This window comes from Pararhizobium sp. (assembly GCF_035497515.1).
Taxonomy (GTDB): Bacteria; Pseudomonadota; Alphaproteobacteria; order Rhizobiales; family Rhizobiaceae; genus Pararhizobium.
In genome coordinates this window covers 1-57186 of sequence record NZ_DATJDJ010000183.1, presented here as the reverse complement: position 1 = coordinate 57186, position 57186 = coordinate 1, and the positions used below count along the sequence as shown (strand labels likewise).

The 57186-nt window shown below is 63.3% G+C and carries 56 protein-coding genes; 13 read left to right on the top strand and 43 right to left on the bottom strand.

Features of this window, described 5'->3' with window-relative positions:
• Positions 1-55: 55 nt before the first annotated feature.
• The 9 genes from VL202_RS19780 to VL202_RS19740 form a co-directional block, all read right to left on the bottom strand.
• Positions 56-331, bottom strand: a complete 276-nt coding sequence (locus VL202_RS19780; protein ID WP_325465795.1) for a cupin domain-containing protein — start codon at positions 329-331, stop codon at positions 56-58.
• A 237-nt stretch (positions 332-568) separates the two neighbouring features.
• Positions 569-1759 (bottom strand): phospholipase A, encoded by a 1191-nt coding sequence (locus VL202_RS19775; RefSeq protein WP_325465788.1) that lies wholly within the window; start codon positions 1757-1759, stop codon positions 569-571.
• Positions 1760-1826: 67 nt separating this feature from the next.
• Positions 1827-3347 carry an efflux transporter outer membrane subunit gene (locus VL202_RS19770; RefSeq protein WP_325465787.1) on the bottom strand — a complete coding sequence of 507 codons (1521 nt, stop codon included), beginning with the start codon at positions 3345-3347 and terminating at the stop codon, positions 1827-1829.
• A gap of 25 nt (positions 3348-3372) precedes the next feature.
• Positions 3373-4200, bottom strand: a complete 828-nt coding sequence (locus VL202_RS19765) for a TIGR00730 family Rossman fold protein (RefSeq protein ID WP_325465786.1) — start codon at positions 4198-4200, stop codon at positions 3373-3375.
• Entirely contained in the window at positions 4200-5609 is a 1410-nt protein-coding gene (locus VL202_RS19760) for an MBL fold metallo-hydrolase (protein WP_325465785.1), read from the bottom strand. Before VL202_RS19760 ends, VL202_RS19765 begins: the two co-directional genes overlap by 1 nt.
• A 49-nt stretch (positions 5610-5658) precedes the next feature.
• Positions 5659-6369, bottom strand: a complete 711-nt coding sequence (locus VL202_RS19755; RefSeq protein WP_325465784.1) for an ABC transporter ATP-binding protein — start codon at positions 6367-6369, stop codon at positions 5659-5661.
• Position 6370: 1 nt separating this feature from the next.
• On the bottom strand, positions 6371-7576 hold the full coding sequence (locus tag VL202_RS19750; RefSeq protein WP_325465783.1) for an ABC transporter permease: 1206 nt from the start codon (positions 7574-7576) through the stop codon (positions 6371-6373).
• On the bottom strand, positions 7573-8724 hold the full coding sequence (locus VL202_RS19745; RefSeq protein ID WP_325465782.1) for an efflux RND transporter periplasmic adaptor subunit: 1152 nt from the start codon (positions 8722-8724) through the stop codon (positions 7573-7575). The genes VL202_RS19750 and VL202_RS19745 overlap by 4 nt, the downstream gene beginning before the upstream one ends.
• Entirely contained in the window at positions 8721-9323 is a 603-nt protein-coding gene (locus VL202_RS19740) for a TetR/AcrR family transcriptional regulator (protein WP_325465781.1), read from the bottom strand. Before VL202_RS19740 ends, VL202_RS19745 begins: the two co-directional genes overlap by 4 nt.
• Before the next feature lie 194 nt (positions 9324-9517).
• Here VL202_RS19740 and VL202_RS19735 point away from each other — a divergent pair, with 194 nt between their 5' ends.
• On the top strand, positions 9518-10459 hold the full coding sequence (locus VL202_RS19735) for a LysR substrate-binding domain-containing protein (RefSeq protein ID WP_325465780.1): 942 nt from the start codon (positions 9518-9520) through the stop codon (positions 10457-10459).
• On the opposite strand, the gene VL202_RS19730 is transcribed toward VL202_RS19735, so the two are convergent.
• The 12 genes from VL202_RS19730 to VL202_RS19675 form a co-directional block, all read right to left on the bottom strand.
• Entirely contained in the window at positions 10447-10674 is a 228-nt protein-coding gene (locus VL202_RS19730; protein ID WP_325465779.1) for a DUF2274 domain-containing protein, read from the bottom strand. The two genes, VL202_RS19735 and VL202_RS19730, sit on opposite strands and share 13 nt — an antisense overlap.
• A complete protein-coding gene (locus VL202_RS19725; protein WP_325465778.1) occupies positions 10671-11870 on the bottom strand; it encodes a TrbI/VirB10 family protein in 1200 nt (399 codons plus the stop codon). The genes VL202_RS19730 and VL202_RS19725 overlap by 4 nt, the downstream gene beginning before the upstream one ends.
• Positions 11867-12901 (bottom strand): P-type conjugative transfer protein TrbG, encoded by a 1035-nt coding sequence (trbG, locus tag VL202_RS19720; protein WP_325465777.1) that lies wholly within the window; start codon positions 12899-12901, stop codon positions 11867-11869. Before trbG ends, VL202_RS19725 begins: the two co-directional genes overlap by 4 nt.
• Positions 12898-13581: a conjugal transfer protein TrbF gene (trbF, locus tag VL202_RS19715; protein WP_325465776.1), complete on the bottom strand. Its 684-nt coding sequence runs from the start codon at positions 13579-13581 to the stop codon at positions 12898-12900. Before trbF ends, trbG begins: the two co-directional genes overlap by 4 nt.
• Positions 13582-13586: 5 nt before the next feature.
• Positions 13587-14906, bottom strand: a complete 1320-nt coding sequence (gene trbL / locus VL202_RS19710) for a P-type conjugative transfer protein TrbL (protein ID WP_325465775.1) — start codon at positions 14904-14906, stop codon at positions 13587-13589.
• A gap of 1 nt (position 14907) precedes the next feature.
• Positions 14908-15234 carry a putative entry exclusion protein TrbK-alt gene (gene trbK-alt / locus VL202_RS19705; RefSeq protein WP_325465774.1) on the bottom strand — a complete coding sequence of 109 codons (327 nt, stop codon included), beginning with the start codon at positions 15232-15234 and terminating at the stop codon, positions 14908-14910.
• A gap of 4 nt (positions 15235-15238) precedes the next feature.
• The gene (trbJ, locus tag VL202_RS19700) at positions 15239-16003 is read right to left on the bottom strand and encodes a P-type conjugative transfer protein TrbJ (protein WP_325465773.1); all 765 of its coding nucleotides are present in this window, start codon (positions 16001-16003) and stop codon (positions 15239-15241) included.
• Positions 16004-16008: 5 nt separating this feature from the next.
• The gene (gene trbE / locus VL202_RS19695) at positions 16009-18465 is read right to left on the bottom strand and encodes a conjugal transfer protein TrbE (protein WP_325465772.1); all 2457 of its coding nucleotides are present in this window, start codon (positions 18463-18465) and stop codon (positions 16009-16011) included.
• Between the two features lie 5 nt (positions 18466-18470).
• Positions 18471-18746 carry a VirB3 family type IV secretion system protein gene (locus VL202_RS19690; protein ID WP_325465771.1) on the bottom strand — a complete coding sequence of 92 codons (276 nt, stop codon included), beginning with the start codon at positions 18744-18746 and terminating at the stop codon, positions 18471-18473.
• The gene (locus VL202_RS19685) at positions 18746-19033 is read right to left on the bottom strand and encodes a TrbC/VirB2 family protein (RefSeq protein ID WP_414692907.1); all 288 of its coding nucleotides are present in this window, start codon (positions 19031-19033) and stop codon (positions 18746-18748) included. Before VL202_RS19685 ends, VL202_RS19690 begins: the two co-directional genes overlap by 1 nt.
• Positions 19034-19074: 41 nt before the next feature.
• Positions 19075-20076 (bottom strand): P-type conjugative transfer ATPase TrbB, encoded by a 1002-nt coding sequence (gene trbB, locus VL202_RS19680; RefSeq protein ID WP_325465769.1) that lies wholly within the window; start codon positions 20074-20076, stop codon positions 19075-19077.
• A 481-nt stretch (positions 20077-20557) separates the two neighbouring features.
• The gene (locus VL202_RS19675) at positions 20558-21745 is read right to left on the bottom strand and encodes a cysteine desulfurase family protein (protein WP_325465768.1); all 1188 of its coding nucleotides are present in this window, start codon (positions 21743-21745) and stop codon (positions 20558-20560) included.
• A 146-nt stretch (positions 21746-21891) separates the two neighbouring features.
• Here VL202_RS19675 and VL202_RS19670 point away from each other — a divergent pair, with 146 nt between their 5' ends.
• From VL202_RS19670 to VL202_RS19620, 11 genes are all read left to right on the top strand, one after another.
• Positions 21892-22848, top strand: coding sequence for a DUF4007 family protein (locus VL202_RS19670; RefSeq protein ID WP_325465767.1), 957 nt, complete (start codon positions 21892-21894; stop codon positions 22846-22848).
• Entirely contained in the window at positions 22848-26234 is a 3387-nt protein-coding gene (locus tag VL202_RS19665; protein ID WP_325465766.1) for an ATP-binding protein, read from the top strand. The genes VL202_RS19670 and VL202_RS19665 overlap by 1 nt, the downstream gene beginning before the upstream one ends.
• On the top strand, positions 26234-26761 hold the full coding sequence (locus tag VL202_RS19660; protein WP_325465765.1) for a hypothetical protein: 528 nt from the start codon (positions 26234-26236) through the stop codon (positions 26759-26761). The genes VL202_RS19665 and VL202_RS19660 overlap by 1 nt, the downstream gene beginning before the upstream one ends.
• A complete protein-coding gene (locus VL202_RS19655) occupies positions 26754-27392 on the top strand; it encodes a class I SAM-dependent methyltransferase (RefSeq protein WP_325465764.1) in 639 nt (212 codons plus the stop codon). Before VL202_RS19660 ends, VL202_RS19655 begins: the two co-directional genes overlap by 8 nt.
• On the top strand, positions 27389-28225 hold the full coding sequence (locus VL202_RS19650; protein ID WP_325465763.1) for a phosphoadenosine phosphosulfate reductase family protein: 837 nt from the start codon (positions 27389-27391) through the stop codon (positions 28223-28225). The genes VL202_RS19655 and VL202_RS19650 overlap by 4 nt, the downstream gene beginning before the upstream one ends.
• A 23-nt stretch (positions 28226-28248) precedes the next feature.
• Entirely contained in the window at positions 28249-30390 is a 2142-nt protein-coding gene (locus VL202_RS19645; protein WP_325465794.1) for a DEAD/DEAH box helicase family protein, read from the top strand.
• Positions 30391-30400: 10 nt separating this feature from the next.
• The gene (locus tag VL202_RS19640) at positions 30401-30640 is read left to right on the top strand and encodes a hypothetical protein (RefSeq protein WP_325465762.1); all 240 of its coding nucleotides are present in this window, start codon (positions 30401-30403) and stop codon (positions 30638-30640) included.
• A complete protein-coding gene (locus VL202_RS19635; protein ID WP_325465761.1) occupies positions 30637-32754 on the top strand; it encodes an AAA family ATPase in 2118 nt (705 codons plus the stop codon). The genes VL202_RS19640 and VL202_RS19635 overlap by 4 nt, the downstream gene beginning before the upstream one ends.
• A 1-nt stretch (position 32755) precedes the next feature.
• Positions 32756-33202: a hypothetical protein gene (locus VL202_RS19630; protein WP_325465760.1), complete on the top strand. Its 447-nt coding sequence runs from the start codon at positions 32756-32758 to the stop codon at positions 33200-33202.
• 78 nt (positions 33203-33280) lie between these two features.
• The gene (locus VL202_RS19625; RefSeq protein ID WP_325465759.1) at positions 33281-34348 is read left to right on the top strand and encodes a DUF262 domain-containing protein; all 1068 of its coding nucleotides are present in this window, start codon (positions 33281-33283) and stop codon (positions 34346-34348) included.
• Entirely contained in the window at positions 34348-35214 is an 867-nt protein-coding gene (locus tag VL202_RS19620) for an SIR2 family NAD-dependent protein deacylase (protein ID WP_325465758.1), read from the top strand. The genes VL202_RS19625 and VL202_RS19620 overlap by 1 nt, the downstream gene beginning before the upstream one ends.
• 175 nt (positions 35215-35389) lie before the next feature.
• On the opposite strand, the gene VL202_RS19615 is transcribed toward VL202_RS19620, so the two are convergent.
• The 12 genes from VL202_RS19615 to VL202_RS19565 form a co-directional block, all read right to left on the bottom strand.
• On the bottom strand, positions 35390-35803 hold the full coding sequence (locus tag VL202_RS19615) for a CopG family transcriptional regulator (protein WP_325465757.1): 414 nt from the start codon (positions 35801-35803) through the stop codon (positions 35390-35392).
• Entirely contained in the window at positions 35800-37794 is a 1995-nt protein-coding gene (locus VL202_RS19610) for a conjugal transfer protein TraG (protein WP_325465756.1), read from the bottom strand. Before VL202_RS19610 ends, VL202_RS19615 begins: the two co-directional genes overlap by 4 nt.
• A 123-nt stretch (positions 37795-37917) precedes the next feature.
• Positions 37918-39657 carry a relaxase/mobilization nuclease domain-containing protein gene (locus tag VL202_RS19605; RefSeq protein WP_325465755.1) on the bottom strand — a complete coding sequence of 580 codons (1740 nt, stop codon included), beginning with the start codon at positions 39655-39657 and terminating at the stop codon, positions 37918-37920.
• A gap of 259 nt (positions 39658-39916) precedes the next feature.
• A complete protein-coding gene (locus VL202_RS19600; protein ID WP_325465754.1) occupies positions 39917-40618 on the bottom strand; it encodes a lytic transglycosylase domain-containing protein in 702 nt (233 codons plus the stop codon).
• A gap of 3 nt (positions 40619-40621) precedes the next feature.
• Complete coding sequence (locus VL202_RS19595) at positions 40622-40951, bottom strand: DUF736 domain-containing protein (RefSeq protein WP_325465753.1); 330 nt, start codon at positions 40949-40951, stop codon at positions 40622-40624.
• Positions 40952-40954: 3 nt separating this feature from the next.
• Positions 40955-41545: a S26 family signal peptidase gene (locus VL202_RS19590; protein ID WP_325465752.1), complete on the bottom strand. Its 591-nt coding sequence runs from the start codon at positions 41543-41545 to the stop codon at positions 40955-40957.
• On the bottom strand, positions 41542-41997 hold the full coding sequence (locus tag VL202_RS19585) for a DUF2840 domain-containing protein (RefSeq protein ID WP_325465751.1): 456 nt from the start codon (positions 41995-41997) through the stop codon (positions 41542-41544). The genes VL202_RS19590 and VL202_RS19585 overlap by 4 nt, the downstream gene beginning before the upstream one ends.
• 230 nt (positions 41998-42227) lie before the next feature.
• On the bottom strand, positions 42228-43097 hold the full coding sequence (locus VL202_RS19580) for a replication initiator protein A (protein ID WP_325465793.1): 870 nt from the start codon (positions 43095-43097) through the stop codon (positions 42228-42230).
• Between the two features lie 17 nt (positions 43098-43114).
• Complete coding sequence (locus tag VL202_RS19575; RefSeq protein WP_099185576.1) at positions 43115-43387, bottom strand: helix-turn-helix transcriptional regulator; 273 nt, start codon at positions 43385-43387, stop codon at positions 43115-43117.
• A 133-nt stretch (positions 43388-43520) separates the two neighbouring features.
• Positions 43521-44081, bottom strand: a complete 561-nt coding sequence (locus VL202_RS19570) for a DUF2285 domain-containing protein (RefSeq protein WP_325465750.1) — start codon at positions 44079-44081, stop codon at positions 43521-43523.
• Positions 43966-44292: a transcriptional regulator domain-containing protein gene (locus tag VL202_RS26010; RefSeq protein ID WP_414692906.1), complete on the bottom strand. Its 327-nt coding sequence runs from the start codon at positions 44290-44292 to the stop codon at positions 43966-43968. The genes VL202_RS19570 and VL202_RS26010 overlap by 116 nt, the downstream gene beginning before the upstream one ends.
• A 156-nt stretch (positions 44293-44448) precedes the next feature.
• Positions 44449-44715: a DNA -binding domain-containing protein gene (locus tag VL202_RS19565; protein WP_325465749.1), complete on the bottom strand. Its 267-nt coding sequence runs from the start codon at positions 44713-44715 to the stop codon at positions 44449-44451.
• A 222-nt stretch (positions 44716-44937) separates the two neighbouring features.
• Between VL202_RS19565 and VL202_RS19560 the strand changes: the two genes are divergently transcribed.
• Complete coding sequence (locus VL202_RS19560; RefSeq protein ID WP_325465748.1) at positions 44938-45165, top strand: helix-turn-helix transcriptional regulator; 228 nt, start codon at positions 44938-44940, stop codon at positions 45163-45165.
• 49 nt (positions 45166-45214) lie between these two features.
• Here VL202_RS19560 and VL202_RS19555 read toward each other — a convergent pair whose 3' ends face one another.
• From VL202_RS19555 to VL202_RS19510, 10 genes are all read right to left on the bottom strand, one after another.
• The gene (locus tag VL202_RS19555; protein ID WP_099185574.1) at positions 45215-45535 is read right to left on the bottom strand and encodes a DUF736 domain-containing protein; all 321 of its coding nucleotides are present in this window, start codon (positions 45533-45535) and stop codon (positions 45215-45217) included.
• Positions 45536-46145: 610 nt separating this feature from the next.
• On the bottom strand, positions 46146-46550 hold the full coding sequence (locus VL202_RS19550; protein ID WP_325465747.1) for a hypothetical protein: 405 nt from the start codon (positions 46548-46550) through the stop codon (positions 46146-46148).
• A 144-nt stretch (positions 46551-46694) separates the two neighbouring features.
• On the bottom strand, positions 46695-46859 hold the full coding sequence (locus VL202_RS19545; RefSeq protein ID WP_325465746.1) for a hypothetical protein: 165 nt from the start codon (positions 46857-46859) through the stop codon (positions 46695-46697).
• 218 nt (positions 46860-47077) lie between these two features.
• Positions 47078-47779 carry a hypothetical protein gene (locus tag VL202_RS19540; RefSeq protein WP_325465745.1) on the bottom strand — a complete coding sequence of 234 codons (702 nt, stop codon included), beginning with the start codon at positions 47777-47779 and terminating at the stop codon, positions 47078-47080.
• 27 nt (positions 47780-47806) lie between these two features.
• A complete protein-coding gene (locus VL202_RS19535) occupies positions 47807-48718 on the bottom strand; it encodes a DUF2493 domain-containing protein (protein WP_325465744.1) in 912 nt (303 codons plus the stop codon).
• Positions 48719-49023: 305 nt separating this feature from the next.
• Complete coding sequence (locus tag VL202_RS19530) at positions 49024-50073, bottom strand: DUF7146 domain-containing protein (RefSeq protein ID WP_325465743.1); 1050 nt, start codon at positions 50071-50073, stop codon at positions 49024-49026.
• 1 nt (position 50074) lies between these two features.
• Entirely contained in the window at positions 50075-54412 is a 4338-nt protein-coding gene (locus VL202_RS19525) for a strawberry notch family protein (protein ID WP_325465742.1), read from the bottom strand.
• Positions 54413-54453: 41 nt separating this feature from the next.
• Positions 54454-54669: a DUF6117 family protein gene (locus VL202_RS19520; RefSeq protein WP_325465741.1), complete on the bottom strand. Its 216-nt coding sequence runs from the start codon at positions 54667-54669 to the stop codon at positions 54454-54456.
• Complete coding sequence (locus tag VL202_RS19515; RefSeq protein ID WP_325465740.1) at positions 54656-55162, bottom strand: hypothetical protein; 507 nt, start codon at positions 55160-55162, stop codon at positions 54656-54658. The genes VL202_RS19520 and VL202_RS19515 overlap by 14 nt, the downstream gene beginning before the upstream one ends.
• A gap of 78 nt (positions 55163-55240) precedes the next feature.
• On the bottom strand, positions 55241-57186 hold a 1946-nt coding region (locus tag VL202_RS19510), incomplete at its 5' end, for a DNA-binding protein (RefSeq protein ID WP_325465739.1).

Below are 57186 nucleotides of genomic sequence, written 5' to 3'. Positions count from 1 at the left end.
CCAGCAGGCAGCCCCCTTCAGCAAGAAGCCGGGAGTGCCTTGATCGCCACAAGTCCTACTCGGTCGTCCGGCCGTCAAAATGCTCATAGTCGGCAGCTGAATCAGCGCAGGTCTTGTGAACGGTGCCGTCCAGATGTTCGGGCGGGCCATAGATGGTATAGAGGCGCAGCGGCTCTTTGCCCGTGCTGATCACATTGTGGCGCGCGTCCTGGGGCACGATGATTCCATCGTCCGCCTCGACCTTGTTGCATACACCATCGATCCAGATTTCGCCTTCGCCGCCTTCGATGCGGAAGAACTGGTCCCGGTCGTCGTGGACTTCCTCGCCGATTTCGTCACCCGGCTCAATCGCATGAGGACAAGCTGCAGGTTATGCCCGGTGTACAGCACGCGACGGAAATCGTTGTTTTCTTCCGTCAGTGCTTCGATGTTGTCGACGAAACCCTTCATCCTGCCTGCTCCCGTCATGAAAATCGACCGTTATTTATCTTGATACGCACGCGAATGTCACCCGGTTATGCTGTTGGGCTACAATTACCTTTGAGCACTGATATTCTCGCTTGGCACTTCAACGAACAATTGCAATTCCGAATCGGAATCGTGTTGAACGGCGATCATAGTCGAGCAGGTTCTCACCATAGCCAAGAAAACTCTGACCGAAGAGGTAGAAATTCGGTCCGCCACCAAAAACCCGCTGCAAAGGATAAGAGAATTCCGCGTTGAATGCACCCCTGCCGCTCGAAAAATTGAACCGGGTACTCGTGGAGAGGCGAAGTCCATCGTCCTTTCCGATTTCCATAACGAGAGACAGATTACCTCGATAATGCCGGATATCTGGATTGTCCGACAGGTCTCCGACGTACACTGCCACTCGCGGTGCAACGGACAGGTGATAGTGGTTCCCAAGTGGTAGTGTGGCCATGGGTGCGACGTACAGCGTGTTGAGGCTGCGTGAATCCTCACCGGCGCGTCCGTTCGACTCATGGCGCACTCCAACCTGGCCTGAAAGCGTGATGCTGTTCGACAGCGACCTAGTGGGCGCGAGGTAGAAAAGTTCCGGCTGGAAATCTATATTTCGAAAGGGTGAGGACTGCGCGCCAAGGTCCCAATACATACGCTGTGTATAGGCGAAATGCAGACCGTCGCGCCAAGATTGTTGCGCTCTGTCGGCATTCCTTGTTCCGAATAACTGATACTTGAAGCTAAACTGAATCTGTGCCTCGGAATCCGTTCCGGGGCCATAAACGATATAGACCGGCTCATACGCCGAGAGATTTGTGAGGAAGGCATTGCCTGACGTCCGGTTGGCTTGGGACCGCACAATCGCATTCTGCTCAGGCTCCGGTGGCGAACCCTGGTTAATTGGTTCGCCTTGGATCGGCACCGATTGAGGCACATTTCCAGGCTCGATCACAACTTGTCGCGTCCTCCAAGACGGGATCGAAATCGCGGCACCGCCGATGTCCAAGCCGGATGGAGAACGCAGGATGTAGATCGCTCGGTAAAAGCCAGCGCCTGGGATGCCAATTTCTTCCGGCGTATTTGCGGAACGCTCCAGCCACACGGTGCTGGCTGCCCGGGATTGAGCAATTTGCGCTTCAATCCGGTTCGGAAGTGTTAAAGTCTCCAAGTGGTCGCTACTGTTGAGGATGCTCACAGCGACGAGAATGGCCCCTTCCTGGCCTTCTTCTCGAACTTCGCTGATGAGAATCTCGACAGGCGAAGCTGCATAGGCAGTTGTCGCCGGTAAAAGCGACAACACTATTACCCGTATGACACAAGTCAAGGGGCGTCCCCGGAGATACCTTATGAGGTGCATATCCAGTTCATCTCGATTGCTCAGATGATGTTGGTCCGCCTCCGCCGCCCATTGCCACAAAGAACGCAGAGCTATTTGCCAAACGCTCAGACCGTGTCGCGATCACGGCCAGATTAGCCCGTTGCGCTTGGTGCGCGGCGATTAAAACCTGAATATGACTTGCCGCCCCCAGTCTGTAACGTCGCTCCATTGTTTCTAGCGACTGCTGCGCAGCGGCAGCGGCCCTTACCTGTGCCGCGAGGGTGCTTGCATTGGTATTGACTGCCACGAGGACGTCAGCCACGTTCCGCAGACCATTCAATACGACAACCTTGTAGTTGGCAGTAGCCGCATCAAACGCAGCAAGAGCAGCTCGCTTCTCATGGCTTAGGCCGGGGTTGAAAAGTGGCTGCGTAATCTGCCCGATAAGGCTCCAAACGATTGATGGACCACCAAAAAGAGCATCCGTTGTCAGCGATTGACTGCCCAACGTCGCACTCAAATTCAATTGCGGATACATTTGGGCGACTGCGACCCCGTAATCTGCATTTGCTGCATGGACCGTGGCTTCTGCTGCCAGGATGTCGGGCCTTTGCCGAACCAGTTCCGACGGTACGATCAACGGCAGGTCCTGCGGCAAGGTGAATTCGGAAAGCTCGAAACCAGGAATGCCGCCTTGTCCGGGGGCGCGGCCGGCCAGCGTGGCCAGCAGATGCTCTGTTTCGGCTAACTGCTTCGCGAGCACAGGAAGCTCTGCCCTTAGCTGCTCCGTTTGTGTTTCCAGGGCCAATAACTCATCCGGCGCAGCATTGCCCAAGCGGACCCGTTCACGAGCGATGTCACGTTGCTCCTCAAGGTTGCCGAGCAGCAGCGCCGTGGTTTCGATCTGCGCTGCGATACGTGCTCTTGCAATGGCCGCCGTCGTGATATTGCCAGCAAGCGTCAATCGGGCTGCCTGTAATTCGAATTTCCTGGTGTCTGCGCGCGCCCCGAGGGCCTCAATGGCGCGACGATTGCCTCCAGCCAGGTCGAGATTATAACGAACCGTGACGCCGGTATTGTAAAGGTTGAATTCACGAGGGGCCGACTCCTGGCCCAGGGCCCCCGGATTGAATCTCTGACGCTGAGCCGTTGTTCCAAGCTCAGCTTGTGGCAATTGAGTCGACCCGGAGCGTGCGCGCTGATACTCTTGGGCCTGGCGCAGCGTTGCTTCAGCTGCGGCAAGTGTGGGGCTCTGCACAAGGGCATCTGCAATGAAGGCGTCCAGACGCGGCGATCGGAACTCGCGCCACCAATCACCTTCCACCTGCAGTCCTGGAACAACGCGCTGGGTATCATCAACCGCTGAAGGGGCGGCAGTGACGACATCGTTACTTGCATGGGGCGAATAACCTTCGGCCGTTGGCGGAGACGGCCGCGCAAAATCAGGCCCAGTTGCGCATCCAGCCAGCAAGGAGGTCAATGCAAGTCCTCCGATTAGGCGCAAAGCCACGACGCGCCGGGCCGCAGGTGCGGCCTTCCATTCCTTCATATTTTCATGAGTAGACATAACGGAAGTCCTACCTGAGGCGCTTTCATCGCTTCTTGGCCTGGGGCGGGGTTCCGCCGTAAAACCCCTCGAGATGTGAAATAATTTCTTCAGAACTATCGGCAAACACGAAAAGTGAAAGGTCATCGTTTTTTATAAAACCGCAACTGGAAAGAAAATCGAAGTTTATTGCCTTCGACCAAAACTCAGTACCAAAAAGAACGATTGGAATTCGTTCCATCTTTCCTGTTTGAACAAGTGTCAAAACCTCGAAAAGCTCATCGAATGTACCGAATCCTCCAGGGAAAACGACCAACCCGCGTGCGCGAAGCATAAAGTGCATCTTGCGTATGGCGAAGTATCTGAAACGGAAGGCTAGATCCGGTGTTATATATGGGTTCGGGTATTGCTCATGCGGTAGTGTTATGTTGAGACCGATTGATCTCATCCCGACGTCCGATGCCCCCCTGTTGGCTGCCTCCATGATGCCGGGGCCGCCGCCCGTTACCACTACGAAATCGCACCTTCCTTCTTGCTGGAAGCGCATCGAAACTTTGCGTGCAAAATCACGAGCTTCTTCATAATAATGGGCCAATAGTGCCGCGTTATCAGCCCCGCCAGTCGATTGCAGGACGCTCGACGCTGCCTGTTCCGGTGACGGAATGCGGGCACTGCCAAAGACGACCACCGTGGAAGCGATTCCATGTCGTTCGAGAGATCTTTCCGGTTTCAACAACTCCATCTGCAGCCGCACGGGGCGCATGTCCGGATCTTCGAGAAAGTCGGGGTCTTCGTAGGCAAGCCGGTAGGCAGGACTGTGCAGCACGGCGGCACATCGCGCCGCTTCATCCTGGGGATGATGGGGATGGTCCATCATTCACCTCCGGGTGCGAGCTGGAATTGCGATCCGGCAAGTGGTGCCACGGCCTTCCAGCCCAGTTCGTCATGGAGCGCGCTGGTAAAGTCCAGCGCTGCATTTGCTTCGCCGTGGACAACGAACGCCTTGTGCGGTGGCTTGCGGAAATGCCGTGCCCAGGCAAGCAGCGCGTTCCGGTCGGCATGGGCGGAAAGCCCGTCAAGGACGTGGATCTGCGCGCGGACCGGCACGTCTTCGCCGAACAGGCGGGCCCAGGTTGCGCCTTCGACCAGTTTGCGGCCAAGGGTGCCCTCTGCCTGGAATCCTGCGATCAGCACCGCGCAGTTGCGGCGCGGAAGGTTGTGCAGAAGATGGTGCCGGATCCGCCCGGCCTCGCACATCCCGCTGGCCGAAATGATGATCGCGCCCGACTGGATCTGGTTGAGTGCCTTCGATTCCTCGACGCTTTCGGTAAACCGCAGGTATGGCGGATATGCGTTCCCGGCGTGCCATTCGGCAAGTTGCCTGGCCTGTTCATCGAACAGTTCAAGATGCGACCGCGAGATCTTCGTCACGGCAGTCGCCATCGGCGAGTCGACGAATATCTTGAGGTGATCGACCAAACCCTCGCAGGCCATCTGGTGGATGTAATAGATGATTTCCTGCGTCCTGCCGACCGCGAAGGCGGGAATGATCAGGTTTCCGGTCCGCAGGGTTTTTTCGAGGATTTCGATCAGCCGCTCGCGCGTGTCGCCGAAATTGGCATGGACGCGGTTTCCATAGGTCGATTCCATGAAGACGTAGTCCGCGTCCTCGATCGGGGTCGGCTCGCGGACGATCGGGCGGCCGGGTTGCCCCAGGTCGCCACTGAACACCAGCTTGCGGGTGACCCCGTTCATGTTGATGACGATCTCGATGATTGCCGAGCCGAGTATGTGGCCGGCATCCCGGAAATTGACCGAAACACCCTTCGCCGGCGTTAGCGGGGTATCGTAGGGAAAGGCTCGGACCAGTTCCAGCGAGGTGCGGGCATCTCGCTGGGTGTAAAGCGGATCGCGCAGAATATCCTTGTCAGCACCGCGCCGGAATCGCCTGGATCGCTCTGCATCGCCCTCGTGGATGCGGGCGCTGTCCAGCAGCATCACCTTCAGGAGGTCGGCGGTCGCCTCGGTGGTGTAGATCGGCCCGGTGAAGCCGTCGCGCGCCAGTTTCGGGAGAAGCCCGCTATGGTCGATATGTGCATGGGTGAGGAGCACGAAGTCGATCGACGACGGATCGAACGGGAAGTCGCGGCGGTTGCGCTCCGCTGCATCGCGCCCGCCTTGAACCATTCCGCAATCAACAAGGAACCGCGCATTCGGCCCTTCAACCAGAAAGCAGGAGCCCGTGACTTCCCGCGCCGCTCCAAGAAATGTGACGTTCAGCATGGTCCTGTGCTCCTGTCTTGTCCCGTCCCGACAGCCAGAGTTCCGCGTTTCATGAGATGGGTCGTCCTTCCCCGGCCTCTTCGGTCGTTACCCCATCGCGAATGTGGTAGATTCGCTTGAAGGTCGGGATGATCTTCTCGTCATGGGTGACGACGATGATCGCCGTCTGATACTTCGCAGCCATCTCGTTCAGGATTCGGATCACGGCCATGGCTCGCTCGGAATCGAGCGGGGCGGTGGGTTCGTCGGCGAGGATCACGGGCGGGCGGTTGACCAGTCCGCGCGCGATCGCGACGCGTTGCTGCTCCCCGCCCGACAGTTGCGAGGGCATCGCCATCGCGCGGTGCTGGACATCGAGCGCAGTCAGCAGTTCGAGCGCCCGGCTGCGAGCGTCGGCGTTGGAAAGCCCAGCCAGCATGGGCAGCAGGGCGACATTGTCGACGACATCGAGGAACGGGATCAGGTAGGGCGCTTGGAAAACGAAGCCGATCTTGTCGCGGCGCAACGCCCGTAGATCGGAGACCTTCCAGCCATCGTCGTAGATCACCTCTCCGCCCAGGGTCATGCGTCCCGCGGTGGGGTCGATCACGGCCCCCAGGCATTTGAGCAGCGTGCTCTTGCCCGATCCCGACGGGCCGATCAGGCCGACCACTTCGCCGGGGGCGACCTCCATGTCGACGTGCTTGAGCGCATCGACCGCCGTGTCGCCCTGGCCGTAGCGTTTTAGCAATCCTTCGATGCGGATGCCACTGGATGCCATGTCAGCCTCCGACCGCTTCGGCCGGGTCAACCTTCAGCGCCATGCGGATGGCAACCAGGCTGGCAAGCGCGCAAATGATCATGACCGCGACAAATCCAAGAACCGCGTCCTGCGGCACCAGCAGGACGTATTTGGGGAAATAGGGCGCGGCGAAGGTCGCCGTGATCTTGCCGACGGCAAAGCCGATCACGCCAAGCGCCAGCGCCTGCTGGAGGATCATCGTCGCAATGGTCATGTTGCGGGTCCCGATCAGCTTCAGCACCGCAATTTCGCGGATCTTGTCCATCGTCAGGGTGTAGATGATGAAGGCCACGATGGCCGCGCTGACGATCGACAGGATCACCAGGAACATCGCGATCTGTTTCGACGAAGTGGCGATCAGCTTGCCGACGAGGATGCCTTCCATCTCCGCGCGGGTGTGGACGGTGAGCCGTTTCCACCGACGGATCGATTCCGCGACTGTCTCGGGATCGGAGCCGCTGGCCAGCCGCACCAGCACGGCGTTGACCGAGGTGCTGCTGGCCTGCGAGGCGTTCACGGCCTCCACCACGTCGGGCGTGCCGGGCCGGTTGAAAGCGGGATTGGCCTCGGTCCGCCGCCGATTCTGCCAGATCGCGTCGTTATCCTTGAGGAACTGGGCTTCCTGTGCGTCCTTCAGCGGAATGAACACCATCGGATCGCCGCTTGAGGAAACCATCCGGCGGGTCAGCCCGACGATCCGGTAGCGGTTGCGGCGGATGGTAATCTCCTCGTCCAGCCGGAAGCCCGAGGCGATGTCGGCCACCGCCTCGTAATGCCCGCGCGTGATCTGTCGGCCCGCGACCAGATAGGGGGGCCATCCCGGCGAACCCCATGCCGCCCCCGGTATGATCCCGACGACCATCGCGCGAACGTCGTCATCCCCTTTTCGCACCTGCATCGTCAGGTAGGTGACGTTCGCCGCCTGGGCGACACCGGGCATGGCAAGGACCGTGCGATAGAGGTCGTCGTTGATGCTCGACGATTCCGCATAGGGCCCCAGCGTGTCCTTCTGGACGACCCAGAGATCGGCTCCGCTGTTGTCGAGCAGGGCTTTGCCATCGTCGACCATACCCCGGTAGACCCCGGCCATGACCAGCGTCACGCCGATAAGCAGGCCCAGGCCGACCCCGGTGAAGACGAACTTCCCCCAACTGTGGAGGATGTCGCGCCCGGCCAGGCTGATCACGGCGTAACCCCCGGGATGCGATCGACGATCTTGATGCGGCTGTTCGCGGTAAGCTCAACCTCGCTGTAGACGATGATCGCGTCGCCCTCGCGCAGGCCTTTCAGGACCTGGACATTGCCGTCGAGGTCGGCCTTGCCCAGGACCACCGGCACGAAGACCCGGTCGCCATCCTCCAGCTTCCACACGCCGATGGTGTTGCCCTGACGGCGCACGGCGGCATTGGGGATTACCGGCCCCTTGCCAAGCGGCGCTAGATCGAGCGTGACTTCGGCATATTCGCCAAGCGGGGGCAACGGTTGGGGTAGGGTATCGAACAGCACCTTGCCAAGCGTCTCTTCGGTAACGGGGTCTGCCTTGGGTTCGATGCGCAGCACCTTGCCGCGCAGCATCTGCCCCTCGCGCGAACGCAGTTCGATGCGCGCAGGCAGGCCGGGCATCAGTCCCGCGGACGAGACCTGATCAAACCGGACATTGATCCAGATGCTGGCCGGGTCGACGATCTCGACCACCGCCTGGCCGCCCGCGACCGAGGCCCCCGGCTCGACCTGGCGCAGCGTCACGATGCCGGATGCGGGCGCGATCAGGCGCAGGCTGCCGCGCTGCGAGCGCAGGCCGGAAAAGTCCGAATGCATCCGCGCCAGATTAGACCGGGCATTGGCCGCTGCGGCCTGTGCGGAGGCCAGTTCCTGCCGCTTGGCGGCGAGGACTTCCTCGCTGGTCGCCTGGGCGGCGAGCAGGCCTTCATAGCGCCGCGCCTCGTTCGCCGCATGGGCCTGCCGGGCGCTGGCCTCGCGCAATGAAGCTTCGGCACCGCCGATCGCGGCGGCCTGGGCGTTGAGCTTGTCGTCAAGATCGATCGGGTCCATTTCGCCGATCACCTGCCCTGCCGTGACAAGATCTCCGACCTGGACGGTCAACCGCTTCACCCGCCCGGCAAAGGTCGGGCCTACCTTGTAGACGTGTTCCGCATCAATCGTGCCCATGCCGAACAGGGCGGGCCGCAGCACGCGCGATTCCACCTTGGCCTGGGTCACCGCCACCGGCGCCAAGGGACCGGACCTGAGCGCCACGTAGCCCAGCAGCAGGGCAAGAACGACGACAACGGTGCCGAGCGCAAGCTTTCTGCGCTGCATCCCGGTGATATTCATGTGCGGGCCTCAATTGCGAGCTGGAACAACGAAAAAACTCCGGGAGCCTCCTTGCGAATAAGCTGAACCTCGCCAGCAAGGAGCGATTGCATGACAAGCCCCTGGATCATCCCAATGAAGAGTGTACCAACTGCTGCCGTATCGATGTTTGACGACACTTGGCCTTTCAACTTGCCGTCCTCGATCAAGGCAACAAGCCGTTCCCGGTACCGATGCAGCATCTTCTGAGCCATGCGCTTAGGCGCGGTCATTTCAGCTCTTTGCAACTCCCCAAATAGCATTCGGGGAACTCCGGGGTGCTCTACAAAGAATGCAACGTGCGCCATGAACATCGCCTCGAGCGCCAAGAGGGGGGTCGATGCGCCGTGCGCAGCCTTGTCAATTCGAGCCAGCAAACGATCCGCAACCCAATCCATAACGGATTCAAGAATGGCTTCCTTGCTCGGAAAATGGCGAAAGAGCGCTCCTTGGGTAACACCCATGTGCCTGGCGATTGCCGTGGTCGTAATGTCGCTGGGGTTCTGGTGCGCCGCCAACTCTAGGACGGCCTCAACGGTTACCGCACGCCTCTCGTCTGCTGGCAAATGTTTCGGTTGCATCGCTTGCGGCCAAAGATGGTAATTGATTACTATCTTTAGTCCGGCAGATATCTGTCGTCAACCCCTCTTCTGGCGCACAGGTGCGCCAATGGCTCCTAATAAAGTTCTATATTGATTGACTTTTCCCTCACCTTCTCCTGGTGGGCTTGCACAAGAGAGCCCGGCGATGCAGGATAAGATAGTAACTTATAACTATGATTCGCTGCAGTCCAGGGCATGTTTGCAACAGGGTTCACTTAGGCTTGATAGAAGTTCGCCAGCTCCAATATGCGGTTCTTACCGCCGACAGCCTGAGCTTCGCTCGGGCGGCAGCAAGGTTGAACATGAAGCAGTCAACTCTGAGCCGGAAGGTGAAGGACCTTGAAATCCGGCTTGGTATCAAGCTGTTCGAGCGGACAACGCGCGGCGCCGAGGTAACGGAAAACGGCAAGGTATTCATCGAGCAGGCGCGCCGTATCGTCACCGATGTCGAGAACCTGCTGACCACTGCACGCAATGTCAGCTATGGGCTCCAGGGCCGATTGGCAGTCGGCTATTGCTCCTCGCTAATGTCTGGTAACCTCAGGCTGGCCTTCTCCGACTATCTCGGTCGCTTTCCTGAGGTTCAATTTGATGGAATCGAAGGCAGCCCAGAAAAGATCATCCACGGCCTTCAATCTCAGACCATGGATGTGGGTGTCGCCCCGATCGGGCTGAGTGAGGAGGGCCTTCATTCAAAACCGCTCTGGTCAGAACGCCTGTTCGTGGCGCTGCTCGAAGACAGCGAACTCGCATTGAAGGATAAGATCTACTGGCAGGATCTGCGGCGTGAAGTCTTTGTGGTCTCCAGCAACGGCATCGGCCCGATTCTCGGCAACCTCCTATCCGCGCGGCTGACCGAGCAAGGCTTCCGCCCTGCAGTGATTTACCAGGACACCAGCCAGGAAAGTGTGCTGAGCATGATCGCCGCCAAGCGGTTCATCTCAGTTGCCTCTGAAGCTTCACAGGGCGTGCCGTGGCAGGATCTCCGCTTTCGCGAGATTTACGATGGTAACGGCCCTGCCCGCCTCGACTATGCGCTCTACTGGCGTGAGGACAACGACAACCCCGCACTCAAACGGTTCTTCAAACTGATCGAGGAACGCTATCCAGGGTAAGCTTTTCGGCGCCCTTTGGCGTAGCTACGATCGGTTGCGATAAACCGCTCGATCATCGGCGGGATCAGCCGTTCGGGCGGAGGCGCACCTTTTGAATCACCTCCGTTGAGCGCCGCTCCATAGGAGAGAAGCTCACGGTGCAGTCGCGTCGAGACTTCGATAGTAAGACGCACCGGCTTCTCATCGGCAAGGTCGGAGAGCTTCAACCGAGTCATCGGTCGCCTCCGAGCACAAGATCGCGCGTTACCAGCACCCGCACAGGGAAACCTGGACGTATGGTCAGCGTCGGCCGGACATTGAGTTCACGGCTGACGATCTGCTCGCCGGCGCGGTTGACGCTGTCTTGGGTGCCGCGTTGGATCGCGCGAGCGAGATCGCCATCGCCGCCCGAACCTACCTCGGAGCCCACCCCGAGCAATGTCGAGACCAACGCCGCCTTGAGCACGCCGCCCCAATGATAATCGGTGCCATCCTGCAAGCCGGCGAAGCCGCGTGGGTCGGCGGCGGGCTGGCGTTCGAGCACGATCGAGCGGCCGTCGGGGAGGATCAGGCGGTTCCAGGCGAGCAGCACCCGGCTCTGTCCGAATGCCACGTCGGCATCATAGTCGCCGATCAGCCGCGAGCCCTGCGGGATGAGCAGGATACGCCCAGTCGGGCTGTCATAGACATTCTGGGTCACCTGTGCGGTGACCAGTCCCGGCAGGTCCGAACGGATGCCGGTGATGAGCGCCGCCGGGATCACTGACCCCGCCTGCACCACGTTGGGCGAAGCCAAGCCAGACAGCCGCTCGCCCGATACGGTGCGTCGGTCGCTGGCGCGTTCGAGGAACGCTTGCCGCCGGTCAGCCTCGGTATTCGGCCCTGAAGGCGGGGCAGCCGATTCCGGAGCTTCAGCGATCGCTGGTATCCCGGCAAGGTCAGCGCCTCCGCCCGGCGCAGCACCGCCGAAGAACAACCGGCTCCCACGCGCGGACTCGCGTTCCTGCTCGGTGCGCTGGCGAGCAGCTTCGGCTGCATTGGCGGCGGGATTGGGCGGGAGCGGTTGCGGGGCACCCACCGGCGGAAGTGCGGCCACATCGCCGCGTCGCTGTGCATCAAGGATCGGCCTGCCGAGATCGCCGGGAAGCGGCGGGCCGAGCTTGGGCACCTGGCCATAGTCCTTAGGCGCACCGGCGAGGTTGTCGGCCACGGTGACGCCTTCGGTATTGTAGAGTTCTTCGGCGCCGTTGCGCCCCTGAGGCTGGAGCGCATAAATCAGTGCGCCACCGACCAGCGCGAAGCCGCAGCCCGAAGCAATGCCGATGGCCTTGCGAGACAGCCGCATCACGCGCGGCGGATCACCGCGCAACTTGACCGCGCTGGCAGGGTCGGAAAGCGCTTCCTCGCGCGGGGCAGGTTCGGCCGCAGTCATGCCCGCCCCCGACGCTGCGAGACGATCCGCACCTTGTCCTGGCCCTTGCGTCCGCCAAGCCGCAGCTCGGCAGCTGCGAACAGCCGGTCGACGATCATGTAGCGGCCCGCGACGCGGTAGTTGACGAGTTCAGCCTCGCCCTTGGCGCCGATCACGAACAGTGGCGGCAGTTCGCCTTGCGCGACACTCTCGGGGAACTCGATGAACACCTGCACCCCATCATCGAACGCGCGCAGCGGTCGCCAGTCGGGCCGGTCCCCCTCGATTGCGTAACGGAAGTTGAGCGTCGAGAGGTCGAGCCCCGCCGCGACCGGCGCAGCGCGTTCGGCCTCGGCACGGGCTTGGCGCAATGCGATCAGTTGGTCCTGCGGATAGGTCCAGGAGACCGAGGCCATGTAGACCGACGGATTAGCGCGCAGTTCGAGGTGATAAGTGCGCCGGTCAGTGTTGATGACGAGATTGGTCGCGATGTCCGGGCGGATCGGCTTGACCAGGATATGCACCCGTGCTGATGCACCGATCCCGCTTATCGTATCGCCGATCATCCAGCGCACGGTATCGCCGGCGGCGACGGGGCCGGTGCCGACCAGTTGTTCGCCGTCCTGCAGCGCGATGTCGGTCACCTGCCCAGGCTTGGCGTAGATCTGGTAGAGCGCGCCTTCGGTATAGGGAAACACCTGGATCGCATTGACGAACCCGGTTCGTTCGGGCTGGATCCGCGCGGCCTCCATTGCCGCTCCCACCCGGTCCTGCAGAGTGGGGCGACTCCGCTGCAGATGGGAGCGGCCCGCGGCGTGGGGAGGGAGGCGCCGCGGAAGGTCTTGCAGCTGGCCGGGAAGCGGCAACGGCACCGGGATGGCGACCACATCGGTGCGTGAAACGGTCGCCTGCGCCATCCCGCCCGGGGACGCAGGCGAAGTGGGCTGGTGCTTTGCCGGTTCTTGGGCCCACGTAACTGAAGTCATGGAGATGCTGCCGACGAGCATCGCGAGAGTGGCAGCGCGCCGCACGCGCGTTGGTGTTCTGATCATGATCCGAGCTCCTTCGACCAGTTGATGGCGTTGACGAAAATGCCGAGCGGGTTCTTGCGCAATGCATCGGGGGTGCGAGGAGTCTGGACGACGATCGTCAGGATCGCGGTCCAGCGGCTCGTCTCGGCAAGGCTGCCGTCGCGGTAGCGCCGCTCGACCCAGGCAACACGGAAGCTGGTCGGCGAGGCGCGGATCACGCTGGTGACATCGACTCCGACCTGCTCACGTCCGATCAGCGCGAATGGATCGTTGGTCCGGGCATAGTCGTTGAGCGCCAGCGCGCCCTTGTCGGTGGCGAACTCATAGGCGCGCAGCCAGTTCTGCCGGACGATGATAGGATCGTCGGGCACAGCGCGGACCTGCTCGATGAACCGCGCGAGGTGGAATGCGATCTGCGGATCGCTCGGCGAATAGCCGGCATCGGCGGGAGATACCGCCTGCGCCTCACCGAGCTTGTCGACCTGGACCACCCAGGGAACGATCGACCCGCGCGCACCCTGCCAGATGATCCCGGCGGTGAGGCAGGTTGAGAGCCCCAGCGCGCCGAAGAAGGCGAGTCGCCAACTACGCGCCTGGACACGGGCTGAGCCGATGCGGTCGTCCCAGACCTGCGCTGCGCGCTGGTAAGGCGTTTCGGGCTCGGGGGTCTTGCCGTAGCGGATCGAGGGACGTCGGAGCATGTGGGTCAGTCCTTTTCGGAAGTGTCGATGGAAGCGCCGCCGCCATGGCTGTCGCCGGACTTCAGCGTGTGGGCTGCGATGGTGGCGCCGTGAGCGATCGTCTGGCGGTCCTTCATCGCCTTGGCCCAGGCGGGTTGGCCCTGATCTGCTGCGGGTGATGGTGGCGATGATGGTGTATTCGGCCCGGGTGTGATCGTGCCGCCGGTGTTGGTGATCGCAGCCCGGCCGCCCTCGCGGAACGACTGCTTCATCGAGTCGCCGGCCCTGCGCAGCGGCGAAGTAGTTGCACCGACCGCGGCATCGCCGACCGCGGCCATGCCCGAGCCGACTGCAGCAGCGCCTGACTTGCCTGCCGAACCCAATGCATAGGCCATAGTCGCACTGCCCGCCGCGCGCGACGTGCCGTGGGCGACATTGGAAGCGGCACTGGCGACCGCACCGCCCGCCATGCGCGCACCGGCGACCGCGCCTGCGGCCGCGCCACCTGCGAGCAGTGCGGTGCCGGCAGCAGCGCCCGCGCCAAGTTGCGGTCCACCCGATACGATTCCGTTGGCGATGCCGGGGCCGAAGATCCCGAGCCCGAGCAGCGACAGGCTCGCGAGCATGATCGACAGCGCATCCTCGATAGTCGGTTCGGCACTGATCGCGCTGGTGAACTCGGTGAAAATGGTCGAGCCGATGCCGACGATCACTGCGAGCACCAGTACTTTGATGCCCGATGAAACGACATTGCCGAGCACGCGTTCGGCCATGAACGCTGTCTTGCCGAACAGGCCGAACGGGATGAGTACGAACCCGCACAGCGTGGTCAGCTTGAACTCGATCAGGGTGATGAACAGCTGGATCGAGAGGATGAAAAACGCGATGATCACGATCGCCCAGGCGACCAGCAGGATCACGATCTGGAGGAAATTTTCGAAGAAGCTGACGAAGCCCATCAGGTCCGAGATCGCATTGATGAGCGGCTGCGCCGCATCCATGCCTACCTGCGCGACCCGGCCTGGCTGGAGCAGCTCGGCAGTGGTGAAACCGGTGCCGCTGGCCTTGAGGCCGAGCCCGGCAAAGCTCTCGAAGATGATCCGTGCGAGATTGTTCCAGTTGCCGATGATGTAGGCGAAGACGCCGACGAACAGCGTCTTCTTGACCAGGCGCGCGAGGATGTCGTCGGCCTCGCCCCAGGACCAGAACAATGCCGCAAGGGTCACGTCGATCACGATCAGCGTGGTCGCGATAAACGCGACCTCGCCCGAGAGCAGGCCGAAGCCGGAATCGATGTAGCGCGAGAAGATGTCGAGGAAGCGATCGACGACGCCGGTGCCACCCATGTTACTGGCCCTTCATTTCTGGAGCATCGCTGGCCGGAAGAAGTGCATCAGCATCGGCAGGTGGTTCATTGGCCTTGCCCTCGACTCCGAGGAATCGCCGTCGCTTTTCCGCCCAAGCCGCACGGCAATCAGGCGCGGACAGCGCCAGCTCGCCCATTGCTGCGCAGACCTTGAGCTGCGCAGGCAGCGGATCGCCGTCTGGTTCGAACACGGTGACGATCTCGGGCGGCGGCACCCTAGGCTCCTCGCGCAGTTCGAGCACGGTCATGGTCAAAGCCACGGCCACGAACGCCCCGGCTCCGATCCGCGCGAAGAGCTTGGTGTCCATCGCCTCAGTTCCGGAACATCTGTGCGTTCGCAGGGACGTAGCCGCGTCCCGGTGCGAGGAACCGGCGCAGTTGTTCGCGGGCCTGAGCCTTGGCTGCGGCCGAGTTGGCGGCCTCGAGCGACTGCGCGCGGCCCATCGAGGCGACCGTGGCGATGAGGTCGGAGAGCTGCTGCGATTGCAGCGCGAGCAGCTGGTTCCCGGCCTGGGCTGCCTGCAGGGCGCCGGTCGCCGACTGGCTTGCAGTAACCAGGCTGTCGATCGCGGTGCGCGAGCCTTCGATGTTGCCGACCGCGCTGGCCTGGACCTTCAGCGCATCTTCGAAAGCAGCGACGCTGTTGCGCCAGCGTCCTTCTGCGCCTTGCACCATCTCGCGCTGACTGCCGGTCAGGTTCTGGCCCGAATACTGGCGGGCAAACTCGCGCTCGATCGTCTGGACATCGAACGAAATGCGCTGCGCCTGGGCGAGCAGTTGCTGGGTCTGGCGGATCTGCTGCTGGAGTGGCTCGAGTACGCTGGTCGGCAGGCTGGCCAGATTGCGCGCCTCGTTGATCAGCGAGGTCGCTTGGTTCTGCAACTGGCGGATCTGGTTGTTGATCTGCTCGAGCGTGCGGGCAGCGGTGAGCACGTTCTGCGCGTAGTTCGAGGGATCGTAGACGATGCCCCCGAAGCCGAACTGGGCGAAGGCGGGTGCGGGCGCCAGCGCGGTCGCCGTCACCGACAGGACCGCTGCGCCGGCAGCGAGCAGGTCTCGCAAACGGGGGGTTTTCATCACGACTACTCCTTGGGTTGGCCCATTTGGGCGGGGGGGATGGCTTGCGGGGACGGGAGCATGTCGGCGGCCCATGCGAGACCGCGATGCCGCAGCCAGGCGGCGGCAAAACCGATGGAGCCGCGCACTTCGGTCAGTTGGGCAATCGCTAGTTGGTCGGTCTTCGACGAAGTGGCAGTGAAGGCGAGCGCGACCTCACCCAGGCCCAGTTCGAACAGCCGGTTGCCGCGCGCAGACTGGCAGTAATAGTCTCGCTTGGGGGTGGCTCGCGCGACGATCTCGATCTGCCGGTCGTTGAGGCCGAAGCGGCGGTAGATCGAGAGGATCTGCGGCTCGACCGCACGCTCGTTGGGCAAGAAGATGCGGGTCGGGCAGCTCTCGATGATGGCAGGCGCGATTGCCGAAGTTTCGATGTCGGCGAGGCTCTGGGTGGCGAACACCACGCTCGCATTCTTCTTGCGCAGCGTCTTGAGCCACTCGCGCAGTTGCGCGGCGAAGGCCGGGCTGTCGAGCACCAGCCAGCCCTCGTCGATGATGATCATCGTCGGCGATCCGTCGAGCCGTCCCTCGATGCGGTGGAAGAGGTAGGAGAGCACAGCCGGTGCGGCGGCCGAGCCGGTCAGCCCTTCGGTTTCGAACGCCTGAAAGCTGGTCTCGCCCAAATGCTCGGCCTCTGCATCGAGCAGCCGACCGAACGGACCGCCGATGCAGTAGGGCGCGAGCGCCTGCTTCAGCGCCTGGCTCTGGAGCAGCACCGCGAGCCCGGTCAGCGTGCGCTCGCCAACCGGCGCCGTGCTGAGCGAGGTCAGCGCTGACCAGAGATGCTCCTTGGTGACCGGATCGACCGTGACGCCTTCGCTGGCAAGGATCGCCCGGAGCCATTCGGCCGCCCAGTTGCGTTCCGCCGGTTCATCGATCCGGGCCAAGGGCTGCAACAGTACCGCACCCGCGCCATCGTCGGCCAGACTGGTGCCGAGATCCTGCCAGTCGCCGCCACAGGCGAGCGCGGCAGCGCGGATCGAACCGCCGAAGTCGAAGGCGAAGACCTGGGCGCGGTCGTAGCGCCGGAACTGCAGCGCCATCAGCGCGAGCAGTACCGATTTGCCCGCACCGGTCGGCCCGACGATCAGCGTGTGGCCCACGTCGCCGACGTGAAGCGAAAACCGGAATGGGGTCGAGCCTTCAGTCCGCGCATAGAACAATGGGGCGGCATTGATGTGATCGTCCCGTTCCGGCCCGGCCCACACCGCCGAAAGCGGGATCATGTGGGCAAGGTTGAGCGTGGAAATCGGCGGCTGGCGGACGTTGGCGTAAACGTGTCCCGGCAGCGAACCGAGCCAGGCTTCGACCCCGTTCATGCCTTCGACGATCACGGTAAAGTCGCGGCCCTGGATGACTTTCTCGACCAGCCGCGCCTTCTCCGCGACGAGGCTAACGTCCTCGTCCCACACGGTGACGGTGGCGGTGACATAGGCCTGACCGACATGGTCAGCGCCAAGCTCCTGCAGCGCCGCATCGGCATCGGCGGCCTTGTTCGAGGCATCGCTGTCGAGCAGCGTCGAGGCCTCGTTGGTCATCACTTCCTTGAGGATCGCAGCGATCGATTTGCGCTTGGCGAACCACTGCCGCCGGATCTTGGCGGTCAGCTTGGTCGCATCGGTTTTGTCGAGCATTACCGCGCGGGTCGACCAGCGATAGGCGAATGCGAGCCGGTTGAGTTCGTCGAGCAGGCCCGGGAAGGTGCTGTTCGGAAACCCGACCACGGTCAGCGTGCGCAGATGGGCGCGGCCGAGCTTGGGTTCGAGCCCGCCAGTGAGCGGCTCGTCGGCGAGCAGCGCGTCGAGGTGCATCGGCACTTCGGGCACGCGCACCCGGTGGCGCTGGGTCGAAACGCAGCTATGGAGGTAGGTCAGCGTCTCGCCATCATCGAGCCAGGCGATTTCGGGCACGAACCCTTCGATCAGCCGCAGCAGCCGGTCGGTGCGATCGATGAAGCCATCGAGCAGCTCGCGCGCGTTGACGCCTTTCTCGGCCTTGCCCTCGTAGAGCCAGCTTTCGGCGCGCGCAGCGTCTTCGGCGGGCGGCATCCAAAGCAGGGTCAGGAAGTAGCCACTCTCGAAATGCGCGCCTTCCTCGGCAAACTGCGCCGCGCGCTCCTGTTCGACCAGCGCCGATGCCGCATCGGGGAACCGGCTTTTCGGATAGTCCTGCGCGGGACGGCGCACCGCCTCGACAAAGATCGCACAGCCCGAGCCGAGGCGGCGCAGCGCGCTGTTCAATCGAGCGGTGGTGGCAATCAGTTCGGCAGGCGTGGCGCTGTCGAGATCAGGGCCGCGGAACCGGGCTGAGCGCTGGAAGCTGCCGTCCTTGTTGAGCACCACGCCCGGCGCGATGAGCGCCGCCCAGGGCAAGAAGTCGGCGAGACGGTCGGCCTTGTTCCGGTATTCGCGAAGCGAGAGCATGAGCCTCAGACCCTCAGATAGGTGGGAAAGCGCAGATGCCGCCGCGCGACATCGACGAACTGGGGATCGCGCCGCGCCGCCCAGACCGAGACCGCATGGCCGAGCGCGAAGATCACGACGCCGGCGATCCAGAGGCGCAGGCCGAGCCCGATCGCGGCGGCGAGCGTCGCATTGGCGATCGCCAGACCGCGCGGCGCCCCGCCGAGCAGAATATGCTCGGTGAGCGCGCGGTGGAGCGGGACCACGTAGCCCGGCACCGTTTCGGGTGGCACGGCATCCATCAGACCAGTGCCCCGCCGCCGAACGAGAAGAACGACAGGAAGAAGGACGAAGCGGCGAAGGCGATCGACAGGCCGAAGACGATCTGGATCATGCGCCGCGCTCCGCCCGAGGTATCGCCGAAGGCGAGCGCCAGGCCGGTGGCGATGATGATCATTACCGCGACGATCTTGGCGACCGGTCCCTGGATCGATTCCAGGATCGACTGGAGCGGCGCTTCCCACGGCATCGACGAACCGGCGGCATGGGCGGGCGTTGCGAGCGACAGGGCGACGAAGCCGCCCACCAGTGCGGTCGAAAGGCGGGTACGGGCACGCGATAGGGTCTGGATCACGAACAATCTCCATTGGGTTGAGGGTTGAGCGGAGGGGTTAAGGGAAGGATCTGGTAGTCGCCGCGCTCATCGAGCCCGGTGACCTGAGCGAGTTCAGCAAGCCGCCGCCCGGTCCCGTCGCGGACCAGGACGGCGATGACATCGATGGTCTCGGCGACGAGTGCGCGCGGGACGGTGACCACGTTTTCCTGGATCAGCTGTTCAAGCCGCCGCAGCGTGCCCAGCGCCGATCCGGCATGGATCGTGCCGACCCCGCCCGGATGGCCGGTGCCCCAGGCTTTGAGCAGGTCGAGTGCTTCGGCGCCGCGCACCTCGCCGATCGGGATACGGTCGGGCCGAAGCCGCAGAGCCGAGCGCACCAGGTCCGACAGCGTCGCCACCCCGTCCTTGGTGCGCAGCGACACGAGGTTGGGCGCGGCGCATTGCAGCTCGCGCGTATCCTCGATCAGCACCACGCGGTCGTCGGTCTTGGCTACCTCGGCGAGCAGCGCGTTGGTGAGCGTGGTCTTGCCGGTCGATGTGCCGCCGGCGACCAGGATGTTCTTCTTCGCAGCAACCGCGGCGACCAGCGTTTCGGCCTGCCACTGGGTCATGATCCCCGCCGCGACGTAGTCGGCGAGCGTGAATACCGCGACGGCCGGCTTGCGGATCGCGAAGCTCGGCGCTGCCACGACCGGAGGCAACAGCCCCTCGAACCGCTCACCCGTATCGGGAAGTTCGGCGGACACGCGTGGCGATCGGGCGTGAACCTCGGCCCCGACATGGTGCGCGACCAACCTGATAATCCGCTCGCCATCGGCAGCGGACATCCCGCTTCCCGTATCGGCGATCCCGGCTCCCAGCCGGTCCACCCACAGCCGCCCGTCTGGATTGAGCATTACCTCGATGACTGAAGGCTCTTCAAGCCAGGCCGCGATCTGCGGCCCCAAAGCCGTGCGCAGCATGCGCGCGCTGCGCGACGATGCCGGGTTCTGGGCCTGGATCCGGATGACGCTCATGAAATGCCTCGTGTCGTCGAGCGGGCCGACCACCGGCTGCGCTCGCGAGGCGGATCAAAGAGGCATCATAATGCTGGAAAGCAACAGCTTGTTATGGTCGGCGTAGCGTGGCGAAGATGCAGAAGCGAACGGCTAGTGGGCATGGGCGAGATTGTCTGGAGCCGCCGACAGAGCTGACGTTGCCTGCCTCGGATCGATCCGTCGGAAGCGGGCGTAGGTTCAGCCTTTGCGAATGGCCTGGATCGGGTCGAATGCGACCCGGCAGGTTTCGGTGAAGTGCTGGATAAGGCGGCTTTTCGCGAATCATACACCCTATCTGCAGATGGCCGCCAAAGCCGATCATTCAGCGAAGCCGCATAAATGACCAGAAAGAAAGGTCACCAACCTGACTCGCCTCGCCCATCGCGGGAAATCGCTAGGACGTTCTATAAGAACAACTGGGCGACGGTCATCCCATAACTCTAGCCGAGATGGCTGCTCTCTACAGCGTGGCGCGCGACGGTCCGCTTGAAAGCCGCTCCACGGCGGCACTAACGGTCCGCGCAGCCTGCTCAGCTTCATCGGCGGTGGTCGAGCGGCCGAAGCTGAAACGGATCGAGCAGTCGGCTTCCTCGCCTGTGAGACCGATCGCCCGGAGCACATGCGACGGCTCCGGGATTCCCGAGGTACAGGCCGATCCGGACGATGCGGCGAGCGTCGGTTGCAACGCCGCCAGAAGGTCGGCCGCTGCGACGCAGCGCAACAGCAGATTGGCATTGCCAGGATGGCGAAAGCCGGTGTCGGGGCCGTTCGACACGGCCTCGCACCCCTCGGCGAGCAGCGTCTCGACGAACAAGTCGCGACAGGCGCGAACCCGATCCCTTTCCTCGCGCGCAGAAGCGCCGGACAGGAGTTCGGCGGCAGCGCCGAACCCGACGCACAGCGGAAGCGGGAGCGTTCCCGATCTCAGGCCATTTTGCTGACCGCCGCCATGAATGAGCGGGGTGAGACACGGTTGAACGTCTCTGCGGACGACGAGCGCGCCGATGCCACTCGGCCCATATATCTTGTGCGAGGAAAGCGAAATCAGATCTGCGTGCTGCGCCAGGTCGCCGATGTCGATCGCGCACGGCGCTTGTGCTGCATCGCAATGAACCAAGGCGCCAGCCGCGCGTGCCAACGCGCCGATCCGATCGACGGCTTGTATCGTGCCGATCTCGTTATTCACGGCCATGACCGAGACGAGCAGGACGTTTCCGTCCAGTTGCGCCGCGAGCGCAGCCTCATCGACACGGCCTTGCCGATCGACCTCGATGACGGCGACCTCCAGGCCATGCCGCTGCGCCAGAACCCGCCCCGCCCCGAGGACGCTTTTATGCTCGATGGCGCTCAGCAAAACCCGCCGACGGCCGCTGCGTTCAGCGTGGTCGGCAAGGCCGAGGAGCGCGAGATTGTTGGCTTCCGTCGCGCCGGAGGTGAAGATCACTTCGTCCGGATCCGCGCCGACGAGCGAGGCCACTTGCCGTGCCGCAGCTGCGATCGCCTCGGCAGCGCGCCAGCCGATGACATGCTCGGATGCGTGCGGATTGCCGAACCCATTGGTGAACGCAGCCGCCATTTTGGCGAAAACCCGCGGATCGACCGGGGCCGTCGCCTGATGATCCAGATAGATCGTTTCGCCAACTTTCATGATATTTCAATACCTTATCTTTTATATGCGATGCCGAAGGGCCGCGCCGCACACAAACCATCGTCTGGAGGATGCCTCCAGCGGCAATTGACGCTACCACGAATGTTGCGCTATCGTCACCTGGATGATCAATCCAGGCGGGGGCAATGGCAAGAGGGCCGCTATATCAGGACAGCTATACGCCGCAGCTTTCCGGGCATGAGACCTTTCCTCTCCGCTACGGTTGGCTGAAGAAGGCCTATGACGCCGTCACCGCCGCGGGCGGCGAGGCCGAGATACGCAACGTCTTCGGCGACGATGCCATTGCCCGCTTCGGCGTTGGCAAGAACATGGTCGCGGCGATCCGGCATTGGGCGCAAGTCGCGGGGATTCTAGTGGAATCGGCGGCTGCGAAAACCGTGCGCGCCACTGCCCTCGGAGACCGTCTTTTCGGAACGCAAGGTCTTGATCCTTATATGGAAGATCCCGCGACGCTGTGGCTGATCCATTGGCAGCTCGCGGCGCAACCGACCAAGACAACCTGGTTCTGGGCGTTCAATCACTATCCGGGCGTGACGTTCGAGCGCGAGCAGCTCGTCAAGGGCGTCGAGCGGCTGGCGAAGGATCGGCAATGGGCGCGTGTCGCCGCCGCCACGGTCAAGAACGACGTGGCCTGCTTCATCCGGACCTATGTGGCGCAGCAACCGAGCACGCGCTCCGGCAATGACGATGCGCTCGAATGCCCTCTCTCGGAACTCGGGCTAATCCGCGCACTCGGCAAGCGCGACGGCTTTCGTTTCGTGCGCGGCGCGAAATCCTCGCTCGGCGATGGCGTGTTCGCCTACGCGCTGCTGGATTTCTGGTCGCGCCACACGAGCGCCGCGACCCTCTCGCTCGAGGCGATCGCGCACGAGCCCGGAAGCCCCGGGCGGGTGTTCCTGCTCGACGAGAACGATGTGGCCGACCGTTTGGCCGAACTTGCCGAGGTGACTGGCGGTAACTTCCGGTGGTCAGAGACCGCCGGGCTGAAGCAGGTGGTTCGTGATCGGGAAATCGCGCCGGAACTCGCGCTCGCCTTCGCCGAGGCCGATTTCAGCGCGTCCCGCCGGAAGGAGGCGGCGTGATGTCGCTGCTCGAGCGCGTCAGGATCGGCCGCCGCTATCTGCGCTCGATCCGGATCGATACCGATCTTACCGATCCGAAGGCGCTGGAAGGGTTCGTCTGCCCGCAGACCTCGGCCGATGTCCTGATGACGATGGCCCGGCACGTCGCCGAGACCGGCCAAGGTGCGTTCACCTGGACGGGTCCCTACGGCAGCGGAAAATCCAGTCTCGTCGTGGCGCTAAGCGCCCTGCTCAACGGCAATGCGGCACGGCGGCGGCAGGCCTCGTCGATTTTCAGCGGCGATGTCGCCGACAAGGTTCGTGCCGCGCTGCCGCCGGGGGCCAATGGGTGGCGCATCGTGCCCGTCGTTGGCCGGCGCGACGATCCCGTCGTCGTGATCGGCGAGGCGCTCCATTCCGCGGGCCTGGTCGCGCGCCAGCCGCGAGGGGGGTGGCGCGAGGGCGACGTCTTGCGCGCGCTGAAGGAAGCCGCAGCGGACCGCCGCGACAAACATGGCGGGGTGATCCTGTTCATCGACGAGATGGGCAAATTTCTCGAATCGGCCGCCCAGGACGGCGCCGACCTCTATGTCTTCCAGCAACTCGCCGAACTGGCGTCGCGCAGCGAGCGCCGCCTGCTAGTGGTCGGCATCCTTCACCAAGCCTTCGAGGAATATGCCAACCGGCTCTCGCAAGAGGCGCGCGACGAATGGGCGAAGATCCAGGGCCGCTTCGTCGATCTCGCGATCAACACCGCCGGCGAAGAGCAGATCGACCTGATCTCTCGTGCGGTCGAGACCGACCGGGATGGCTCGCAACCGGGCGCCTTTGCCACGACGGTCGCGGCCATGCTGCATCGGTCCCGCGCCGCCGATGCCGCGTCGCTCGCGCAAATGCTCGAAGGATGTTGGCCGCTCCATCCCGTCGTGGCCTGCTTGCTCGGGCCGATTTCACGGCGCCGCTTCGGCCAGAATCAGCGGAGCATTTTCGGCTTCCTCAATTCCGCCGAGCCGCACGGCTTTCGGGATTTCCTAAAAGGCGCAGCGGCTGGCGATCTCTACGAGCCCGCCCGGCTGTGGGACTATCTCAGGGCCAATCTCGAGCCCTCAATCCTGGCATCGCCCGACGGCCATCGCTGGGCCCTCGCCGCCGAGGCGCTTGAACGCTGCGAAGCGATCGGTGGCAGCGAGCTGCATATTCGGTTGCTGAAAACCATCGCCGTCATCGACCTGTTCAAGGAGCGTTCGGCGCTCGTGCCGAACTTCGAGCTGCTTCGCACCTGTTTCAATGACCTCGCCGAACCGGCGCTGCGCGCGGCGCTCGGCGAGCTCGAGCGCTGGTCGTTCACGATCTTCCGGAAATTCGTCGATGCGCACGCGATTTTCGCCGGAAGCGATTTCGACGTCGACCAGGCCGTGCGCACGGCGATGGAGGAAGAGCCCGAGCTCGATTTCGCCGTGCTGCGCGCCCTGGCTGGGCTGCAACCGGTGCTCGCCAAGAAGCATTATCACGAGACTGGCACGATGCGCTGGTTCGATCTCACCATCGCGCCCGTCAGCCAGCTTGTCGATCTCGCCGCCGCCTATCGGCCGGGTCCCGGAACGATCGGAAAGTTCGTCCTCGCCATCCCGACCGAGGGTGAAAATGAGGACTATGTCGCGGAGGCTTGCCGGGAAGCCGCGCGCCAGCGCGATGATTGTGACATCATCGGGGGGCTCTCGAAACGGGCCTGGGCGGTCGTCGCCTTGGCGCGCGAGTTGCTCGCCCTCGAGACGGTCCGCAGCACGCGGGCCGAGCTCGCCGGCGACTCCGTAGCCCGGCGCGAGGTGAACGCCCGCCTTACCGTGTTGCAAGGCCAGCTCGAGAACGAACTGCACAATGCGTTCGACAGCGCGCTCTGGTATCGCAAGCACCACCAGCCCAAGTCGCTGCGCCAGCCGGACCTCAACGGGCTCGCTTCTGAGCTTGCCGATCGCCGCTTTTCGGAATGTCCGATCCTGCACAGCGAGCTTCTCAACCGGCACAAGCCTTCGGGAAGCGCGATTGCCGCCCAGAATATCCTCTTGCGCCGGATGGTTCTGAACGAAGGCGAGCCGCGCCTCGGGATAGTCGACTTCCCGGCCGAAGGCGGATTGCTGGCATCGTTGCTCGAAGGGACCGGCCTATACCGGAAGGAATCCGGTGCCTCGGCCTTCCATGCACCGGGCGATGACGACCCGAGCCGGCTTGCGCCGATGTGGCGGGCGGCGATGCAGCGCATCAAGCGGCAGCGCAAGCGCCCGATCTCGATGGCCGAGGTCTATGACGTCTGGCGTGCGCCGCCCTTTGGGGTGAAGGACGGGCTCATGCCCATATTGGGCGTCGCCTTCATCCTTTCGCAGCGCGAGAGCCTCGCCATCTACCGCGAGGGCGTGTTCTGCGCGCGGTTCGACGATGTCGACGTCGAGTATCTGGCCAAAGACGCCGCGACGATCCAGCTACGATGGATGGACCTGTCGGCCGTATCGCGGCGGTTGCTGTCGGGCATGGCCGACGTCGTCCGCGCGCTTGACGAAGGCAACACGCTCGCCCATCTGCAACCGATCGACGTTGGGCGCGGCCTCATAGGGATCTACGAAAAACTACCCGCCTGGACCAAGCGGACCGGGCGATTGTCAGCCAACGCGATCAGGGTGCGTGACCTGTTCAAGCGCGCGCACGATCCCAACCAGTTCCTGTTCGACGACATTCCGGCGCTGGTCTCCGCGGACGGCAATGAGTTGGTCGAGGAAGAACTCGGACCAATCGTCAACGGTTTGCGCGAGGGGCTCGAGGAGCTCGTCGGCGCCTATCCATCCTTGCAGCGCCGACTGGCCGATATGATGCTCGCCGAACTCCAGGTTCCCAATACCTCGCCCCAGGCGCTCGCCGAGCTTCGTGACCGGGCGGAGAATATTCGGCAGGTCGCCGGAGATTTTCACGTCGAGGCGTTTGTCGGCCGGCTGTCGCAGTTCGACGGTCGTGACGAAGCGTTCGAGGCGATCGCCAGCCTCGCGGCGAGCAAGCCGCCGCGCGACTGGGTCGATCCCGATCTGGATCGGGCCGCGGTCGAACTGGCCGACTTGGCGCAGCGATTCTTGCGGTGCGAGACCTTCGCGCGCGTCAAGGGACGGCCCGAGAAGCGCCACGCGATGGCGATCATGATCGGCGTCAACGGACGACCCGCCCCGCTCCTGGAGGAATTCCAGATTGCGGACGGCGACCGGGCGCAGGTGGATGCCATCATCCATCAAGTCGAAGCGGCGCTCGACGACGCCGACGAGAAGCGGCGCAATGTCATTCTGGCCGCGCTCGCCGAGCTCTCGGCGCGATACATGAGCGGCGAGATTGAGCAGCGACAGCCCGTCCGGGCTGGGGGAGGCGGCTGATGTGCGATACGGACGCCAAGAAGGCGGCGATCTGCTATTCGGAAAACTTCCAGCAGTTTCGCGCGCTCAACACGCAGATGAACCAGATCCCGGCGCTCGCGATGACGCTGACCGGCGGCCTCTGGTTTGGCGCCGGTGTTAGCGAGAATCTCGATACTGAGATTCGCTTCGCGCTGCTGATGCTCGCCGGACTCAGCAATATGGCGCTGACCCTGGTCGTCGTGCGCATCCGCGACGTGCTCCAGAGCTATCTCGACCAGATCGAGGCGTTTCATCCGCCGAGCTTTGCCGGCGGCACGCCGAAGACGCCCCGCGCGCCGTGGCTCGGGAGCTACAGCATGATCACGATCTTTTGCGCGCTGATGCTGCTGGCCGCCGGGTTCTCGTTCTTCGGGGCCTTCTGGAAATATTGGCCGCTCGCCCTGTCGCGATGGTGGGGCATCGCCGGCTTCGCCGCGTTGCTGCTCGGCCTCTATGTGATCATTTTCAGCCGGGCGCGTCGAAATGCAGGAGGATCGAGTGCCTAGCCCCGCAGCCGCGTTCCGGCACGATGCCGACGGCACGATCGCTTATTATGATCGCACCGCGGAGGCCTATGCAAAGGCGACTCTCGACGTCGACATGGCGCCGATCTACCGGCGCTTTCTTGCCCATGTTCCACCCGCCGGCGAGCTATTGGATGCAGGCTCGGGTTCGGGGCGCGATACCCTGGCCTTCCTCGATCTCGGCTATCGGGTTCAGGCATTCGATGCCTCGGCCGAGCTTTGCGCGCTTTCGAGCGCGCTGACCGGCGTTGCGACGCGCCATCTACGTTTCCAGGATCTGGACGACGAGAATGCGTTCGACGGCGTCTGGGCCTGCGCGTCGCTGCTCCATGTCGCCGAGGCCGAGCTCGGCGATGCGATCGCCCGCTTGATCGGAGCGCTGCGCCCCGGCGGCGCGCTCTATATGTCGTTCAAGCTCGGCGAAGGCGAGCGCGTCACCGACGATGGCCGGATGTTCACCGACATGGACGAGCCGCGGCTGCGGGCGATTTTCCGCGAGTTGCCACAGGCCCGTCTCGATGATGTCTGGATCTCGGGCGGCGAGGGAAACCTGAAGGGGCGCGCGGACTGGCTGAACGCCATCGCGATCAAACGGGAAGGCGACGGGCTGTGAGCGGCGAGGTCAAGCACGTTCTTGGGCTTTCCGGCGGCAGGGACAGCGCGGCCCTGGCCGTCTATATGCGCCAGCACCATCCCGAGCTCGAAATCGACTATTTCTTCACCGATACGGGCAAGGAGCTCCCCGAAGTCTATGAATATCTCGGCCGGCTCGAAGGCTTCCTCGGCAAGGCCATCCTGCGCCTCAACCCCGACCGCGATTTCGACTTCTGGCTCAAGCAGTACAATGATTTCCTGCCTTCGCCGCAGACCCGCTGGTGTACCCGGCAGCTCAAGCTTCGTCCCTTCGAGCGCTGGCTGAAGCCGATGCTTGAGGAGGGGCACACGATCTACAGCTACGTCGCGATCCGCTCAGACGAGGAATATCGCGAGGGCTACAGCTCGAAACATGAGCGTCTCCTGGTCCGGCTCCCGTTCCGGGAAGCCGGCATCGACAAGGCCGGCGTGATGGATCTGCTCGAGGCCGCGGGACTGGGACTGCCCAAATACTACGAATGGCGCACGCGCAGCGGTTGCTCCTTCTGCTTCTACCAGCAGAAGATCGAATGGGTGCGGTTGATGGAACACCATCCCGACCGCTTCGAGGAAGCCAAGGCCTATGAGAAGAACGCCATCGAGCATGGCTCGCCTTTCACCTGGAGTCATGGCGAATCGCTCGAGGAATTGCAGCGACCCGAGCGCATCGAGGAGATCCGAAAAGACCATGCGGCGCGCATTGCGCGGCAGCGCGCGAAGCTGAGACCGAACCCCTTGCGGCCGGACTTCGAGCCGATCGACATCGACGATCTTTACGGGCAGGCGAAAGTCTGCGTGGCCTGCCACAAATGAGTGGGGCCGCGGCCGTGATCGGCATGGCGGCGACGCGATTGCGTAACGCTCTTGAGCCGGCGCGGCCGCTCTATGTCCAGCCTGCCGACCCGATGGCGAGCGAAGTCCTGATGCCCGCGCTTCAGGCAACGCGGTCGCTGGACATGATGATGGGCTATTTCGCCAGCGCGTCCTTTGCCGAAATCGCGCCGGGACTTGCGGTGTTCCTGCGCAACGAGACCGCGCCCTTGCGCCTCATCGTCAGTCCCTTCCTGACAGCCGGCGACTTCGATACGCTGACGCAGGACCAAGAAGGGTTGGCGGCCTTCGCGCAGCGTATTCTGGTCGACGAAGTGCCTGACGAGGATCTGCTTGTCCGACATACGCTTGAGTGCCTCGCTTGGCTGATCTCGGAGGAGCGCTTAGTGCTGCAGGTCGCGGTGATGCGCGATGCGCTGTTCCATCCGAAAGTTTGGCTGTTCGAGGATGGCGACGATCGCGCCGCGCTGCACGGCTCGACCAATCTCACGGGGCGCGCGCTCACCAAGAACAAGGAGCAATTGACGCTCAGCCGTGACTGGAAGGGCGAGGAACCGCGGTTTCATGTCGACCGCTTGCGGCAGGAATTCGATGAGATGTGGGCCGGCGGCGACGCCGATTGCCTGGTGCTTTCGCTGCCCGACGCGGTGAAGCGCAAGATCGTCAAGAACTACAAGACCGAGACGATGCCCGACGAGCTGGAACTCTCGCATCTCTGGCGGAAGGCGCAGGGGATCGAAAAGCCGGTGGACCTCGACCAGCCGGTCAAGGGCAACGCCCTCTCGATCCCGTCCTATCTTAATTATGAGACCGGCGATTTCGCGCACCAGGGCGCAGCGGTCAAAGCCTGGGAGGACGCCGGCCGTCGCGGCATCCTCGAAATGGCGACGGGCGCAGGCAAGACCATCACCTCGATGATTTGCGCCGCGCGGCTTCAGAACGAGGTCGGGAAGCTGCTCGTCGTCGTGTCCGCTCCCTATCGGCCGCTCATCGAGCAATGGTGCGGCGAGATCCGGGAATTCGGGGTCGAGCCGATCAACCTGCCGGCGGCGGGCGGATCGCTCGCGCGCGATCGCGAGATCAAGCAGGCCGGCCGGCGGCTGCGCCGTGGCGGCTCGCGCGCGGAAATTCTGGTGGTCAGCAACGATACGCTCTGCACCGACGAGTTCATCGCGGCGATCTCGGCGCTGGCCGTGCCGAAGCTGTTCATCGCCGACGAGTGCCACAATCTCGGCGCCGAATCCTTCACCCGGAACCCGCCGGAATGCTTCGAATATCGCCTCGGCCTCTCGGCGACGCCGGTGCGGCAATATGACGACGAAGGCACCGCCGCGCTCATCGCCTATTTTGGTGAGATTTGCTATGCGTTCACGCTTGAGCAGGCGATCGGCGAATGCCTGACCGACTATGACTACCATGTTCATTTCGTCGAGCTGACCGACGCCGAGATGGCGGAATGGTACGACCTAACGGCGAAGATTTCCGCGCAGGCCTGGAAGATCAAGAAAGGGGAGAGCGACCCCTATCTGGACAACCTGCTCCGGCAGCGGCGCCTGATTCTGGAGACAGCGGACGGCAAGATCGGCCTTCTCGCCGGCCTACTCGACGCCGAGGTGCCGCGTTCGTTGCAATACACGCTGATCTACGCGACGGACAAGCAGCCCGCACAGCTTGAGGCTGTGAACGCGCTGCTTGAGAAACGCGGCGTGCTGTTCCATCAATTGACGCAGGAGGAAACGCAGAGCCGCGAGAAGACGGCGAGAATCCTTGCCGATTTTCAGGAAGGAACGACACAAGTCCTGACTGCCAAGCGCGTTCTGGACGAAGGCGTTAATATACCTCAAATTAAATTGGCCTATATCTTGGCCAGTACTACTGTAAAACGGCAATGGGTGCAGAGAAGGGGGCGCTTGCTCAGAACCTGTAAGGCGATCGGCAAGACTCACGCCGTCATCCACGATTTTGTTGTCCTTCCCCCGGGGATGGCGACGACATCGGACGGGGAGTCGCTTGATCAGGATGCGAGGAGGCTAGTACGCTCCGAGCTCGAGCGGGTTTGGGAGTTTGCGCGTCTTAGCCGAAACGGGCCGGCCACCGGCGGCCCCTATGAGGCAGTGCAGCATCTCCAGGCCATCGCCAACGCATAGGGGGTCGAAGATGGCCTATAATGACAAGAAGATCTTGGAGGTCTTGCTCGGCGAGCTGAAAGCCGTACCTGATCGCTGCGAGGGCTACCAAGGGGAGCTGGCCGAATTGCTCGGAGACGTTCTCCAGGCCGAACGAGAACATGCCATCGCGCGCACGAACGTCGTCAAGAAAATCGGCGACCAGGTCAATACCGTGGCCATGTTCCTGCATCGCACGCGGGCGAAAGAGGGCGGAGATCAGGCACAATGAAGCTTCTCCGCGTTCGGGTCGAGAATTTCCGGCTCCTCAAGGACATCCATATCGAATTCGCTGTCGAAACGGAGTCCAACCTCACCGTCATCCGGGCCGCGAACGAAAGCGGCAAGACCACCTTGCTCATGGCGTTACAATGGGGGCTGTTCGGCGATGAAGCGCTCCCGGATCGAGGACGGAACTTCCGGCTCAGCCCGATGGACTCATCGACCGGCACGCGAACCAGCGTGAATGTGTCAGTAGAAGTCGATTACGAGGTTCCTACAAAGACCGGGCCGCGCCGCTATCGACTGCTGCGCTATGTCACCGAGACGGTGAAAGGCGGTGCCTTCGAGCGCGGGTCGGCGAACGTCAAGCTGTTCCAGCTGAATGCGACCGGAACACCACTAGTCGACAATCCCGAAGCTCATATCCGGCCGCATCTGCCGCGCGAGCTGCGCGAGGTCTTCTTCACCGACGGCGATCGCGCGCTCAGCTTCATCGAAGGCAGCCGCGGCGATCAGATGAAGCGCGTCGAGGGCGCGATCCGGTCGCTGCTCGGTCTCGGTGTCGTCGAGGAAGCGCTGGCGCACACGCGCAAGGTCAGTGCGGATCTCAACCAGAAAGTGCGCGCCGACTCGGGTGCGCAGCGCGAGCTGAAGACCGTCTCGGAGAAGCTCTCTGGCTTGCAGGAGCAGACGCCCGAGCTCGAACGCCAGCACAAGGAGGCGAAAGACGCGCGCCTCAAATTGGAGGATCTCGCCGAGGAAGCGGATCGCCGACTGTCAGATGCGCTGCGTAAGGGCAATCGCGAGGAACTCGAAGCCGAACGCAAAAAGGCGGCGGCGGGCAAGATCGCGGCCGAGAAGGATGCGGGCCAAGCGGCGCGCGACCATGCCAATCTGTTCAAGAGCATTCTGCTTGGAAAGGCGCTCCTCGCCGAGCCGTTCGAGAAGGCCAAGGCGGTGCTCGACAAGCTGCACGAGCAGGGCAAGATCCCCGGCGAGACGATCCCGGTCCTTGATGATCGGCTGAATCAACCCCACTGCATCTGCGGCGAGAGCCTCGATCCGAACGACTTGGACGGCCAGCGCCGCCGCGCGCATATTCAGAAGCTGATCGACGACAGCCGGGCCTCGGACGCCATACAGGAGAAGGTGACGGCGCTCTATTATGGCGCGCAGGATCTGCTGCGGCCGATCGAGGGCGACGGCTGGTCGGGCGAATTCAGCGCCGTGTTCGAGCGACGCCAGCGCGCCAACACGCGCTACCGCGATCTGGGCGAGCAGGAAGCGGCGATCGATGCGAAGATCGCCGCGCTTCCCGACGTCGACATCCAGCAGCTCAAGGCGACCCGCGATCGGTATCGCTCGCAGTCCAAGGAGGCCCACGGCAAAGAAATCAAATATGCCGGCTTCCTCGATACCAATCGCAAGGACATCGAGGCGGCCGAGGAGCTGCGCAAGAAGCTGCTCCAGCATGATGAGCGTGGCGCGAAGATCAGCGCCGAACTCGAGGTGGCGCACGATCTGCAGCAGATTCTGACCAACGCGCTCGAGACGATGAAGACGACCGAGCTGCACAAGGTCGGCGAGCGCATGAACACGCTGTTCCTCGATATGATTGGCGCTGATCCCTCGCAGCGCTCGATCATCGCCCGCGCCGAGATCACGCCGGATTTCCGGATCGTCGTGTTTGGTCGCTTCGACAATCCCCTGGACCCATCGCAGGATCTCAATGGCGCGTCACGGCGCGCGCTCACGATCGCCTTCATCCTGGCGCTGACGAAAGTGAGCGAGGTGGAGGCGCCTAACGTCATCGATACGCCGCTCGGCATGATGAGCGGCTATGTGAAGCGCGAGGTGCTACGCCTCGCGGCCGGGCAGAGCTCGCAGCTCATCCTGCTCCTCACCCATTCGGAGATTGCGGGCTGCGAGGATATTCTCGATGAACGCGCCGGCCGCATCTATACTCTGACCAATCCGGCGCACTATCCCAAGATCCTCGTCAACGATCCGGGCGTGAACGACATCGGCGTGCTGCTGTGCGACTGCGACCATCGCGATCATTGCGAGCGGTGCGAACGCCGCGAGGAGCGGCGCGAGTCCGAAGCCGTAGCGGTGGAGGCCTGAAATGAACGCTTTTGCGCCTGTCGATGTCTATCTGCCTGAGAAGTACCAAGACTATTTTCACACATATTGCCTGACACGGACGGAAGGGTCCCGGAACAATCCCGAGGACAGCCCTTTCCCGCGCATGGTCGATATGTGGTTCATGGCGCTCTGCCTGGCCGTGAAAGAAAAGATCAAGCCGGACTTCGATCATAAGGGGCCGACCTACAAGGCCATCAACGGTGACGTCTTCGGGAGCGATCTTTGGCGTTCCAACGCGCTCATGCTGCTCGCCATTGCCCATACCGGCGATGTCCAGGTGACGGACAAACCGCACGAGATGATGCGCGTGGCCAATGCCTATGCCATCGCCGGCTTGCCGCGCCTGATCGCGATTCTGGAAGAACGCGGCGGGGACACCGCCCTCGATTATCTCTCGGACGTCATAGAGGATATGCTCGATGATTGAGCGCCCTGATGGCCCCTATGCGTTGGCGGGGCTTCTCGAATCGCCCGCCCTGCTCGACAAGCGGCAGCGGGGCATCCCATGAAGGTCGCGCAACGGCTCTGGACGATCGAGAAACTCATCGGCCTGAAAGATCGCATAAATCTCAACCCAATTTGGCAGCGCGGTCCCGCGTGGAAGGCCTCGCGCCGTGTCCTGCTGATCGATTCCATTCTGCGTGAGATGGATGTTCCCAAAATCTATCTTCGCAAGCTGCCCGCCGGGAGCCTCTACAGCTATGAGGCCGTGGACGGGCAACAGCGGCTACGCGCGATCTGGGACTTCGTGGCCCCCGCCGACGACGCAGCCGGGTTCGCGCTGAGCGGCGCCGGGGCGCTGGAGCCGATCAACGGGCATGTCATCAACGGCGAGACCTTCGCGGAGCTGGACGTCTCGCTCAAGCAGCAGCTTCGCGGCTTCAAGATCGGCGTTGGGGAAATTGTCAGCGCGACCAATGACGAAATCACGACCCTGTTCGCGCGATTGCAGATGGGGATGCCGCTCAATCCCGCGGAGCTGCGCAATGCCGCTCTGGGGCCGATGCGCAACATCATCCAACTCACCGCGACGTCGCATGAGTTCTTCGCCAACGCGAAGATCAACAATGATCGTTCCAAATATTTCGACTTTGCCAGCCACGCGTTCGCGGTCGCGGCCTGGAACGGAACGCGCGACATCAAATCGACAGATTTGCGAGCGTTGCAGACCGAATATGCCGTGGCCGACATGGAGGACATCCTCGGCCTGTCCTCGAAGGTCGGCGACGCCTTGAATGTCCTGGCGGAGATCGATCAACACACGCGGTTCCGCATCACGCGCAAATGGATCTACGTCGACTTGCTTTGGGTAATCATGCAGCTCCACGAGCAGGGGAAGTCGATCGACGTCGAGAAGATCACGGCAAAATATAACTATTTCGAGGAACGGCGCAGAAAATATACGTCCGAGCCTGACTTGCTACTCAACTCGCGGCGGCGGGATGCCGCGCCGAATGACCGCGCGTTGTACGAATATATCTATGCCTTCCGCACCGACGGCGCGTCCAAGACCAATTTGCAGAAGCGCAACAAGGCGTTGCGAAAGTTCCTCCGGGACGTGGAGGTCGATTGATGGCGTTCGATCCCAAAGATCTGCCACCAGCGCTGGTCGACGAATATCACAAGAATCGGTGCGGGCTCCTCGTGGGCGCTGGCGCGTCAGTGGGGGCAAACCTACCGCAATGGGCGGACCTGTTGCGGGAGATGATCGCCACCGCAAAGGCCAATGTGCCGATCACCGATGCGAAGGCCGCCGAATATGAAGCCCTGATCGGCGCAGGGAAATATTTGATGGCAGCTTCGGGCCTGAAGGCGGATCTCGGGAGCTTTTTCGGAGATTTCATCCGCCGCGTATTCGTGGAATCGAAACCCGCCCCCACCAAGCTGCACGAAGCGTTCCTCAAGCTCGATCGCCTCCAGTTCGTGCTGACGACCAACTATGACACGCTGTTGGAGCGGGCCTGGCGGACTCTCGATGCAGATGTCACGGTCTGCACCTTTCGCGATATTGGCGAGGTTCGACGAAGCCTGTCTCGGCGTGAGTTCTTCATTCTCAAAGCCCATGGCGACGCCACGCGCGCCGGCGATGGCATCATCCTAACTGAACAGGACTATCGCCAGATCCTGTTCAAGGAGCCCGCCTATCAGAACATGCTCGCGACGATGTTCTCGATGTACACGGTGGTCTTCGTCGGCGCATCCATGAGCGACCCCGAAATCAATCTGATGCTCAACTATATCGCCGGCACCTTCGCGCCGGATGCGGGGCCGACGCACTATGCTCTCCTGACCAAGGAGAAGATTACCGAGGTCGAGAAAGAACGGTGGTTCAAGGATTTCAAGATCCGCGTGATCCCGGTTAGCTCCGCCAGCGAGTATGCCGAGATCGAGGAATTTGTGGAGATCCTCGCCGCGCGAGGTGACGCAGGCGCTGTCTAGGGTCTCTGCACATTGCGTCATCCACCCGACCTTGATGCCTCTGGGGACAGGCCGGTCGCCAGTAGCAAACAAGGCGAGCTTCATGCCTCGCGGTGCGGCTGGCCGGCGTCGATGAACCTACTTTAGCTTAGGCCTGCATAGACTCAATAGGAGCGGTTCCGGATCGTCCGACTCCTCAGTCACTCCCGGTCGAGACCTCACTTGCAATTCGATTCCCCGATTCAATCCGGCGCGCGAGCGCTTCGACAAACCCTTGGTAGCGTTCCTTGCCCTGCGCTTGGGCAGCCGCCATCGCATTCTCCGGCAGAGGCGGATTTGCTGTCAGCCAGAACCTGACGAACAGTGCCAAGGCCTCATTCGTCACCTCGATATGAAATTCCAGGCGCTCATTCTGCTTCGTCAGCCGGTCAAGGCGCCGGGTTACGGCGGCCTCCATGCGTTCGGAGCCATCCGGCGACAGGAACGAAGCAATGGCAGCTTCGACGATCGACGCTTGTGTCGCGCGCTTGCGGATCGCGAACTCTGCCAGTTGCCGCGAGATGTCCGGCGGCAGGCGGAACGTGTGCTTGATGCGGTTGCCGGATTTCACAGCGCGATTCCATCATCAGGATCGAGGGATGCCCGCCGAGCATTCCCGCGCATCCGCTCCTGCAACCGCTGATTGCGCGCGGCATCGTCATCGCCTTGTTCGTCATGGTCGAAATCGAATTCCCTGGCGACGGGCTTGGGTGGCGGCGCGATGTCCTCGTGGATGGGCAATTCGGGCTCGGTACGAATTCCAGCATTCTCCGGGTCGGTATCGGGCTGGTCCTCGTGCATCGTTCCGCGCTTCGCCGCCGCAGGCAGCTTGGCGATCATGTCCTGCCAATCGTGAGGCGAGCCCGATTCCTTGCCGACAGCGCTGACCTTGGGCGGAGAGATGATGCGGGCGGCAAGGCGCTTGTCGCGATAATATTGCGCTTTCTTCGCCCGGATCGGATGAGCGCCCGCCATCATCACGATCTCGTCAGTCGCGGGCAGTTCCTGGATCTCGCCGGGGGTGAGCAGCGCGCGGGCGGTCTCGGACCTCGAGATCATCAGATGCCCAAGCCAGGGCGAGAGCCGATGCCCAGCATAGTTCTTCATGGCGCGCAGTTCGGTGGCCGTGCCGAGCGATTCCGACACCCGCTTGGCGGTACGTTCGTCGTTGGTCGCAAAGCACACCCGAACATGACAGTTGTCGAGGATCGCATTGTTTTGGCCATAGGCGTGTTCGATCTGATTTAGGGACTGGGCGATCAGGAAGGCTTTCATTCCGTATCCGGCCATGAACGCCAGTGCGCTCTCGAAGAAGTCGAGCCGCCCCAGCGCAGGGAACTCGTCGAGCATGATCAGCACGCGCTGGCGCTTGGCATCGGGCGCCAGTTCCTCGGTCAGCCTGCGGCCGATCTGGTTGAGCAGTAACCGGATCAGCGGTTTGGTCCGGCTGATGTCGGACGGCGGAATGACGAGGTAGAGCGTCGTCGGACGCTTGGCATCGACGAGATCGGCGATCCGCCAATCGCATTGCCGGGTCACCTGCGCGACAACGGGATCGCGGTAGAGGCCGAGAAACGACATGGCGGTGGAGAGCACACCGGATCGCTCGTTCTCGGATTTGTTGAGCAGTTCGCGGGCCGCGCTGGCGACGACGGGATGCACGCCGCCGTCACCCAGATGCGGCGTCATCATCATGGCCGCGAGCGTGGATTCGAACGAACGCTTGGGATCGGACAGGAATGCGGCAACGCCCGCGAGCGTCTTGTCAGGCTCGGCGTAGAGCACATGGAGGATCGCGCCGACCAGCAGCGAATGGCTGGTCTTTTCCCAGTGGTTGCGCTTCTCGAGGCTACCTTCCGGATCGACCAGCACATCAGCGACATTCTGGACGTCGCGTACCTCGGACGTCCCCCGCCGTACCTCGAGCAGCGGATTGTAGGCGGCGGACTGGGCGTTGGTCGGATCGAACAGCAGCACGCGCGAGAAACTGGAACGGTAGCCCGCGGTCAGTGTCCAGTTCTCGCCTTTGATGTCATGGACGATGGCCGAGCCTGGCCAGGTGAGCAGGGTCGGTATGACAAGGCCCACACCCTTGCCGCTCCGGGTCGGCGCAAAGCACAGGACATGTTCCGGCCCATCGTGCCGCAGATACTCGTTGTTGAACTGCCCCAGCACGACGCCCTTGTCGTCGAACAGGCCGGCAGCTTTGATTTCCTGCCGGTCGGCCCAGCGCGCGGTGCCATAGGTGGCGGCAGTCTTCATTTCGCGGGCGCGCCAGACCGACATGCCGATGGCGGCAATGATGGCAGCAAAGCCTCCTGACGCCGCGATCATCCCGCCGGTGTCGAACACCTTGGGAGCATAGGCATCATAGCTGAACCACCACCAGAAGAAGTCATAGGGCCGATAGACCGGCCAGCCGAACAGGATAAACCAGGGGCGGCCGAGTTCGGGCTGGTAGCCGAGCGCAGAGGCGGCCCATTGCGTTGCGGACCATATCCCGGTCAGCACGAGCAGGAACACGGCGAGGATCTGCCCCCACAAAATCTTGGTCGCGGCCATCACTATCTCCTTTCGGCCATGTCCAATCGCGGTCGGCACATGCTTGCAAGGCCGCGCAGTCTGCCGGCGCAACCTGGCGAAGAACGACGCGGGTTGGCGAAGTGGTCAGGCCTACACCATCACCTACAATCCCAGCGTGCGGCTGCGCGTGAAGCTCCAGTCGACTCCGCCGCGCGCGTTGATCGTGCCGGCCACCGCCTGCCCCAGATGCCGTTCGAGACTGGGACGCCAGGGCACAAGCTGGAATCCCGTTCCATCGTCGATCATCGCAAAGCGGCCCGACGAGAGCGTAACGCGTTCCCGGTAAATGCCGGCCAGATGATCGCCGGGCTGCACGGGGGCGTGGTCCAGCCCCGACCTTGCGGAAATATGTTGGGCCGCGTCGAGCAATTCGCGACCGCGCAGCTCATCGAGCAGGTCTTTGGCAAACACGAACCGCTGGCCGTGCCGCCGGACCAGACCCTCGGTCGCAAGGTGCTCTGACCGGGCGGCAAGGGCATCGCGCACTTCCGCCCCGAACCCACCGGCGGTCTCTACCGGTTCGCGGGATACCAGCTGACGATCCAGCCAGGTCGCGCCCGGCGCCTGGACCTGCTCGGTGAGCGACAGGTCGCAACGAACCGAGAGCGATTGCCGGTCGTTCCCACGACTGTCGCGCCACTGGCCAAGTTCGACAATGGCGCCGGGCTTTGCATCGCTGGTCTGATCGATGTCGCCGAACCGGAGATAGTGGGTTCGCCCATCGGTCGCATCGACTACCGCATAGGCGCTACCGCTCAGTTCATCGTGGAGGCCGCGATCGACCAGGCGCCCGACCACGGGATCGGCGGCAGCTTCGTCATGCAGGGCGAACCGCCCGGTGTCGGGTCGCAGGCCAGTTGCGCTCATGGCGCGATGCATGGTCTTGATGATGTCGCCCCGGATGGAAAGGTCGCGCAGCGTCTCCTCGAGGCCGGGCTTCAAGATCCAGCAGGCGGGATCTGCGCGGTCGGCGAGGCCAAGGCGTTCCAGCTTGGCAGCCCGGCCGAGCAAATGATTGTGATCGGTGCGGTGATAGCCCGATGGATTTGGTCGCAGGTCGACCACACCACCGTTGTCATCGGCCATGCGCTGCAGCGAGCGGTCGAGACCGGTCCAGCGTTCCGCCTCGACCTCGCGGGCGATGGCGCGGGCGATCTCTCGTTCGCTGCGCGGCCCCAGTTCGACCGTGGCCCGCTCCTCGGCGCGCGATCGAAGCCCGGAGCGGATATAGTCGCGGTCGATGACGATGTCCTTGCCGTCCTCGGCGCGGCCCCGGATGAGGATATGGACGTGGGGATTGTCGGTATTCCAGTGATCGACCGCCACCCAGTCGAGCCGGGTGTCGAGATCACGGGCCATGTCATCCATCAGTTCGCGGGTGAATGTCCGGATGTCTTCCAGCTCGGCGGCATCCTCGGGCGAGACGATAAAGCGGAAGTGGTGGCGGTCGTCTTCACAGCGGCCAGCAAAGGCACCTCCATCGGCAGCGTCGGACCGGGCGTCGAATAGCCCTGCGTCCTTGCCGTCGCGGGTAACGCCGTCGCGCTTGAGATAGGCTATATGCCGCGCGAGCGGCGCTGCCCGGAAGCGCGCACCCTTGTGCCGGACCACGCGCGCCTTGACGATGACGCGCCGGTTGGTCGCTCGGAAACGTGCCGAGAGCCCGGCGCGCCGGCCGCGCGCGGTCCGCCCTGTTCCGGAATGTGGCGATCGTGCGAGGTGGTGCCCGCCTTTCATCGAATAGCTGACGACCTGGCCGACGAACGATTGCGCGCGTTTCCCGCTGCCACTGCCCCGGCTGCGCCCCTTGCCGGGACGGACATGAAAATCGTCGTCACCCATCACGGCGATGCTGCGGAATTGCGGTCGTCAGCTGCGGACGGCGCGTTCCTCTCTGAAAACATTGCGGAAATTGACAGGAGAGCCAGCAGGCCGGTCAGAGCGACGGCTGGAATTATCGCTTTGTTCCAATCACCTGCACCCACACCGACGGCGGCGCTTTTATCTGGCCATCGCAATACCCCCTTCCTGCCTTCCCACCTCAATCCCCTCCTTCGCCCGCTATTCCACGCCGCGACGCGCCAGAGGGCGAACAAGGCGGTCATTGCGAACCGCCCCCCGAAACGGGCGCGAAGAGGCCGCTCAGCGGAGCATTGGGAGCTCGAATTGGTCGCGGAGGCGCGGCGGCTGCGAAGCTGCCGGATGCGCCGTCACTGCTGTCCGAACGCGCGGCGAACAACTGGCTCTGCGCCCAGGATAAGCGCACCGATTGCATCGGCGATGCGCTTGCGACGACCGTCGCCGTGCTCGCCGTTTGCAGCAGGGGTGCGATCTTGGCGACATAGGCGCGGGTTTCGGTGGGGAGCGGCCTGCCGCGATCTCGCCAGTCCTCGTAGCGCCCCGGACCAGTGTTGTAGGCCGCGAGCATGCCGGTTGCGCCGTAGCGGTCGTACATCTCGCGAAGATAGGCGGTGCCCGCTATGATGTTGTCGTGCGGATCGAAGGGATCGCTGCCGAGCCCAATCCGGGCGCGCTGGCGCGCCCAGGTTGCGGGCATGAGTTGCATCAACCCCATCGCGCCTACGGGTGAAACCGCACCGATCCGGCCCGCGCTCTCGGTGCGCATCACGGCGTAGATCCAGCTTTCCGGAATGCCGAAACGCTGCGAGGCTTCGGCGACTTGGCCTGCGATATCGACGCTCCGAGGTGATGCCTGATCGGCCGCGACCTGCCCGAAGGCAGGCGCGTTACCGATCAGGCTGAATGCCAAGACGAGGAAGGCGATAGGGGTGAGCTGCCGCATCGTTCAGCTCGCTGTTTCGCGTTTGGTGGGCCGTGACCAGACCAGAACGTGACCGTTGTTTTCGCCCTGGAACAGGTTGGCGCGCAGCGGCTGGGTGAACATCGGATCGTCGATCTGGATCGCAACATAGTCACCGGCCTTCTCGCCGACATGCTTCCAGCCTGCGCCGACCTCGCGCGCTTCGTCGCCCGATCCCGCAATCACCCGGAAGTCCGGTGCATTCTCGCTGTCCGAGTTGTCAGCCAGAACGAACACAAGATCGATGTCGAGCGTGAGCGTGGTTATGTGCCCGGCAAAGCCGCCATCGGCGGCAACAAATAGCCCGATACGCATCAGTCAGTCTCCTTCGGTTGGTGAACTTGGGGGCGGTCTGGTGGGTGATTCCGAGAGCGGATCGGCGAACCACCTGTGGTCGCCGTCACCCGCTTCATCGGTCCAGACGGGCGTCGCGCGGCCGATGACGTCGGCGATGCGCAGCACGCCGAAATAGCGGCCGTCGAAGCTGTCGGGCGCAGCAGGGTTCATCAAGAACAGCTCGCCAGAGCGCAGCGTGCGGCAACCGAACCATGCTGGAAGCGGACGACCGTGGCGGTCGCGGTCTCGCGCAGTGCCAGCGCGTGTGCCGTCGATGGTCACTACGTGACCGAAACTGCACACGCGCTGGCCGCTGACCGCAGCAATGCGCTTGAGCAGCGGCACGCCTGCGGGAAGATAACCGCGCCGCGCCATCAGGTCGCGCAAGGCGGGCGGCGGTTCGATCGCCACGCGCTCGCCGACGTGCAGGCTGGCCTTGCCTCGGATCGCGTAAAGCCCCGTCGGGACCGATGCGCTCGCGTTCCACACGGCGTAGCGGGACACCGGCACGGTGAGCGTCGCGAGTGTGGCAGCAGCCACCAAGCCTGCGAGCAGGTAACGCCGCCGGATCACGACAGCAGGTCCTTGCGCTGGAGCCAGGCGCGGTGCCGCGCCGGCGCATAGGCGCGAGGAACTTCGCGCGCGGCCATCCGGTTGTGGATGTGTCGCCAGTGATCGGGCGCGACCTCGCAGGGGTCGATGCTAGATGCCTCGATCGCATCGATCAGGCGGAACACCTGCGCCACCTTGGGCCAGCCATGGACGGCGAGCAGGACCTCGCCGCCGGGATCGACCTGCGTAACTGGCGTGACCGGTTCACGCGGCTCCATGGCGCGCACGATGTCGAGCGAAGAGCGGATCGTGCCATATTCGTTGCTTGCCCAGCGCACGAGGGCGAACACCTGGCCCGGCGCATAGCTCTCGATGCGCTCGCTGCGGCTGACGATCCGCTCGCCGACGGGCTTGCCGAACTTGAGCCAGTCTTCGTGTTTGCCTTCGCGCCAGAACAGCGTGACGTGGGTCAACGGCGGACTGTCATCCGCCCTCGTCTCGGCAGGCAGGCGAGGCGGCGCTGCACTGTCCGTCCACAAGCGCGGTGACGTTAGCAAGAATCCGAAGGATTCTTTGTTAGCTAAGTTAAGGGTGCGGGAACGGCAGATTTTCTGCGGGTTTGCGGGGCATTTCGGTTCCCGATAGTCCGAACTTTCGGTTCCTGATCGTCCGAGTCTGGCGGTTCCTGATAGTCCGTGTTGCATCACGAGATATCCACAGGCTGAAAGCCGACTCGGCGCATCGCGGCGTCGAACGGATCGAGGGGGATGGAAACGAAGTTCAGCCGTTCGCGGCCGAGCGCGTGATCGAGGCTGAGATTGTATCCGGGCAGCGCCTGACGGCGGACAATGTCGCGCAGCTCGAACGCGAAGCGCTTGGGCGGCGAGAGAGCGCCCGACTTCATGTGCAGGTGCTGGAAGTCGAAGCTCCAGCCACCTTTCTGCTTGCCGCCATGCTTGCGCACGAGCCGGTAAAGCCAGCGTTCGAGGCCTCCGGTCAGGGCAAAGTAGGCGGGGTCGATGGTCAGGACGAGTGCCCGGTCGAGCACCCCTTCGTAGAACCAGTCCGGGATGATCATCTCGATGCCCGTCGTTCGGCCCGCGCCGTCGAGCCGCTCTTTCCACTCGTTGATCCAGCTGAACCGGTGCCGCCTCCGCGCGTCACGTTGGCGGATCGAGGTGGCGATCGTGGTCGATTGCAGCCGGTCGAGCCCGGCTTTGAGCCGCTCGTAGCTTGCCTTGCCGGTGCCGCGCCGGGTGAAGGCGAGGATCTCGTGCGGGGTTGCGGCGATGAGCCGCGAGGTCGCGCGGCCCGCATCGCGAGCCTCGACGATCTGACTGGCGACCCAGATGAGCACGTCGGCGTCCCAGATGGTCGCCATCCCGTGTTCTGCAGTCGCCTCGACGAGGATCGACACTTCGCCCATCCGGAAGTCGATCGGACGCACCCGCTTGGTCTTGGCGAGGCTGAAAAATGGCCAGGCCATCAGATCCTGCGCGTCACGCGCGGCGATGTCGCCGCCAGCGCTGACGAACAGATCGAGCTGGCGGTTCTCGACCGGGAAGTGAGACAGTCGCGACACGGCCGACCTCAGCGGCGCACCGGCGGCGTATAGCCGTCGAGCCGCTTGGCCGGATGGACGATGCCCTTGCCGGGATCGCTGGTCGAACGGCGCAGGCCCTGTTCGGCCCAGGCATCGAGGTCTTCGACCGAGTAGACGATCCGTCCGCCGAGCTTGCGATAGACCGGGCCCGTCCCGAAGCAGCGATGCTTCTCAAGCGTGCGGGCGGACAAACCCACATGCACGGCGGCATCGGGTGTCCGCAGGAACCTGGCTATGACGGGAGTGGGTCGGGCATCCATGGGCGGCCTCCGCTTGGTATCGACCAAGACGGCGGGCTGCCGCTGGTCGCAGGCAGCAATGGCGAAGGCGGAACGCCAGGAGGGAGTGACAGAATATGCAGCGCGAATTCTGTCACCCCGAAGTGCGATTGGCTCAATCGTGGCGGAGCAATTTGCGGTAACCGCTCGTCACCAGGCGGCGCGCGTCGGCGATCAGCCGCAGCGTGTGCCGTCGTTCGCCCGAACCTTTCCAGGTCGCACCCGCTAGTGGGCGATGCCGCGGGAAGACCAAGCCGAAGGCGAGGTCGTGCGGCGACATCCCCGCAAACATCCCGTCTTGAATATCGAGCAGCAAGGCAAGCCGTGACCGCCGGTAGGCGGACGGCGAGGCCGCACGGTCCGGCCCGAGGCGAAGCCCGCGCGTCGCCCGCTCAAAGCGGGTAGCGGCGGCAAGCCGTGTAGCGGCACACTGGTCATTCTGGATGATGAGGCAATCCGGGCACTGCGGCAGCGCGGCACGAAGGCACAGTCGCAGTCGTGCCGTGCCCTTTGCGGCAACCAGATAGTGCTCTTGTTCGCCGACCGCGTCGACCAGCGGTTCAAAGCCCGGCAATAATGGGATCGCTGCGATGTCGGGAGTTGCCAGTACCACCACGTCGGGTGCGGCAAGTGGTGACCAGAGTGCGGGGCTGGTGCGTGGATCGGCATCCGGCAAGGTGGGGAAAGCTCAGCCCCCACCGCCCGGCCAGACCCTCCTCTTCTTTCTGCACAGAAGCAGGATCCTCAGCGATCCTGTCCTGTGTCTCAGCATGATCGAGGCGGTAGCTGGCATTGCGATTCAGGAATTCCTGCGCAAAGTCCGCATAATCATGGTCCCGGTACTTTTCAGCGGCTGAAGGCGACCGCCAAGAGATTCCCCCAGACATGAGACCTCCGCGATGCACAGGCGAATAGGCCAAGCATCAAGTCTTTGTTTGGTATGGGAAACTCGGAAGTAACGAAGTTTGCAGAACTCTATCCGGACTCGCGAAGTAATTCGGAGCAACAAGCTAGGGCAAATTCCACAGCAATTTGCGGTCTCGTCACAAGTTGCGTGATTTTTCCAGCAGGTGCCGATACCCGTGGGTAGTCATCCAACGGGCACGGCCAAGATGACCATCGTAAACCCGGCGAGATCGATCGGGCTCAGCCGCCGGGTCAAGGCGGAAAACGATTGCGGCGACTTCGCGCCAGTCCGCACCCTCATCTGCGGCATCAAGTATCCGCAAATACGTGATAAAATGACGCTCATCGTATGCCGTGATGTGCTCATCGGCGGGCGGGGCGTCGTCAAATGGCGGTGTCGTCATGGGCCGAGCCTTTGTTTCGACTCCTTTCACGCAGTTTTACACTTAGCACGAAAGCAGCTCCATATTGGTGAAAACCTGGCTTCTCCCCGATTGCGGAGGTTGCCCTGCGCAATATGGGATAAGTAGTCGAACCATGGGGGCGGTCCGTCCATGCGACCGATCAAAGTTTTCGCGTATTATAATACGTAGCACGGAGATACGCGACGGGTTTCTAAGCTGCGGATGGATATCCGCAAATTGTTCGGCGACAATGTGCGCCACTACCGGCTTGCCGCCGGGCTCAGCCAGGAAGCGGTGGCCGAGCGTATGGGTGTCGACCGCGCCTATGTCAGCATGATCGAGCGTGGCGGGCAAAACGCGACGCTGCTTTCGATCCACGAGACAGCCCAGGCCCTTCATGTCAAACCTGCCGATCTTCTCGCTGATCCGCCACACGGCGCTGGGGGATGAACACGGCGAAGCCCCGCCCGGCGGTGCCGGGCGGGGCCTGTCTGGGGGGTCAGTCGCCGTTGGTACGGCGGGCGCGAGACCAGATCAGGTTGAAGCTCTTGCCGTCTTCGTCGTCGAACAGGTTAGCGAAGATCGGGGCGGTGAAGCTGGGATCGTCGAGCTTGACCGAGAGATAGTCGCGGCCTTCGTTCGAACGCTTGGTCCAGGCGGCGCCGATTTCCGCGCGGCCGACAAAGACCCGGTGCGACGGCGCGTTGTCGTTGTCGCTGGCTTCGGGGACGATGCGGACGTTCTTCTGCTGCACCGACATGGTGACGATCTCGCCCTTGTATTCGTTGCCGGTCTTGGTGAAAGTTCCGATGTTGGCCATGATCAATTCCTTCAAGTTACTCGAACCCGCGCCCATCGCGGCCTCGATGGCTGGTTGAAGGCAGGGGCTTGCGCCCGCTGCACCCGCAGGGCCGGAACGGACGTGTAGGACGCGGGGCCGGCGGGTTTCTTGCCTCGCGAGGAATGGGTCGCAGACCCAGGGGAAGAAACCGGGCGGACCCGCGTTGCAGCAAGGGATCAAGAGGCGAAGCCATCCCCTGCCAACCAAAGCCATTGAAGAGGTCGCATTGGGCTCGGGTCGCACTTGAGCTGGAAATCCATGGCTCTTTATCGGACCCCACAGACCGGCGCTGGAAATAATGGGGGCCAGCCCGGCTTTGGTGTCCGCAGTTACGCCCGCACACCCGTATTGCGGCATCGCAAAACCGCTTGTCACCCTTCTCCCGGAATTGCGCTTGCTCGGGTCGCCAATCCAGCTTCGGCCATGGCCCAGCGGTCTCGTCCGTCAGGTGGGATCCTGGGGCCGCCTTGGCAGTCACATGGCTTGATTGCGGCCAGACCCACCCTGATCCACCGCTACCCCGTCCCGGCTGGCCCTGATCGGGTACGCCCCGTCCGGCACCGCCGGGCGGGGCTTCGCGTGAACGTCGTCAGCGGGCAGAGTGGCTCCACTGCGCCCATGAAGTCGCAGCGATCACGCCGCCGCCGATCAACGAAACGACCGTGGGCCAGATGCTGACGGGCATCGTCGCTGCGGCGATGCCATGGACCGCGTGGTAGCCAGCGATGGCCGCCGGCATGGCAAAGACGAGACCGATGGCGCCGCGGGCAAGGTCGGAACGAGCCAGACCGAGCGCGATCTGGGCAAGTGCAATGGTTGCGATGGCAGCCAAGGTCGCCGCGACCAGTGCGGCAACCAAGCCGTGGTCAGAATGGTAAGTGACCGATGCGGCAGCGAAACCCACGAACAGAGGCAGAGCATGCACCGAGAGGCGAAAAAGCAGCGCGCAGCACATGTAGACTGCGACAATTACGAGGGTGAAACCGATCAACATGGCGTCCTCCTTGGAACCAAGGGTAAGGGACGCGCTCTCCACCTCCACCGCAGCGCAATGTGCTTGGACTTGATAGCAGACATGCGAACGGGCCGGAATACCCTTTGGGCATCCGGTCTGTCCGGCAAGCGCGTTGTGGCGCGGTCAGGGATTGAACGGGTCATATTCGCGAACGATGCTGCTGGCATCGCCATCGAATTCTGCCGTGGGAACGGCAGCGTAGCCATTGCCGGCGTGGAACAGGGTGACGCAGACCATCAGGGTGCGAGCGAGGCTCCAGGCGTGACGCTGTGCGATGGTGAGTGACATGTTCGAGCTCCTGTCTCGGAGCAGGGACCATCCCCGCTCGACAGGCCCCGGACGGACGGCGCAAAGCCGCAATCACCACGAAGGCTGTAAGCCGCAGTGGCCGCACGCGCAGCGTAGCGGACCCCTTGCGGGTTGATTGAAGGAGGATTTGGGTCGGCCAACGGATTGGCCTTTGAAAGCGGGTGGGCTCTATGCTTCGAGTTGGATCGAAGTTTTGGCTACGTTAGTTGCAGCCAGTCCCAACCCAGCCAAGCCACCAACCAAAGCGCAAGTGCGAACCCAATCGGCTTGATTATGGAAAGAAACGACGCCGTGACAAACGTGCGTGCTCCGAACCCAGCTATTCCAAACACGGCGCTCCAACCGGGCGCCTTCCGAAATTTGCCATCCTCACCTCGATTGCAAACTTGGCGTAGCAACCAAATCCGCCATCGTTCACCCAGTGTTGCTTCCATATCAATGCTTGAGACATGAGCGTAAGCGACCAAAATCTTGAGATCTCGCTCCAGCCCTTCGGCAATTTTTATACCGCTGGTAGCGCCGATCTGGAGGAAGATGTGATCCTCAAATGTTCGAGCCAAGTCTGATTTGGCCGGATAGAGGATGGTCGCAAATCCAATATCACCTAAGCTGTACACTATGGTTGGGCCATTTTCGGCTGCGGTCTTCGATCGGTCGGTCGTCAGCCGAAACATCGAGCGATTGCCAAAACTCAACTGAAGTGTGTCAGGATTAGATCGATCAATCCAAAAGTTATAAATGCGTTCAAGTTCGTTGAAACCCGAAACCTGTCGAGCTCTTTGCTGAATTTCTTCATCGCTTAGGCTCTGGAGGTATGCGATTTCGTGCCGCATGTCGCGCCGACGCTGCCACGTTGCCAGGAGCGGATCGCGTTGTGGTTCTGGTGTTTGTGCATTCATAGAGGCCTATTCGAGCTAAAAGCGGGATTATTCAATGGCCCAAACAGAAATCCCCATCTTGCGCGCCTTGTCGGTCAGGTTGGCGTTAATGCCATTGCCAGGACAGGCAACGATGGCCTTGGGCAACGCCTGAAGCATCTGATCATTACGGCGAAACGGTGCAGCCTTCTTGAACCGCTCCCAGTCGGGACGGAACGCGATGTGGGTGATCTTGCGCGCCCGTGCCCAGAGCGAGGCGATATGTTCGCCGCCGGTCGGGTTGCCGCCGTGAAAGAGGACCATGTCGGGATACTTGGCGAGAACCTTGTCGAGCACGGCCCAGATGCGATTGTGATCTTCGTAGGCCGGGCCAGAGGTGAATGCGATGCGGGTGCCGGACGGCAACATCGGTTCTGTCTCTGAACGGCGCTTCGCGGCAAGGAAGTCGCGGCTGTCGATCATGGTAGCGGTCAGGGTGCGGTGATTGACGAGTGAGCCAGTGCGCGGGGTCCAGGCCTTGCGGAAATGGGCTTCAAACTGGTCCGAGGCGGCATCACGCATGAACTCCATGGCGTTGCGGCGCTCGATCAGCCCGATGCCTTCGCGGATCAGTCGTTCGAGTTCGACCGATTTGACCTCGGAGCCATCCTGCTCGCGCTGGCTGCGCTTCTGCGCATCTTCATTGTCGTCGAGTTCACGGCTTATGCGGCCCTCGGCACGGTGGAACAGATTGCCGAGCGACCAGCACAGGTCTTCAAGATCGGGCTCGAGCCTGGTGTCGAGCATCGTGGCGATCAGGGCGTTGAACATGTCGGCGACAGCGCCGGCAGCGATGCGTTCGTCGGGAAGTGGTCGCGGGTCGGCTTCGTCCGAGAAGGGGCGGTAACCGTAGAGGGCGATTTCTTCGAGGAGATGGCCGGTTGGCGAGGTTTCGTGGTCGGGTTCGTCAGGGAACGTCATGGGGATGATCCTGGGTTCGCAGACCGGGCACCTTGCCCGGCCTTCACGGCGATCCCTCTGACCGGCAGCGGCGAGGCTGCATCCCTTTGGACCGAAGCGCAGCGGAGGATGGCGGGCGGCGGCTATTTTGGATCGCGATGGAAAGGCGCTTCAGCGCCGCCGGAAAATAGCCGCGGACCGCCATTGCAGCCTCGCCGCTGCCGGTCCCTCGGATCGCGCCTGAAGGAAGGCCGGGCGCGCCCGGTTCGGATAGCCGGTCGCCTTGACCGTACCCGCACACCACCCGTTTCCCGTCTCGGCCAACCTCAGCCTTCGATGAACCTGCAGCGATCGGCCTCGTGCAACTGGGCAATGACCCGCGCTCTCAAGGCGGACGCTCCGTGTTGGCGCAAATCGTCGTTGAAGTCCCCCAGCGTTGGCATGAGCGAGACCAGTTCGATCCCTGCTGCCTGTGCTCGGTCCGAGAGTATCGCAAAAGCGCCGTCGCCAGCCTTGTCCCGGTCGCGGGCGACATAGACGCGTTGCAGAAAAGGTGGGAACTGGGCGGCGGCAAGGTGGGCGGAGGATGTGGCGGCGATCATGGGCATGGCGGGCAGGAGCTCACGCAGCGACAGGACAGTCTCGATGCCTTCGCCTGCGACCATGATGTCCTCGGCCAAGCCAAACCGTATCGCGTGCCCGAGAATATTGCCCATCGCGCGGCGCGGCGATGCGACGGCTGCTTTTGTCGATCCGCTTGCGTCTAGCCAGGTGCGATGCGTGCCGGTCTGCACGCCGTCTCCATCAGTCACCGCCGCGATTAGTGCCGGGAAACTGCCGGGCGTACCGGGAAGGTCGTCCTCGTTTGCCCGGTAGTAACATCGGGGGTGGAAACGCAGGGCTGCAAGTTCATGGACGCGGATGATGCCGCGTGCTGCAAGATAGGATGCCGCAAGGGTGCCAACGAGCGGCTTCGAGGCCGCGAACAGACGCCGCGCAGCGGTTGGCGAACCAACACGGGCGGGCGGTGGTTTGGCGGTTCGATCAGGGTCGATTTCGACCGATGGCGGCAGGGACAGGAACTTCTCGGCTTCGTCGATGGTCTCGGAGAGGCGGCCATGCCGCTGGTTCAAGCGAATGAGGTCGACAAGATCACCATGTTCTCCGGTCGCCGCATCGACCCAGTTGCCAATTCTGCCGCGTTCCGTCTCGAACAGGCGCACATAAAGGCTGCGCCCTGGCGCGCCTGCCACATCGCCGACCATCCAGTACCGCCCCTCGCGGCGACCTGCGGGGAGGTAATGGCGGCAGACGGCCTGAACATTCTGTGCGAGCCGCTCCGACAGTTCGCCCGCGCGGGTTGAAAGCGTGCCCATGTCAGGCCGCCTTCCGGTCAAGGATGCGGGTCAGGGGATGGCGGGCCAAAAGCCGCTCCATCACCTCGCTGCCGAGGGCTGTATCGTCGGGCACAAACAGCCGCAGCTTCCAGTTGATGATTTCGGAAAACAGCCCCATCGCCTTGAGGCGGTCGACGGCGGTTGGACCGAACCCGGTGAGTTCGATCCGATTGACCTGCATCAGACGCGAGCGGCGCAGTTGCAGGCCGTCGGTCAGACTGATTACGGTGTGCCCTTCGCGCAGCAGCGCCAAAGCTTGCGTCGGAGCAAGTTGCGGGGTGTCGGCGCTGACGGCATTCGCCGCCCATGCTGGGGACACGCGGCGGCCAACGATGGCGGTCCCCTCGTCAGTTCGCAACCGATAGACCCGGGTCGATTCCTCCGGCAGCTGCTTCCAGATCGGCAGCAGCAGCCCGGTGACGATATGCAGTTCGCTGGTATCGAACTCGGGCACCTGCGCAATTTCCGCTGCCCACGCGGCCCGGAATTCTGCCTCGTCGGCGGGCTCCCAACTGGTCTCTGGCAAATGGGCGACCGACAGATAGAGCTTCTCCATTGGCCGAATCAGGCGCACGCGCCGTTCGATCTCGCCGTCGTCGAGCATCAGGCTGCGGGCAGGCAATTGCACGGCGGCGCGCCTCGAGCGGGAATTGACGAGCAACTTTGCGCCGGGCTCGCGCAGGAGCTCCAGCGCCTTTTCGATCGTCACCGGCTGGTTGCGCTCCCGCACCGCGATCGTGAGCAGGCGGGTTTCAGCACCAGTCGAAGGATGGGTGTAGATGGTCTCGCTGTGGGCGACGGTGAAACTGTCGGCGGTGAGCGTTTCCAGCCCGACGTCGTAGGTGCCGCTCGCCATCGCGCTTTCGACCTTGGCACTGAGCAGTTGCTCGAACGCGGTGAACAGCACGTTCTGCATCGCGATGGTCAGCGCCAGCAGCCGGTTGAGGAAGGTCGTGATCGGCGGTAACTCATCCTTTAGGCTCCCGCTGCCATCGGTCAGCGACAGGCCGGTCAGGCTCTCGAAAAGCCCGAGCGAGCACCCTGAGACCTTGCCCGCATAGATCAGCAGGTAGAGCTGGCGCAGTGCATCGCGGGCGTAGGGACTTTCGAGATTGTCCTCCGGCCTGAACAGGCCTTGCCCGCCGGTCTGGCGTTGCCCCCGCGTGATGGCGCCCAGTGTGTCGAGCCGCCGCGCGATGGTCGAGAGGAAGCGCTTCTCGGCCTGGACGTCGGTGGCGACCGGGCGAAACAGCGGTGGCCGCGCCTGATTGGTGCGATTGGTGCGCCCGAGTCCCTGGATCGCGGTGTCGGCCTTCCAGCCTGCTTCGAGCAGGTAGTGATGCCGCAGCCGCTGGTTACGGCTGCCAAGATCGGCGTGGTAACTGCGCCCCGTGCCGCCGGCGTCGGAGAAGATCAGGATATGCTTCCTGTCCTCCATGAAAGCCTGTGCTTCAGCGAGATTGGCATGGGCGGGCCGGTTTTCGACCAGGAAGCGCGTCCCATCCGCATCGACCTTGCGGACGATTCGGCGCGAGCGACCGGTGACCTCGGCGACCATGTCGGTGCCGAACCGCTGGACGATCTGGTCGAGCGCGCCATGGACCGGCTCCATCGATGCCAATTGCTCGATGAGCCGATCGCGCCGTTCGAGGGCATCGCGGCACTGGATGGCATTGCCATCACCGTCATAGGCAGGCCGCGAGGCAAGGTTGCCGTCGCCATCGGTGAACGGTTCGTGGAGCTGTGTCGGGAAGCTGTGCAACAAATAGTCCAGAACGTATTCTTTGGGAGTTACGTCGCACTGGACATCGTTCCATTCGCCGGGATCGATCTCGGCAAGCCGCCGCGACAGCAGGGCTTCACCGGTCGAGACGATCTGCACCACGGACGCATGACCATCGGTCAGCCCCTGTTCGATGGCCCGGATCAGCGTCGGGGTCTTCATCGCGGTGATGAGGTGGTTGAAGAAGCGCTGCTTGGCGCTTTCGAAGGCCGAGCGGGCGGCGGACTTGGCTTGGGCATTCAATGTGCCATCTGCGGCGCTGGTCACCCCTGCGGCTTCGAGCGCGGCGTCAAGGTTGTTATGGATGACCTGGAACGCGCCAGCGTATGCGTCGTAAATGCGAACCTGATCCGGGGTGAGCTGATGTTCGATCAGCTCGTATTCGATGCCTTCGTAGGACAGCGACCGTGCGGAGTAGAGACCGAGCGCCTTGAGGTCGCGGGCCAGCACCTCCATCGCTGCCACCCCGCCCGCTTCGATAGCCGCAACAAAATCGGTGCGCTTGTCGAAGGGAAAGTCCGCGCCGCCCCAAAGGCCAAGCCGCTGCGCATAGGCAAGGTTCTCGACGGTGGTTGCGCCGGTTGCCGAGACATAGAGCACCCGGGCATCCGGCAGCGCGTGCTGGAGGCGCAGCCCGGCACGGCCCTGCTGCGAAGGGGCCACATCCCCGCGTTCGGACTTGCCGCCACCGGCATTCTGCATCGCATGGCTCTCGTCGAAGACAATGACCCCGTCGAAGTCGGTTCCGAGCCAATCGACGATCTGCTGAACGCGGGAAACCCTGCCTTCACGCGCGTCGCTGCGTAGCGTGGCATAGGTTGTAAAAAGGATGCCCTGCTCAAGCCGGATCGACGTGCCTTGTCGGAACCGGGCGAGCGGGGTGACCAGCAAGGGTTCCTGCCCCAACGCCCGCCAGTCGCGCTGGGCATCCTCAAGCAGCTTGTCGGACTTGGAGATCCACACCGCGCGTCGGCGGCCTTTCAGCCAGTTGTCGAGGATGATCCCGGCAACCTGGCGACCCTTGCCCGCGCCGGTGCCATCGCCAAGGAACCAGCCCTTGCGGAAGCGGACGGTGATGTCGCATTCGTCCGGCGCGGCATCGACCTTGTCGAAGGTCGCATCGACGGTCCAATTTCCAGCCAGATGTTGGCCATGCGCCTCACCTGCATAGATCACCGATTCAAGCTGGGCGTCCGACAGCAGGCCTTGTTCGACCAGGCCAACAGGCAGGTGTGGGCGATAGTTCGGTTTGGGCGGTGCAACCGAAGCCATGGCGGCGGATTGCACCAGCTTCGTGGGATGCGGCAGCGCCCCCGGAATGCGCAAGGATTGCAGCGTGTAGGGCTCGTAAAGCGTTTCGCTGAGGCGGGCCGATACCTCGTCTGTCCAGTCGGCGACCTCGTAGTCGAGCAGCACGCCGGTCGATTCGGCCGGTGCCACGACTGCAAGTCTGGGCCGTGGTGCAGCAACCCGGCGCGATGCGGCTGGCCGGAGAGCGGGAAGTTTCTCGGCAGCGAGAGCGGCGCGAGGCGGCAGGTAATCGATCAGCCAGCGCAGCAGGGTCGCAAGGTCGGGCGCAGCGCCCGGGGGCACCGGGAAGGAGGTCGGCTTAGCGGCGGGCAGCTTGTCGATCACCGTCAACCGGGTTTGGATGCTCGTGCCGTGGGGCGCGAAGACCGAGCCGGCGATCGGCGCGGAGAACACCACGCGGGCTTGTTCCTGAAGCCGCACGAACCCGTCGCGCCACGCTCTGTGCTCGGGCGAGCAGTTCGCGCCGGTGATGGCGACGAGACGCCCACCGGGTGCGAGCCTCGCCACGGCCGAAGACAGGTGGCGGAATGCAGCATCAGCCACGCGCGTCTCGACGCCAACGGCGGCAGAAAACGGTGGGTTCATGACGATGCAGCTCGGCACCGTGCCGGGATCGAGCCGGTCGTGGATCTGCGCGGCGTCGTGCGTGGTCACCGTAGCGGTGTAGAAGAGCTGGCGTAGCAGCGCGGCTCGCACATCGGCCACCTCATTCAATGCCAACCTGCTCGCACCAAGCTCGGCCTGAATGGCGAGCAAGCCCGTGCCCGCCGATGGCTCGAGCACCAGTTCGCCGGGCACGAAGCTTGCTGCAAAGCCCGCGACCCAGGCCAGCCCCAACGGCGTCGAAAATTGTTGGTAGGCCTGCATTTCCTCGCTGCGCCGGGTCTGCATCGGGGTAAGCCGGGCAATCCGCTCGACAAGTTTGAGCCGTTCGAACGGGTCGGCGGTCCTGGCATGGACGGCCGGGCCATAGCGCCGCAGGAACAGCAGTTGCGCGATCTCGACCGCTTCGTAGGCAGCCTTCCAGTCCCAAGCTCCCGCGGCATCGCTCGCGCCGAACGCCGACTGCATGGCGGTGCGGATGGCTGGCGTGTCGATGCGGCGACCGGCGGCGAAGTGCCCGAGCAGATCATAGGCGGCAAGGATGATCGAAGCTGCGGTTTGCTCCGGGCATTGGGCGGACAGCGGGCGCAAGAAAGCACCCGCAGCAAGCGAGTTGGTCATTGGAAATATCCTTTTGAAAATGGTTTGGGGGTCGGCGCCGCTCAGGCGGGCGGGACGTAGGCGTCGTAGGGATTGCCGGGGGCGAGGTGACCGAACGGGGTCATGACATAATCGCCCTCCTCGCGGCCGACGGCGCAGAGCAAGTAGCGGGTCTCACCGCTCTCGACCTCGGTGCATTCCATCAGCGCCAGATCACCGGCTTTGGCCGCTTTCACCAGCGTCTCGAAGTTTGTGCGGGCATAGTCAGGAATTGCCATGACTGATCTCCCCGTTGGCTGAGGCATCGGCGTAAAAGCGATCGAACAGGGTGTGGGTCGATTCAGAGCGGATCGCGGCGCCCGTGATCAGCATGGCGAGTCCGCCAAATCCGTCGGGGCGCATCTTCGAACAAGTGAACGCCATAGTGACGGTCAGGTGATCGAGGTCGGGCGAGCGGCGCACGATGTCCTGCAGTACGTCCGGCCACAGGTCGCCGCACATGTCGAGATCGATGTCATCATCGCTCGGGATCGCATCGGGCTGTTCGTCGATCAGCTTCTGCGCCAGGCGGCTGGTTTCAGGTGTGGCCGCATCAAGTGCAGCCCGGACCTCCTCGGCAGACAGCGAGATCAGGTCACACGCTCCGTCTTCGCTGAAGTAGTAGGCCGTCTCGCCATTGATTTCCTCGCTGAAGACCTGCGCAAGGAACAGGCGTTCGATTGGCAGCATTGCGACAAGCGGAATGAACGGTTCGACCACCGTCGGTGTCATATAGTCAGCCATAGTCTGGCTCCTTCAATGTCCGGAAATGGGCGCGGGACGGCGCGCGTGCCGCCCCGCGCATGAGCGTCATTCGGCAGCTACTGCGTAAGCGTCGTCGTGCTCGTGCAGATCGAACGGACCGTCCTCGGCTAGGAAATCGGGCAGATCGGCGACTTGCTCGTCGGTCTCGGGCGCCGCTTCGGCTTGCGGCAGTCGAAGCGGTTCGGGGAGCCAGCCCGTGCCTGCAAGCAGGCGTTCGGCCTCGCGCGCCATGTCGCCCCTCTTGAGGTGCTCGATCAGCACAGCCGTGGCATCGCCCTTGGCTTCGCGCACAGCCTCGATGATCCGGGGCTTGGTGACGCGGCCGAGGTAGTTGTCGACCGTCGGCGCCCAGCCTGCTTCAGCCATGTCGAGCCCAACCACTCCCGCCAAGGCATCGGCGGCGGCGATCCGCTGCGCAACCCCGTGCGCGGAGATCCGACCGTCGTAGCCCTTGGTCGCCTCGAACAGCGCGTTGACGCCGAGCGAGACGCAGTGGGCGAGCAGCACCATCTGCTCTTCGTGGGCCATGGTTGCGAGTGCCAGCCACAGCTCATCGGGATCGCTCGGCAGCCGATCAGCCCATTGCTCGTGCCGCTGCTGGATCGACTGGCTCCACACCGTCTCGCGCAGGTTCGGGGCGGCATTGCCAAGCCATGCCTGGGTGACGCCGATCTGCACGCAGCCAGCCTGCCCGTGCGTCCGGAACACTGACAGGCACAATGCGTGCAGCAAGGCGAGGAATGCTGCATCGGGCGCATTGGCCAGCGCTTCCCGCAGTGCCAGAGTGCGCTCGGCAGTCAGTTCGGACACGAGCCGATCGGGCAGCGGACGGATGGCATCGTCGTCGTCATCGCCCTGTTCGCCGGTCTGCACCTGGCCGCCGACGCTAACCGTCGGGCCGTTGGGAGCAATTCCGGCAGCCTGGCATTCGCCGTCATCAGCACCATCAGCGGCCGGTTCATCCTCCGCGCGAACGTAGCCCCGATCGATCCGCAGCCGCCCATCGTGCGACAGCGACACGAACACGCCTGCGCGTGCCTGTTCCTCAGGATCGTAAGTGACCGGACGCTGGGTGAGCGCGGTGATCCCGGCGTCGATCTCGGTCAGCCGCGCATCAACCTCGTCGGGCAGGTCGCCGCCATCCTGGTACTGCTCGCCAAGGCCGTCATATTCCTCGACCAGCGCGTCGAGTCGGGTCTGCTCATCGTCGGTCAGTGGAACGGTGGTGCCGGTGATCCGGCGCTTGCCGCGCTCGCAGCCGTAGGGCAGATCAATCGCCGCTTCGACCCACTTCCAGCCTTCGGCGCCGATTTCCTCAGCTGTGGTTGTCAGCTTCGCGTTGACGAGCTGTTCAACAATCGCCGGGTCCTGCAGCCAGCCATCCTGGTCCGACGAGAACAGGTCGTGCATCACATAGCCGCCAGCTTCGACATAGGCGTCGAGCCCGATGAACCGGACCCGGCGATCGCTGGCCGGAATGGCATCCTCGGTCAGCAGGCGGCGGATCTGGTGGGCGGAGGGCTGGTAGGTCTGCTTGAGCTGCTCCCAGACCTGTTCCTGGCGGGCATGGTTCTCATTGACCGTGAAGGCCATGAGCTGTTCCAGCGACATGCCATCATCGCCGTAGATTTCGAGCAGGCTGGGTGCGACCGACGCAAGCCGCAGGCGCTGGCGCACGGTCGAGACCGAGACGAAAAAGCGGGCTGCGATGTCATCCTCGCTGAGGCCCGCGTCGATCAGGGCGGTGAAGGCGCGGAACTGGTCGAGCGGATGCAGGCCGACACGCATGACGTTTTCGGCGAGCGAGTCTTCCTCGGCGATACCGGCCTCGCGCACCACGCAGGGGACGGGCTGGTCCTTGGCCATCCGCTTCGATTTGACCAGCAGTTCGAGCGCGCGGAAGCGGCGGCCGCCGGCGGGAACCTCGAACATGCCGGTTTCCTGGCCATCCTCACCGACTACGGGCCGGACATTGAGACTCTGGAGCAGGG

Excerpts from the sequence above, each read along its gene's own strand:
- VL202_RS19540 (WP_325465745.1), bottom strand. The coding sequence starts at position 47,779 with ATGAATGCACAAACACCAGAACCACAACGCGATCCGCTCCTGGCAACG.
- VL202_RS19640 (WP_325465762.1), top strand. The coding sequence starts at position 30,401 with ATGGCCTATAATGACAAGAAGATCTTGGAGGTCTTGCTCGGCGAGCTG.
- VL202_RS19520 (WP_325465741.1), bottom strand. The coding sequence starts at position 54,669 with ATGGCAATTCCTGACTATGCCCGCACAAACTTCGAGACGCTGGTGAAA.
- VL202_RS19600 (WP_325465754.1), bottom strand. The coding sequence starts at position 40,618 with ATGCGGCAGCTCACCCCTATCGCCTTCCTCGTCTTGGCATTCAGCCTG.
- VL202_RS19595 (WP_325465753.1), bottom strand. The coding sequence starts at position 40,951 with ATGCGTATCGGGCTATTTGTTGCCGCCGATGGCGGCTTTGCCGGGCAC.
- VL202_RS19605 (WP_325465755.1), bottom strand. The coding sequence starts at position 39,657 with ATGGGTGACGACGATTTTCATGTCCGTCCCGGCAAGGGGCGCAGCCGG.
- VL202_RS19735 (WP_325465780.1), top strand. The coding sequence starts at position 9,518 with ATGATTCGCTGCAGTCCAGGGCATGTTTGCAACAGGGTTCACTTAGGC.
- VL202_RS19620 (WP_325465758.1), top strand. The coding sequence starts at position 34,348 with ATGGCGTTCGATCCCAAAGATCTGCCACCAGCGCTGGTCGACGAATAT.
- VL202_RS19730 (WP_325465779.1), bottom strand. The coding sequence starts at position 10,674 with ATGACTCGGTTGAAGCTCTCCGACCTTGCCGATGAGAAGCCGGTGCGT.
- VL202_RS19660 (WP_325465765.1), top strand. The coding sequence starts at position 26,234 with ATGTGCGATACGGACGCCAAGAAGGCGGCGATCTGCTATTCGGAAAAC.
- VL202_RS19635 (WP_325465761.1), top strand. The coding sequence starts at position 30,637 with ATGAAGCTTCTCCGCGTTCGGGTCGAGAATTTCCGGCTCCTCAAGGAC.
- VL202_RS19555 (WP_099185574.1), bottom strand. The coding sequence starts at position 45,535 with ATGGCCAACATCGGAACTTTCACCAAGACCGGCAACGAATACAAGGGC.
- trbF (WP_325465776.1), bottom strand. The coding sequence starts at position 13,581 with ATGCTCCGACGTCCCTCGATCCGCTACGGCAAGACCCCCGAGCCCGAA.
- VL202_RS19755 (WP_325465784.1), bottom strand. The coding sequence starts at position 6,369 with ATGGCATCCAGTGGCATCCGCATCGAAGGATTGCTAAAACGCTACGGC.
- VL202_RS19560 (WP_325465748.1), top strand. The coding sequence starts at position 44,938 with ATGGATATCCGCAAATTGTTCGGCGACAATGTGCGCCACTACCGGCTT.
- VL202_RS19765 (WP_325465786.1), bottom strand. The coding sequence starts at position 4,200 with ATGGACCATCCCCATCATCCCCAGGATGAAGCGGCGCGATGTGCCGCC.
- VL202_RS19665 (WP_325465766.1), top strand. The coding sequence starts at position 22,848 with ATGTCGCTGCTCGAGCGCGTCAGGATCGGCCGCCGCTATCTGCGCTCG.
- VL202_RS19745 (WP_325465782.1), bottom strand. The coding sequence starts at position 8,724 with ATGAATATCACCGGGATGCAGCGCAGAAAGCTTGCGCTCGGCACCGTT.
- VL202_RS19630 (WP_325465760.1), top strand. The coding sequence starts at position 32,756 with ATGAACGCTTTTGCGCCTGTCGATGTCTATCTGCCTGAGAAGTACCAA.
- VL202_RS19770 (WP_325465787.1), bottom strand. The coding sequence starts at position 3,347 with ATGTCTACTCATGAAAATATGAAGGAATGGAAGGCCGCACCTGCGGCC.
- VL202_RS19690 (WP_325465771.1), bottom strand. The coding sequence starts at position 18,746 with ATGGATGCCGTGCCACCCGAAACGGTGCCGGGCTACGTGGTCCCGCTC.
- VL202_RS19550 (WP_325465747.1), bottom strand. The coding sequence starts at position 46,550 with ATGTTGATCGGTTTCACCCTCGTAATTGTCGCAGTCTACATGTGCTGC.
- VL202_RS19530 (WP_325465743.1), bottom strand. The coding sequence starts at position 50,073 with ATGGGCACGCTTTCAACCCGCGCGGGCGAACTGTCGGAGCGGCTCGCA.
- VL202_RS19610 (WP_325465756.1), bottom strand. The coding sequence starts at position 37,794 with ATGGCCGCGACCAAGATTTTGTGGGGGCAGATCCTCGCCGTGTTCCTG.
- trbK-alt (WP_325465774.1), bottom strand. The coding sequence starts at position 15,234 with ATGGACACCAAGCTCTTCGCGCGGATCGGAGCCGGGGCGTTCGTGGCC.
- VL202_RS19625 (WP_325465759.1), top strand. The coding sequence starts at position 33,281 with ATGAAGGTCGCGCAACGGCTCTGGACGATCGAGAAACTCATCGGCCTG.
- VL202_RS19515 (WP_325465740.1), bottom strand. The coding sequence starts at position 55,162 with ATGACACCGACGGTGGTCGAACCGTTCATTCCGCTTGTCGCAATGCTG.
- trbB (WP_325465769.1), bottom strand. The coding sequence starts at position 20,076 with ATGAGCGTCATCCGGATCCAGGCCCAGAACCCGGCATCGTCGCGCAGC.
- VL202_RS19545 (WP_325465746.1), bottom strand. The coding sequence starts at position 46,859 with ATGTCACTCACCATCGCACAGCGTCACGCCTGGAGCCTCGCTCGCACC.
- trbE (WP_325465772.1), bottom strand. The coding sequence starts at position 18,465 with ATGCTCTCGCTTCGCGAATACCGGAACAAGGCCGACCGTCTCGCCGAC.
- trbL (WP_325465775.1), bottom strand. The coding sequence starts at position 14,906 with ATGGGTGGCACCGGCGTCGTCGATCGCTTCCTCGACATCTTCTCGCGC.
- VL202_RS26010 (WP_414692906.1), bottom strand. The coding sequence starts at position 44,292 with ATGTCTGGGGGAATCTCTTGGCGGTCGCCTTCAGCCGCTGAAAAGTAC.
- VL202_RS19675 (WP_325465768.1), bottom strand. The coding sequence starts at position 21,745 with ATGAAAGTTGGCGAAACGATCTATCTGGATCATCAGGCGACGGCCCCG.
- VL202_RS19535 (WP_325465744.1), bottom strand. The coding sequence starts at position 48,718 with ATGACGTTCCCTGACGAACCCGACCACGAAACCTCGCCAACCGGCCAT.
- trbG (WP_325465777.1), bottom strand. The coding sequence starts at position 12,901 with ATGATCAGAACACCAACGCGCGTGCGGCGCGCTGCCACTCTCGCGATG.
- VL202_RS19725 (WP_325465778.1), bottom strand. The coding sequence starts at position 11,870 with ATGACTGCGGCCGAACCTGCCCCGCGCGAGGAAGCGCTTTCCGACCCT.
- VL202_RS19645 (WP_325465794.1), top strand. The coding sequence starts at position 28,249 with ATGGCGGCGACGCGATTGCGTAACGCTCTTGAGCCGGCGCGGCCGCTC.
- trbJ (WP_325465773.1), bottom strand. The coding sequence starts at position 16,003 with ATGAAAACCCCCCGTTTGCGAGACCTGCTCGCTGCCGGCGCAGCGGTC.
- VL202_RS19740 (WP_325465781.1), bottom strand. The coding sequence starts at position 9,323 with ATGCAACCGAAACATTTGCCAGCAGACGAGAGGCGTGCGGTAACCGTT.
- VL202_RS19565 (WP_325465749.1), bottom strand. The coding sequence starts at position 44,715 with ATGACGACACCGCCATTTGACGACGCCCCGCCCGCCGATGAGCACATC.
- VL202_RS19575 (WP_099185576.1), bottom strand. The coding sequence starts at position 43,387 with ATGGATGCCCGACCCACTCCCGTCATAGCCAGGTTCCTGCGGACACCC.
- VL202_RS19525 (WP_325465742.1), bottom strand. The coding sequence starts at position 54,412 with ATGACCAACTCGCTTGCTGCGGGTGCTTTCTTGCGCCCGCTGTCCGCC.
- VL202_RS19670 (WP_325465767.1), top strand. The coding sequence starts at position 21,892 with ATGGCAAGAGGGCCGCTATATCAGGACAGCTATACGCCGCAGCTTTCC.
- VL202_RS19760 (WP_325465785.1), bottom strand. The coding sequence starts at position 5,609 with ATGCTGAACGTCACATTTCTTGGAGCGGCGCGGGAAGTCACGGGCTCC.